Source organism: Mesorhizobium sp. CNPSo 4684 (assembly GCF_057784315.1).
Genome location: NZ_JBWLUX010000027.1, coordinates 1 through 52,153, shown reverse-complemented (window position 1 = coordinate 52,153; position 52,153 = coordinate 1). Strand labels below are relative to the sequence as shown.

The following is a 52,153-nucleotide window of genomic DNA, read 5'->3' as shown; positions in this document are numbered from 1 at the left end:
AGAGCCTCCCGCAGGGGGGAGGGCGCCGGTGCTGCCGCAGCGACGCTGCCTCAACGCGGAAGAAGTAGAGAGATCTTTACACGAGGTGCAAAGAAGCAACGCAAATACAGCTGATTGGTTATGACGTAGGTACCTTCGCAGATATGGTATTGGCCGTCTGGGGATTCCTGCACACGGTCCGGTGGGATGATGAAATTATCCGGCAAATAGATGTAACCACCGTCGATCCTGGGCCGCACCGAAGACTGAGGTATGGCGCGGCAATCAGAACCACCGCAACACTTGAATTTCGTCTGTGGGTCAATCCTGTCTTCGTACCAGTCGTGGGCACTGGCGGCCGTCGCGGCAGCGATACACATCGCCGTGAAGATGAATCTTCGCATGGCATTCCTCAAGCATCCGGCAGGCGCTGCTCGCTGGAGCGCGTATGTATATTAGCGTCCCGTTGAGAATACCATTGGCAGGCGAGGCTCGTGAAAATTCAGGCGCCATGGAGAATGCCGGCAGTCGATCGCATCGACAACCGCCGTGGCACGATCTACTACGTCAACCGACCCGGAATATCGCCTAGCGGAGAAAGCGTGATGAGCCATGCTGCAATAGCATTTGTCGTCAGGGGTTTTCGGTTGGATGGCGAGCCAATCAAGGAAAATGTTTACAAACGCCGCGAAAGAGATCGCCAAAGACATTCGGGAAAATACCGTAGCGGTGAAGGCTCTCAGCGAACGCATCGACAAGATGGAGCGTTAGTGCAACAAGCATCGGTTGGCACTTAAGCATGCGAGAGGAAGAACGGCGTTCCATCATTCGATCACTGGTCGACTTGGATCGGCCGGTTACTGAGATTAAGGCGCTCCTGGCGCCGCTTCCCTGGGATTATCGAAAACCGCTCGTCAGGCTAACCTGCAATCATATTCGAAGCATTCTCATACGCTTTCTGGCAGGGAACCTTGACGCGAAGGACGTAGAGGAATGGGCCGAACTCGTTGAAATGCGAGATGACATCGAGTTCGCGGACGAACGGACGAAAGAGGTAATCCACATGCTGTCCACGCCGCAAATCCACTTTCCTATCGACGGTCAGCTTGCGCAGCTTCTGCTCTCGCCAATTTCAAACTGACCCAATACCGAGACTTCGGATGAGCTCCGAAGCTCGCTGTCTTCGTCGCGGTTCCCCACGCATGACACAACAACCTGCCAGTTCGACCACTGGCTTGTAGATCGGGTGTGCAGATGTCCCGTCACGTCACCTTCATGACCATCGACGATGCCGAGCACTATTCGCCGGACGAGCGCGCCGCCATCATTGCCGCCTATCCCGAGCATGAGCGCGAGGCCCGCGCGCGCGGCATTCCGGTGCTGGGCTCCGGCCGCATCTTTCCGATCGCCGAAGAGCTGATCGCCTGCGAGCCGTTCCGGCTGCCGCGCTACTGGCCGCGGATCGGCGGGCTCGATTTCGGCTGGGACCATCCGTCGGCCGCGGTCGAGCTCGCCTGGGATACGGAGGCCGATGTCGTCTACGTCACCAAGGCGGCGCGGGCCTCGCAGCAGACGCCGGCGATGCAGGTGCTGGCGCTGAAGCCTTGGGGCGAATGGCTGCCCTGGGCGTGGCCGCGCGACGGCCGCCGCGAGACGCTGGAAGGGGCGGGCACCGCGCTTGCCAAACAGTATGCCGCGCACGGGCTGAACATGCTTGCGGGCCACGCCCGCTTCGCCGACGGCTCGGTCTCGGTCGAGGCCGGGCTGATGGACATGCTCGACCGCATGCAATCCAGCCGATTCAAGGTGTTTTCGACGCTGCTGTCCTGGTTTGAGGAATTTAGGCTCTACCACCGCAAGGATGGCCAGGTGGTCAAACTGCGAGATGATCTGATGGCGGCGACTCGCTACCGCAAGCTGACGCTCGCCTATGTCAGCGGCGCCGGCACCTTGCCGACGACGGCCAACGGCATCTGGCTTATGTTCGATCGCGCCGGTGACAAGGGCGCCGACGGGACGGGGACGGGGGATTTTGCGGGGCCTGCGTCTTCGGTAACCGACAACATTGTCACGTTCGCCGGCACGACAGGCAAGGTGGGGAAGGATAGTGGTGTCAAGGCGAGCGACCTCATCGCCGGCCCGGCCTCCGCCGTCGCCGACAACATCGCGACCTTCAACGGAACTACGGGAAAGTCGGCCAAGGACAGCGGGATCAAGGCGAGCGACCTCATAGCCGGCCCGGCCTCCGCCGTCGCCGACAACATCGCGACCTTCAACGGAACCACGGGCAAGTCGGCCAAGGACAGCGGGATTGCGGTATCGAGCCTGGCGCCGAAAGCGAGCCCGACCTTCACGGGAGTGCCGGCTGCACCTACGGCAGCGCCGGGTACCAATACGACGCAGCTTGCGACGACAGGGTTTGTCAAGGCGGCGATGGATGTCGTTCTGGGCGGCGTGTCAGCCTCCTTCGACACCTTGGCCGAACTGGCGGCTGCAATCACCGGGCTGCCCTTCTCGAAGTCCTATGAAAGCGCTCAACAGACCATCACCCTGGGCGGACTTCTCACACTGGCACACGGCCTAGGCGCTAAACCTAAACTGTACGGGTTGTTTCTGCAATGCACTACAGCCGACAGCGGCTGGGCGATCGGCGATGAAATTCCCGTGTATATGAGCAACGGTGCAGGAAATAAAGGCATGGCTGTTTGGCCCGACGCAACTAACATGAACGTTAGGATAGGAACAACGGCGCCAGATTATCTAAACAAAGGCAGCGGCAGCGGAGTTGTTCTAACGCCAGCCAGCTGGAAGATTGTTGTGAGGGCTTGGGTTTAGCGGCGATTGTACCAGCGCGTGAGCTGGAACGGCAAATAGAGGCCGAGAACTAAGCCTAAAGCCATAGCGACGTAGAAGGACATTAGTGCAAATCCCTCTCGTCGAAAGGCAACATCCCCGCCCAAACACTCAAAGCTGCGATGATGGACACGCCAAGTCCAAATCCAATTGCCAAGCCCAACAACATGCATCACCCCAAACGACCCCTAGGAACAATGACCAGATATTTCGTTGATGCGCAAGGTTTCTATCTCGGCGGCTTCGACGGCGCTGAGCCGCCAAATAGCGCGATCGAGGTGCCGCGAGCGCCGGACGATGCACGGCAGATCTGGCAGAACGGCAAATGGAGTATCGCCCCGACCGTTCGCCAAGTGGTGCTGAAATCGATCGTTCAAGCTCGCATTATCGACGCCGGCAAAATGCAGCAGGCCTATGCCATGCTGACAGGCAACGCGCTCTATTTCGCCCGCTGGTTCGCTCCCGACCGCCCGGAGGTCTACTGCGACGATCCCGACGCCGTTGGACTGGTTCGCGCGCTTGGGCTCGATCCGGCTACGATCCTTGCACCTTAAGCGAAGTCGCCCGCAATCTCCGGAAATTGCATGGCCATAGCGTTGGCTAATGCCTGTTCTGAGTAGATCTTATGCATTTTCGTGCCGTCATACTTTGCCCGGCGGCGGGCAACATCTTCGCCGAGTAAGCCGGCCACAGCATCGAACCTGCGGCGGAAGCGCTTGACTACACCGCGCTCAAACGGAATGCGTTGGCGAAATGGTCTACCCCAAGGGGTGCCCTTTGCCAGATCGCGCCATACCTTCAGCGCATCGAGCTCAACACCGATCTGTGTGCCCCATGGCTTGCCACCCGCGAAATGGCGGGCGAATGCATCGGCAAATCGGATTTCTCTGGTCCCTAGTGATTGCAGGTTCCAGTTCGGATGCATCGTCTGCCATTTACCCTCAAAAGCTACGTTCAGAGCATTTTGATCGTTCATCTTGCCTTGTGTTGCTGTCTGCCTAGTCTGCTCCAACAGACCGCCCGTACGCACCGCTGCCATATCGAAAACGACGACGCCAGAATTGAAATATGGAGCGCCCGGCTTGAGGTTCAGCTTTTCGCGATATTTGGGTCTGAAATACATGTAGTCGTCGTGGGCTGCGAGCAGCGGCGCCCGGAGCTCTTGGCCTACCAAATCAGCGATGTCTCTGTTGAACAGGACATCGCAGTCCGTGTAGGCAATGCGGTCATAGTGCTCAAAAATCGGCATGCGATCCGCGAATAGGCGAGCGTATGCAGCAATGCTGTAAGTGCCGAAGGCGAAGCCGTGATCGCGCATGTAACCGGCGATATCGACCAGCGTCACGCGGCCATTGAGCAGGCGCTTGGCTGTCTCTAGGTCGGCTTCATCAGCGCTCGTGTAGAGCAAATGTCCATCGATCGGCTTCGAGACATCAAGAATACGACACGCTGCCAGGCAGGCGTAAGGCAAATATTTGGCGTCAGTAGCCAAGAAAAAACATGAGCGCATTCGGCTCATTTAACTGAAACCCAACAGCAGCAAAAGAGGCAACGCTATGGACCGCAATTTCGCGCGGGCGCTTGCGCTCGTCCTCAAATCGGAAGGCGGCTGGTCCGACAGTCCGGCCGATCCGGGCGGCGCCACCATGAAGGGCGTGACGCTTGCCAACTTCCGCCGCTATGTGAAGGCGGACGCCAGCAAGGCTGATCTGCGAGAGATCAGCGGCGAACAGCTGGCGACCGTCTATCGCCGCTTCTACTGGGATGCGGTCGCCGGCGCTGAACTTCCCGCCGGCGTCGACTATGCCGTGTTCGACTTTGCCGTGAACAGCGGGCCGGGCAGGGCGACGAAATATCTGCAAGCGGCGGTGGGCGCGGCGCAGGATGGCAGGATCGGCCCGGCCACGCTGAGGGCTGTCGGCGCCAGGCCCTCGGGCGCCGTCATCGACGACCTCTGCGACGCCCGCCTGGCATTCCTGCGACGGCTGCCGACCTGGCCGGTTTTCGGCAAGGGCTGGAGCGACCGCGTCCGGTCGGTCCGTTCCCAGGCGCTGTTGATGTCTGCCCCTCGGCCCGCTCCCGCACCTTCGCCGGATCCACGGGGGCCACAACATCCGCCCGGTCCATCCACCGCACCCGGCTCTACGCCATCGCCTGCGCCGGCCGGGGCTCCCGTTGCGCCTCCCGTCGTACGCCTGCCGTTCTGGGCTGCGCTGCTTCAAATCCTGAAATCCATTTTCGCAAGGAGTTCGACATGATCGCCGTCTTCATCCGCATTAGCCTGCGTTACGGCGCCGGTGTTTTGGTCGCGCGTGGCCTGCTCGGCGCCGACGACGCTGCAGCGTTTTCCTCCGATCCCGACATCCAGGCGGGACTGGAGGTCGCCGCCGGTCTTGCCATAGCCTCGGTCACCGAGACCTGGCACTGGCTTTCCCGCAAATTCGCCTGGGCGCACTGACATGGAAGGGTTGCAGCAACTGCTCATCGCCTATCTCGAAGCCGCCAAACCCTACGCCATCGGCTTTGCGGCCGGGCTCGTGGCTGGGTGGCTGCTGTGAGTGCGCTCCTCGCCGTCCTGCTCGCCAACAAAGCGCTGCTGGGCTTCCTGGCATCGGTCATCGCCGCCCTTTGCTGGGGTTTTCACCAGCGCCTGGCTGGGGCCATAGCCGAGCGCGGCAGGCAGGCGGCCGCTGAGGCGGCTGCGCGCGCGGTCGCCGACCAGGTGCAGAACGATATCGGCGCACTGCCGGCGGACGCTGTCCGAAAGGAGCTGAAATCATGGGCAAGGGACTGATGCTTGCGCTGCTCGTGGCGCTGGCCGGCTGCACGACTGCTTCGGGCGGCTTCTGCGCGGTTTCGAGCCCGCTGCGCCTGTCGGCCAAAGCCGTCGACGCACTGTCGGACGCCGAAGCGAGAGCGCTTTTGACGCACAACCGCAAGGGACAAAAGCTTTGCGGGTGGAGGCCTTAAGCCGATGCATGACCTCTTCGACATGCTTGGCATCAAAGGCCCCGTCGTCGCCGCCGGGCTGGCCGGCGGCGTGCTGCGGGCGCTGTCGCGCCATCGCTACAAGCTGCGCGAGATGATCGCTTCGCCGATCTGCGGGGCGCTGGCGGCGGCCTATCTGACGCTGCCCGCCGTTGCCTGGTTCAAGGCGACGGGGATGCCCATTCCAGATCCGGCCGACGACACCACGACACTTGCCGCCGCCTTCCTGATCGGCGTCTCGGCAATGTGGATTTCCGACATCGTCTTCGAGGTGATCGTGCGGCGGTTCAGGCCGGCTGTCGACAAGTGACGCACTTGAGGTGCTGGAAGAAGCCAGCGACAATGCCTACTTAAGGGGCAATCCAAAGGAGGTATGATATGGCGACGTCCACCGAACGTGCAGTGCTTGCCGGCGGCTGTTTCTGGGGCATGCAGGATCTGATCCGGCGCTATCCCGGCGTGATCTCGACCCGTGTCGGCTACAGCGGCGGCGATGTGCCCAATGCCACCTACCGCAACCACGGCACCCATGCCGAAGCCATCGAGATCATTTTCGATCCGGCCAGGATCAGCTTTCGCACGCTGCTCGAATCCTTTTTCCAGATCCACGATCCGACCACCAGGAACCGGCAGGGCAACGATGTCGGAATGAGCTACCGCTCGGCGATCTTCTACACCAGTGACGAGCAGAAGCGCGTCGCCGAAGACACCATTGCCGATGTCAACGCCTCGGGGCTCTGGCCCGGCAAGGTCGTCACCGAACTTGCTCCGGTGGCCGATTTCTGGGAGGCCGAGCCCGAACATCAGGACTATCTCGAGAAATATCCCAACGGCTACACCTGCCACTTCGTCAGGCCGGGCTGGAAGCTTCCGGTTCGCGAAAAGGCCGTTTCGTAACACAGTCATAACCGGCCGATATCGGTATCGGTTCAGAGCGCCGCACCCGAAAGGGTGTGGCGTTTTTTGCGTTTGTTCGCGGCGTTTCCGCCGCGAGCGTCTCCGGAGAGGATTGGCCTAGAAGCCGAAGAATTGCCGGCCGATCATGTATCCAAGCGCGACGACGACCAGCGGAAACAGGGCAGGCGCCAGCCGATCAATAGCGGACCTCTTTGGCTGTTGCCTGGGGATGGTCCTGGATGCATTGCCGAGATTCTTGGTCATTCGGCATAGTAGCAAGCGCTGATTAACGATTCCGTAACCCGGTGATAGAGGCGCAACACTGACAGTGGGCGCGGCTTTTCGCGATTCCGGCGCGACCTTGACAATGCCAAGCCCGTGACGCAACTGAACCGTCTTTGAGAGGACTGTGAGGCAAGATCAATGCGGGTGACGCTCGTTTTGAAGGGCGTAATACCCTGCCGGGGTTACGGTGGGATTCAGCGTCAGGTCGAATGGCTGGCAACGGAGATGGTTCGTCTCGGCCACCATGTCGTGGTGGTCGCCGGTCCTGGCTCCAGCCATCCGCTCTTCGAAGTCCGGCACGCTTCGACCGATGCCGAATGCCGGGCGGCCATTCCGCGCGACACGCAAATCGTCCACACGCACAGCTGGCCCGTTGAAGTGCCATTTCCAACGCTGAATACGCAGCGCGGCTTTATGCCGGACCAGCCCATGCCGGTTGCGAACTGGAGCTTTATCAGCGCCAATCATGCCCGCCAGCATGGGCGCAAGACCTTCGTCTACAATGGCTTTCCGGTAGACGACTATCGTTTGTCGGCGGCAAAGGGTGACCGCCTGCTGTTTCTCGCAGGCATTGCGCGATCGAGCAAAGGCCTCAACCGCGCCGTCGATCTCGCCAAAAAGTTCCATTTCGGTCTCGATATCGCCGGTGGTTCGCGTTGGAAGCTGCTGGGCCGAAGTCAGACGCGCCGCGAAGGTCTGTTTTTCAAGAGCCTTGGCAGCCGATACCGTTTCCACGGCATCGTTGACGGCGAGCCGAAGCTTCGCCTTCTCGGCGAGGCGCGAGCCTTCCTCAATCCGATCGCCTGGGAGGAGCCGTTCGGCAACGCACCGGTCGAAGCCATGCTGTGCGGCACTCCGGTGCTGACGACTCCGCGAGGCGCGTTGCCCGAGACCGTCGATGCCGACAGCGGCCGCTTCTTCGAGAGCGATGAAGAATTTGCGGCCGCTTTCGAAGCCGTCGCCGACCTTACGCCTCAGCAATGCCGCGAATCGGCTGCGACGCGATTTCCGATTCAGAAAGCGGCGCGTAGCTATCTGGATCTCTATGCCCGCATCCTTGACGGCGAAGCGCTTCCTTGACGACCACCGATCCAATCCTCTTCGTCGGCTTTCCGGCAGTCGGCGACTTCGTCCGTTGCCACTCCGCCATCCAGATCATTGCCGAGCGATTTCCCGGTCGCGCCATCGATGTCGTCACCTCGCCGGTCGCGGCACCATTGGCGCGCCTGATGCCGCATGTCAGGAAAGGCTGGTCGCTCGCCAAGCGTCATCAGCGGCCCGGTTTTGCAGAGCGCGGCCGCCTTGTCGGCGAGTTGCGAAAGGAGAACTACGGGACGGCCTATCTGATGACCAGCAGCACCAAGGCGGCGCTGATGGCGTTTATGGCCGGCATTGAGGAGCGCATCGGCTATCCGCAGGAGTTGCAATTCGGCCTCCTCAATCGCTTCCCGGCCGGCTGGCTGGCACATCTATGGGCTTTCGGCCCGCGCAAGACGCGGCTCTTCGAGGAGGTCTGCTCGATTGCCTCTCTTGGCGAAAAGCCGGCTGCGGGGACAGAATGGCCAGCGCCCCGGCTTGTGGTCGATCCGGCCGAGCTGGGCGAATGGCGCCAACGCCACAAGATCGATGCCGGCCGGCCGGCGCTGGCGCTCTATACGGCAGACATCGAAAATTTCCGCTCGTGGCCCATAGAGCGCTTCATCTCGGTGGCCCGAGACCACCATGATCGCGGCTGGGCAATCTGGATTGTCGGCGGACCGCGCGAGCGTGCCGGTGCTGTAAAAATCCGCGCCGCCATTCCTGAGGCAATCGACTTCACCTCGACCCCATCGATTGCTGATGCGATGTGCCAGATCGCTGCGTCGACCATGTTCCTGGGGGTTGACGGCGGCATTTCGCACGCCGCCGCTGCCCTGAACGTCCCATGTGCGCTCATATACGGGCTAAATCGCCCCTACGTGCACGGTCCGGTAAACAGCCATGTTCGCTTTATCGAGCCGCCGCTCTCGACGCCCAGTTGGGTCAAGGATACACGCGGGATCAGCGAAACCCGGGTGAGGGAGGTGCTGGCTGGCCTTTCAGCCGGTATTCACAACTGACGGTGGTCTGGATGGCCTCCGGCGCCTGATCCAAAACGCGCCCGTGAGGGCGCCGCCATGGCTCCGTTTCGGCTTTACCCCTTGGCCCTGCGGCTTTCGGGCTCGTGATTGCCGACCCAATGCGCGCGAATGCGATCACTGGCTTCAAGGTAGGCCATGTCGATGAGATAGGTCAGAAGCTTCTCGCCGTCGGCTTCGGCTTTCTGCCGAAGTTCCCGCAGTATCCCTTGCGCGAACTGCAGGTTCTCCATCTTGCTCGGCTGGTTCATCGGTGCCCCCAATGTCTGCGCATGAACTGTGCGCTGACTATGCTTGCATGAAGATTGCGGTGAAGCTCACGGTGGAGCTGTATCAGGTTGTATTAGCGCTTGATCAACGACCCTATTGCGCTTTTTGCGAAAATGTCGATATTTTACGCCGCCAATCGGACCGCGACGATGCACGAAGACGAGGGCAGTTCCCCCGACAAGTTGCAGGCTATGATGGATGTCATCGCCGGCAGCGTGTCGTCCAGCCGGGACGGACACGCCGACCTCGGCCGGCTCAGGGTCGACGCGGCCAGCGCAGCGACGGTGTTGGTCGAGTTTTACGGCGACGCTGCTCTTGAGCGCGCCTGCTTGCTGGAGCGCCGCTCGCCTCAAAGCCATTTTGCCCGCATGGTGACGGCTGAGCTCCGCGGTCGCGGTAAGATTGCCCGCAAAAGCTAACAAGGTCTGCTCCAAGCCGAGTTGCGCCTCATCGTCCTGCCGTCAAGGCGTTGCTGCGCCTCTTCCTGGGCATTTTCGAGAAGATAGAACAGCAGGTCCTGTCCTATCGACTGTGAGATCTCCTTGGCCTGTTCGATATGGCGGTGGATCTCGCGAAGTGCTGTCTCGCCCGAATCGACATTGCTGGTCAGATCGATGAACCAGCCGGGGTACAAGGCCGCTTCTCCCTGACCGTCCACATAGCATTGGCCAACCGCCAGTATCCGGCGAAGCCCCATCTTGTCTGAGCGGACCTGATAGATCTCCCTGAACCCCGCTCTCCGCTCAACCGCCTTGCGGATCGCGATATGCACCCGCAGCCGATCTTCGGCGTCGATGCTCTGCATGCATCTTTCTATGGATACGCCGTGCGAGAACTCTTCGAGCGTCAGCCCGAAATAGTCAGAAAGATTGGCGTCGCCGTAAACGCGGTCACGCTTGATGTCCCAGGTCCAGAACCCATCAATCGGTGGATATTGCACGTGCGGACTGCGACCCTGCCCATGCGCTGACTGCATGAAAACCGCCTCATTCGGCTTCAAGATTCGCCACACTATGTAACAAAAAAGGAAACAAACAAGTTGTCCTTTTGTACGAGCTGGCAAGATTTCTTTGTGTCACGCCAAACATACTTGGACAGCATAGTTGGCGTAACGATATTACGTGGTCTTAAACTCTCGTTTTTAAATAAACCAGCATCGCGCTGCAACCGCAAGGCGAATTCCAACTGACCCGCTGCCCGGCAAATCGATTGCCGGTTACAAAAAGACAGTGGGCGTCGAGCCCGCCTTTGGCTCGAGGCAAGGCGGGCCTTTTTGCGCTTCGACTGGCTAGGCTCTGCGATGCGTGCACTACGCAGATAACGGCGTTTCAGCGCCCTCAGAAACCGGTTCAGCTGTCAGGTCATCATTTGTCGACCCGTCTTCCACCCGATCATGCTCGAACTGTCGGGTGCCGGGCAATGGTTGCAACCAGTGTTCGCGGCGGTTGATCCACAGCTCATAGCTGGGCTCCAGTCCTTCGGTGGGGACCTCATCGAGGCTGCCAATTGTTACCTCCACCTCGTTCTCACGAACCAGCGGGACCCGGCCGCCGCAGGTTGGACAAAAGCTTCTGTCGCCATAGCTGCTGACGATACCCGTCGTTTCAAACGCGTCGAGCGGCCACACCGCGAACGTCGAAAAAGTCGACCCACTGGCTTTGCGGCAGTCCTTGCAATGGCAAAGGCCAATCCGAAAGGGATCTCCCGTCACCGAAAACTGGATGCCGCCGCAAAGGCAGCTGCCGCTTCGCCTTGTATCATTGGGCATGACCGCTCCTCCGTCTTGTTGGGCATCACACCGCTACACCTCGCAGCGCCATGCGCAGAATCAATTCACGCGGAGCGCAAGGGTTCCGCGTTGCCTCGCGCAGTGCATTTGCTGGCGCGCGCAGTTGGCTCCGTCAGTTCGGGAAGTCGAACACCGGTTCCCGGCACCAATAGACGCGGCATTGTCCATCACGTGTTGGAACGGAGGCGGCAACCGGCACCTCCGGCCAGTCGCAGTCGTTGCCAAATTGACGAACGTAGCGATCGTAAGTGTTGCGGCCTGTCGTCAGCACGGCCGAGTGATGGCTCTGGATCAGGCGCTGTGTCTCCTCGCAGGTCATCGTTCGCGTGTCCGGTCGAGCGTAGGCCGTGGTTATTGCGACAAACAACGCTGTTCCGACGATCCATACGAGCCTTTGGAATCTCATAGCGGTCCTTATTCTAGAATACCGCCAGATATTTCAGCAACGAAATGATGCCGATAATGATGACAACGATCTGCGCGATCTGTCTCGTGCGGCCGTCGAGAGGCAGGCGCTGAACGAGATAGAGCACAAGGATGATCACCAGAAAGGTGATCAGAATGCCGATAAGTACCGATGAAGCCATGTCCCTCACTCCGTTTGGCTAGGTCTGAAAAAAGTACGCAGCGGCAAACGCTCTCGCCGTTGATTGGTTCCTGTCGGTGCGAGGCTGACCGGTTAACAGCAAGGCCGCGAAATTCCGTTCCGCGGCCTTAAGCTGATGGCGATCGCAGCTTACTTGCCGCAATGGTTGTCGTTCACCGTTGGCGACACAGTTCCCGGTGACTTAGCGTTGGCGTCGGGCTGGGCGCCCTGCGGGCTGGCGGCACAGTTTTCATCGGCATTCGAGTTTGGCGCGCCGTTCATGCCGTTGGTGCTGTAGGTTGCGCTCGGATCAACGGCGTTGGGATCGGCCGGATCGGGCGTGACCACAACCGATTTGCCGCTGCCACCACCGTCAGCGCTCTGCGCCATCGCCGAGGTCGCCAGACCGACGGTAAGGGCTGAAGCTGCAAGGATTTTCATAAACATGGTGTTTCTCCATTTTTCGAAACTCGTCGCATTGCGACCTAGGGGGGAACCGCTCGGGTTGACGAAGGTTCCGACAAAGTGGACCTGGGTTGCGCTTGGTTGTCAGCATTTTGCGCGAGCCCCGAAATCGACGCCGCCCGCGTAGGCAATCGCCCTTCCGCAGGAGGACAACTGCCGTCCTAAGGGTGCGACGGGAACCGAAACCTCGCGCGTGCATTTCAGCTGTGGCAGCAAGCTGCAAAAATCGAGCGTGTAGGGGAATTCGTGGTAGGGGAATATGCTGATGTCGTCCAACAGCCGGAGCCTGGAATTCCAGGAGTCTCCTCTGCCCATTTGATGGAGGCGTTGCCCGTTGCCGTCTACACGATCGACAGACAGGGCCGTATCACATTCTTCAACGAGGCCGCGGCTGATCTGTGGGGGCACCGTCCGGTAATAGGCAGAGACCTTTGGTGCGGCTCCTGGAAGCTGCGACATCTCGATGGCCGGCCGATGGCGCATGGCGAGTGCCCAATGGCAATCTCCATGCTTGAAGGACGCGATATCCCGTGGGATCAGGCGATTGCCGAGCGGCCGGACGGCGAACTCATTCCATTCAAAGCCCACCCGCGCCTGCTTCGCGACGAATCGGGCAACATTATCGGCGCCATCAACACCTTGCTCGATATGCGCACGCAGACGCAGGCCGACGAGGCCCGCATGCGACTTGCCGCGATTGTCGAGTCGTCCATGGATGCGATCGTTTCGAAGGACATCAACGGCATCATCACCAGTTGGAACGATGCCGCCGAACATCTGTTCGGCTATACGCCGGCCGAGGCGATCGGCCAGCCGGTAACGATGCTCATTCCGTTCGATCGCCTCGGCGAGGAGGCCTCGATCATCTCCCGCATACGCGCCGGCGAGCGCGTGCCATCATATGAAACCGTGCGCATGCGCAAGAGCGGCAGCCTCGTCCCGGTATCGCTGACCATCTCGCCGATCCGCGACGGCATCGGGCGGATCATCGGAGCTTCCAAGATCGCGCGCGACATCAGTTCCCACAAGGAGAGCGAGGGACGCATCCGTCTGCTTATGCGCGAAGTCAACCATCGCGTGAAGAACCAATACTCGGTGATCATTTCGATGATCCGCGAAACCAGCAAATCGGCGAGCACGCCGGCTGCTTTCCTTGAACAGGTGCGAGAGCGCATCACGGCGCTTTCGCAATCCCATGATCTCCTGGTCGACGCCGAATGGCGGGGCGCCACGGTCGGCGACCTGATCCAGGCACAGCTCAAAGCGTTCGCGGAGCCCGATCGTCTGTCGGTGGCAGGACCAGCGATCACACTTCAACCAAATGCCGTCCAGTATCTGGGCATCGCCTTCCATGAACTGGCCACCAACTCGGCAAAGCACGGAGCGCTGTCGCGCCACCGCGGACGTGTCGAAATCGAATGGAGTGCGATAGCGGGGGCCAACGGCACCGATATCTTTCGCCTGATATGGCGTGAGCTTGACGGGCCGAGCCTGGGGGGGACCACACACCGCGGTTTTGGATCTGTCGTCCTCAAGCGGGTTGCACCACAGGCGCTCGGCGGCATCGGACTGATGGAGTTCAGGGAACAAGGTTTTGTCTGGACGCTCGAAGCACCGCTACGCTCCGTTCAAGCCTCTCTCGCCGATATCGTAATCGATTGACAAAGATGGGTGGGTCGCGTCGGCGGCCAAGCCTTGTCCCTGTAACAGGGCAGGCGGCGCGGCGGTTATCCAAGACTGTCAATGCCAGACAGTTCCCGCCGAATGTCGGGAAGCGATGTAAATCGCGCCGCCTCGACGGCGGCCAGGCCATCGAGTTCCATCGCTGCGCCGTAGAGTTGGGCCACCTGCATCACAAGCAACTCGACGTCTTCCAGAGCGAGGTTCTCGTCAAGATTGCGCAATCGCACTTCTTCGGCAACCACGGCGATGTTGACCATTCCATGGGAGCGTAGGGCGGCCAGAACCCGTGAATTGAGGTCCTCTCTTAATTGGGCCGAATATCCGTATCGCATGGAAGCCTCCTTTCCAGGAGTGGGCTGTCCCTCACGAAACAAGATGCGCCTGGTATTTTCAAATGACAAGGAAAATGTTAAAAATCACCATACAAATCAATCAGTTAGTATAGAGCGCTTGTTGCACAATCGACGCTTCATTATCATAGCACGTCTTGTGTGTGACCTGCCTATCGGTCGCTCTTGACGCGCTATGCGCGAACCCCTAACTGTACTGTTAGTGAGACACATACTAACTCATGGTATTTCTGGTCCAAGCGGTTGGAGGCGCGAATGGCCGAGTTGGAACGACCCGAGCGACTGCAGATCATGCTGACGGCCGAGGAATTGTCTGCCTTGGAAAATTGGCGCTTTGAAAAGCGTATGCCAAGCCGTTCGGCCGCGGTGCGGGAATTGCTGCGGCGCGGTCTCGACGCGGACGGATTCCTGACAGCCGGGCAAGGAGCGAAGTCGCAGGACTTTGGAATTCTACGCAGTGCGAATGGGGACGGATCGTCGGGCGAACAACCTGGTGACTAACAACCAGTCGCTTCATCTGAAACTGCCGCTATCATGGTTGCAAGCCCGCTCCGGTTCGCCGGGGCGGGCTTTTTGCTTTCCGGGACTTTTGAACGGGAATATCTGGGTGTCCCTGGGGGTTGACCGTTCCGCTCAAAATTCCCCTTCACCGCACTCCCGGCATGCGACGCTGTGGCCCGGGCAGCTAAGCCGGTGGGTTCCCCCGGGGCAGCAATGACCGTTCGAACTCGTCCATCTTGCGCAGACAAAGATCTTGCGGGCGCCACGGCAACGCGGACATTCCATCGGGCGGGTCAGCAGATTTTCCCTCTCCGAAGCGCGGCACTCTCTCTCAAGACTCTGGCCCATCTGGAAACCCCCCAGGCCGCAATACGGCTACGCCATCTATATCCGAAAAGCCCGAATTAGAATTTAACCATATAAGTCACGAACGAGGCGACGGGGGAGTTTCGCTATGGTCTGTCACGTGCGGGGACCCGCTACATGATGGCTCGCTCCGTTTGGTCTCCGCACCACGATTTGCCCGCCAATTTTCACACTCGGATCTCCATGGACGCTTTCGCTTTTCTGGGGCGACGCTAAAAGCTGCATGGCTGAAGACGTGAGCGGGAAGGATCCGTTCCGGCGTCGGTTTATTTGAACAGGATGATTTGCCAATGACATTGATGGGCGCAGCGGCATTGCTGATCCTCATCCTGACCTATGCCGGCGTCGCCATCGGCCGCATCCCGGGCCTGCGTCTCGACCGGGCAGGGATCGCCTTGCTCGGCGGTGCTGCGATGATCGCCATCGGCGCGCTCAGCATGGAGGACGCCTATCGCGCCATCAATTTCGACACCATCACGCTGCTGCTCGGAATGATGATCGTGGTGGCGCATCTGAAGGTCTCGGGCGCCTTCCGGGCGCTCGGCGCCTATGCTATCGAGCACGCGCACGCGCCTTTCATGCTCCTGGTGATGGTGACGTTGCTGACCGGCGTGCTGTCGGCCTTCCTGGTCAATGACGCGATCTGCCTGGTGATGGCGCCGATCGTCGTCCACGTCACCCGCGTCATCAACCGCAATCCCATCCCCTATCTGATCGCCACGGCCACCGCGTCCAATTGCGGCAGCGTCGCCACCATCACCGGCAACCCGCAGAACATGGTCATCGGCGCGCTGTCGGGAATTTCGTATCCGGCCTTTTCGGCCGCGCTTGCGCCGGTTGCCTTGTTTGGCCTTGTCGCCGTTATCGTCATCGTGCGCGTCGTCTACCGCACCGAATTCGCGCGCAGTGCCGAACTCAGCCCGGAAGTCTATCGCGGCCGCATGCTGCCCGGACAGGTGCTGAAGGCAGTAATTGTCTGCATAGGCCTGGCGGTTGCGTTCTTCGCCGGCGTTCCGGTAGCCAAGGCAGCACTCATCGGCGGCGCCATCCTGCTGCTCACCCGCGCCATCAAGCCGGCACGCATCTACCGCGAGATCGACGGCCCGTCGCTGTTCATGTTCTCCGGCCTGTTCATTGTCGTCGCCGGCGCCGAGAAAACACTGCTGACGCCTGATATCATCGCCTCGGCCAAAGGCCTGGGGCTGGACGATGTCTGGCGGCTGTCCGGCTTCACCGCTGTGCTTTCCAACATAATGAGCAATGTTCCGGCGGTGCTGGCGTTGAGGCCGTTCATACCCAGGCTTGAAAACCCCGAGCGTGCCTGGCTGGTGGTTGCGATGAGCTCGACGCTGGCCGGCAATTTCACCTTGCTCGGCTCGGTCGCCAATTTGATCGTCGCCGAACAGGCGCGGGCCGCCGGCAAACAGCTGTCCTTCTCAGCCTTCTTCAAGGTCGGCCTGCCGCTGACGCTGCTGACCCTTGCTGCCGGCACTGCTTGGCTGGCTGTTGGTTTCTAGGAGATGGTCGCTGACACCAACCGTGCCCGAACAAGTGTCGCAGCGGCATGCCCGGCCGCCTTGATATAGTCGGGGTTGTGGTGGATCAGCATGCTGGAGAAGGCGCCGTCCATCAGCAGCGTGATCTCGCGGGCCAGCATATGCGGCGCTGCGACGCTGTGGGCCGACAGTTCCGCCGCCAGCCATTTTTCGAAATTTGCCTTGTGTCGCGACCCCGCCTTGACCGCTGGGTGTCCAGGCATCGAGGCAAGCTCTGCGGCCGTGCGCAGGAATCCGCATCCTTTCCACTTGGGATGGCGTGCCACCCGCGCCAGATTGGCGAAGATCGCTTCGACCTTGCGGTCGGCACCGCCTTCGGCCGTCTCGAACCAGCCGGCCATCTGCTTCAGATTGGGCTGGTCGCGGCCATCGAGATAGGCGGCGATCAGATCGTCCTTGCTCTTGAAATGATAGTAGAGCGCGTCCGTTTGGTCAGCCCCGCTTTTTCGGCGATGGCGTCGACGCTGACGCGGCCGATACCTTCCGCATAGAAGAGCTTCGTCGCGGCATCGACAATGCGTTTGCGGGTCGGGCTTTCAGCTTCAGGCATGATGCTATGTATACCGCCTAGTGAATATACATGCAATCGAAAACCTGATCCACTTCGGTCGACAAACGAAGGGAAGGGAACAGACATGACCGAACTTGTGCTGGCTGAGGCCCGCAACGGGATCGCCATCCTCACACTCAATCGCCCCGAAAAACTCAACGCCTTGAACTATGCGCTGATCGATTGCCTGCTTGCGATCCTCGATGCGATCGAGACCGACGATGCCATCCGCGCCATCATCCTCAGCGGAGCAGGAGAGCGCGCCTTTTCCGCCGGCGGCGACATCCATGAATTCTCGGGCAGCGTGGCCAACGGCGCCGACGTCGCGCTGCGCGACTTCGTCATGCGCGGACAGCGGCTGACGGCAAGGCTGGAAGCGTTTCGCAAACCTATCATAGCCGCCGTCAACGGCATCGCCTTTGGCGGCGGCTGCGAGATCACCGAAGCCGTGCCGCTCGCCATCGCCAGCGACCGCGCCTTGTTCGCCAAGCCTGAGATCAACCTCGCAATGCCGCCCACCTTCGGTGGCACGCAGCGGCTTCCGAGACTGGCCGGGCGCAAGCGGGCGCTCGAACTGCTGTTGACCGGCGATTGGTTCCCGCCGCCGCGCGCCCTCGAACTCGGCCTCGTCAACCAGGTGGTGCCGCACGAGGAACTGATGCCGGCCGCGCTCGATCTCGCCCGGCGCATCGTCACGCACTCCCCGGCGGCAATTGCCGCGATCCTCACCGCGGTGGCGCGCGGCCTCAACCACAGCATAGCCGAGGGTTTGCTGGTCGAGGCCGAGCAGTTCGCCCGCATGGCCCCGACCGCTGATCTGCGCGAAGGGCTGGATGCCTGGATCGCACGCCGCCAGCCGGGCTGTAACGGCTCGTGGACGCACATCACCCGGCTGGATGAAGCCAGGCGAGCGTCCACGCAGCAGGACCGGCTTGTAGAACGGGATCAAGGCGCCGTCACCGCCAGATGACCTTTCATGTTGGGGTGGAAGCGGCAGAAATAGTCGACCGCTTCCGCCTTCTGCAGGGTCAGGCTCGCTGTTGCCTTCGGCGGGATCATCACTTCCCAGCCACCCTTGACGGTAGCCGTGTGGGCGAACACGTCCTTGTTCACCCACTTGATCGTGTCGCCGACCTTCGCCTCGACGGTGGCTGGCGAAAAGACGAGCTTGTCGATGGTGACCTCAATGGTTTCGGCCTGCACGGGTGAGGTCCCGAAGACCAGCACCAGTGCAATCCACAGCTGCCGTTTCGACATGGGACTTGTCCTTACTTCAACATGCCTGCAACATGCTTGGCGTGCTGTTCATGGCCCTGGAAAATCTTCAGGCCGGTCTCCAGCAGGCTCTTCAACTCGGCGTTGCTGGTGGAGGGGATCAAAAGCGTCTCAAGGGCGCCATTGACCTGCTTGTGGTAGGCGACCTCGTTTTCGATATAGGCCTTGTCGAAGGCGGCACCTTCGAGCTTGGCGAGCTTGGCGCGCTCCTCTTTCGCTGCCGCGCTCAGCGCCTGACTGGTGGCGTTGTCTTCCGGTGTCACCTTGAGCTTCTTGACCAGGTCGAGCGCCTGTTTGTTGACTGCCTCGTGGTCGCGCTCCATGTCCTTGGCGAAATCGACAACCTCCTTGGTCTTTGACGTCTTGATAGCCAACTTGGCTGCCTCGATGTCGATCGTGCCTGCGGTGTAGGCTATATGGGCGATCTGCGGATCGGTAGGCTTGTCCGCAGCCTGCGCCAGCGGGGCCGTGCCCATCAGCAGCACGGTGGCGAGCGCGGCTATGTGTCGAGTAAACATGGCATCTCCTTTGCCCGACCGCTAAGGCGGCGGGCTTCATCTGGGTTGACGCGTATTGGATGCGGGAGGGGAAGAAACGTTCCCTAGGAATCGGTGAAGGCTGAAGATCAGCCCTGCAAGCCGAGCCGCTTCATGACCGCTTCGGTCAATCGCTCGCAACGCCGGCCCGCGAAGGGAAAGGCATCAAGCAGCACCGGGCCGATTTCGTCATCCAGCGCCTTGCGCACCAGGGCACGCGCCCGGTGCAATCTGGTCTTGACGGTCTCGGGCCGCACGCCAAGCAGATCAGCCGTTTCCTCGATGTTCAGGCCCTCGATAACGCGGGCAATGAAGACTGTCCGATAGACATCGGGAAGATTGTCGGTCGCTCGCTCGACCAGCCTGAGAATCTGCCGCTGCGCCATCGTCCGCTCCGGATCGTCACTTGGGTTGAGGGGGAACTGGATGATTTGCGCAGGCATCGCCACGGTACGCCGCCTCTTGCGCAAGCGGCCGAGCGCTTCGTTGATGACGATGCGCGACAGCCAGGTCGCCAGGGAAGAATCGCCACGAAACGTCGCCAGAGCGGCAAAGGCCCGGACATAGGCCTCCTGGACGATGTCCTCGGCCTCGCTGTCGTTGCGCACGACGCCGCGCGCGATGCGGTAAAGCCGCTGGTTGTGCGTCTTGATGATGGCGCGGAAGGCATCCGCCTCGTGCGCCATCGCGCGGTGGACAAGCAGCACGTCGCCGGGCGCGGAAACCGCGACAGTGTGTATTGCTGACTTCCTGGTCACGACCGCTCTCCCTGGCCAGACGCTTGATCGGGACATTGGATGCTGCCGCAGACAAAAGGTTCCCGACCTTTCTGCACCTGGAGCGATCTATCCTACAGCTTCTGGCCGCGCCCTGTCTGCCGTCTGTATCCGGGCGGCTGCCGCCAGGAGATCGGTCTGTGTGATCAGGCCGAGGATGCGGCGCTCGCTGTCAATGATCACCACTGCATGGCTGCGCCCGTCGGTGAGCACGGGAAGCAGGCTCATTGCCGGTGTGTCGGGGGAGGCGGTGCCGGCGTTCGACATCACGCCTTTTACCGTTTCGGTAGCTCGTGTCAGCTCGCGCAGGCCGACGGCGCCAACCAGCCTTACCTCCGCGTCGACCACCGGCAAGGTGCGGATGTTGTGGTCGAGGAGTTGCTGTCGCGCTTGATCGGGCGAGGCGTGCTCAGGCACCGACACCACGTCGCGGGACATAATGTCGGCGCACAGCAACGTTCGGTGCGAGCGAACCATGGCCTGCAGTTCGACCTGGCGCAGCAGCAATTCGAGATCGCTGCGATCGATATCGAAAGTCTCGTCCAATGCACCAAGCGCGGCATCGATATCCTCGGGCCGGAAGCCGACGCGCTGCACGGCCGGCGGATCTGCCGTTCCATGGCTGTTGGTGGCAGGGGCGGGCCGGTGCGGGTAGCTGCGTCGCGACAGCCTGTGGAAAGCATAGCCGAGTGCGACCAGAATGATGGAATTCAGCGCCACCGGCACGAAGGGAAACAGGAAGCCGGCGCTGGTCACCGCCGGTCCGCCGAGGACGGCAGTCAACGCGGCGGCCCCGCCCGGCGGATGCAGGCAGCGCGTGAACGACATGGCGGCGATCGCCAGCGCCACGGCCATGCCCGTGGCGAGAGTCGGCTCGTGCACGAAATGCGTAACGATCACGCCGATCAGCGCGGATATGGTGTTGCCGCCGATGATCGACCATGGCTGCGCCAGCGGGCTCGCAGGCACCGCAAACAGCAACACCGCCGACGCGCCCATTGGCGCCACCAGCAGCGGCACATGCGGGCCGTTGCCGAGCACCAGCGCGCCGATCGCCCCGGTCAGCGCAATGCCGACCATCGCGCCGATACAGGCGATGAGGCGCTCACGCAGCGTCGCGCCGGCGAGAATGGGGACAAAGAGACGAAAGGCCATGGCAAGCTCAGTCTGGCTGGAATTTGCGGCTCGAAGCGCTTGCAATGCGAGCTGACTGCCCGCTTTGAAAGTCAATCCAATCCGAAAAACCGCATACTGGGGAAATAACATTGCGCACGGCTGAGCAATGAGCGGCTTTGCGACATCGGGCGTCTCACAACGCTTCCCAGCCAGTCTTTTCAGGCCTTTGGGCCGGTTTGCGGATTCGGCTTGGCAGGTTGCGGTTCATGCCGCCGCGGCAGCGGCCAGTCCGCGCAGGATGTCGGCCCTGAGGTCCTCGACATCCTCGAGCCCGATCTGCAGGCGGATGAGCGGGCCGTCATACGGACCTTTGGCGACGACGCGGTCGCCGAGGAAGACCGGCACGGCAAGGCTTTCATAGCCGCCCCAGGAATAGCCGAGGCCGAAAATCTTCAGCGCATCGAGGAAGGCGTGCTGCTGTTTCTGGCCGCCGCCCTTGAGCACAATGGAAAAGATGCCGCTCGAGCCGGAAAAATCGCGCTTCCACACGGCATGGTCGGGATGGCTGGGCAGCGCCGGGTGCAGCACGCGTGCCACGCCGGGCTGCCCTTCCAGCCAGGCGGCGATGGCAAGCGCGCTCTTTTGATGGCGATCCAGCCGCACGCCCATCGTGCGCAGGCCGCGCAGCACCTGGTAGACGTCGTCGGGGCCGGCGCAGCAGCCCATTGTGTAGAACGTCTCGCAAAGCTGCTTCCAGCAGTCCGCATTGGCCGACACCGTTCCCAGCAGCACATCGGAATGGCCGGCGGGATATTTCGTCGCCGCATGGATCGAGATATCGACGCCGTGGTCGAGCGGGCGGAAATAGAGCGGCGTCGCCCAGGTGTTGTCCATCATGACGATGGCGCCGGCCGCATGCGCCGCCTTGACGATGGCCGGGACGTCCTGCACCTCGAAAGTGTTTGAGGCCGGCGATTCCGTGAACACGACCTTGGTGTTGGGCTTGATCAGCCCGGCGATGCCGGCGCCGGCATGCGGGTCGTAATACTCTACCTCGACGCCCAGCCGCTTCAGCATCGTGTCGGCGAAATTGCGGGTCGGATGATAGACGGAATCGACGATCAAAACGTGATCGCCCGCCGACAGGAAAGCCAGCAGCGGAATGGTCACCGCCGCCAGGCCCGACGGCACGATTATCGTGCCGGCCGAGCCTTCCAGAGCGTCGATCGCATGCGCCAGCGCGTCGGTGGTCGGCGTACCGCGCGTGCCGTAGGTGTATTTCTGGCTGCGCGCGGCCATCGTCGCGGCATTGGGGTAGAGCACGGTCGAGGCATGCACGACCGGCGGATTGACGAAGCCGAAATAGTCGTGCGGGTTGTTGCCGGAATGGGCAAGCCGCGTGTTGATGCCCAGTTCGCTGCCGTCTGTCGCCATGGTTCGCCGCCTGTCAAAGGATGTCAGGAGATCAGCCATAAAGCGGTGGCAAAGCCCGCGCAACAGCCGTGGACCCGCCAAGCGGTGGGGTTTACATGGGCCAATCCATCGCGGTTCACGCCTCCAACAAAGCATCGCTATAGTGAGGGCGGAGTCTGCCGCGAGCTATGGACTTGTGCGGCTGCTTCTTTGACTGATTTGTTTGCACGGGTTGCCGATTTCCTGGTGCTCTTGTGTGCATTTCAGGCATTCGCGGCAATTGGTTTTCAAAGCTGTCGTGAATCGGTCATTTCCCTTGACCTCACAGGAATAATCGCCTTCGATGCAGTTCGTGAATGGGAGGGGCCGGGCGTCGGTTACGACGCGGGGTTCCGGAATGCACCGGATGGGAGCCGGGTTCACACGGGAAAAAGATCAGGATTTGCCTGAGGATCAGGGTTTACCTGAAAACAGAAAAGGGTCTGTGGGTTATGAGACACATTGCAATTGGCATCCTTGGAGCCGCTGCGCTCGGGTTTATGGCTTCGGCCGCGTCGGCGAGCACGCTCGATGACGTCAAGGCGAAAGGCTTCATCCAGTGCGGCACCAACACCGGTCTTGCCGGCTTCGCCGCGCCTGACGACAAGGGTGAATGGAAGGGCATCGATGTGGATTTCTGCCGCGCTGTCGCGGCCGCCGTCTTCGGTGACGGCACCAAGGTCAAGTTCACCCCGCTCAGCGCCAAGGAGCGCTTCACCGCGCTGCAGTCCGGCGAAGTCGACATCCTGTCGCGCAACACCACCTGGACCATCAATCGTGACACCGCACTTGGCCTGAACTTCGTCGGCGTCACCTACTATGACGGTCAGGGGTTCATGATCAACGCCAAGAAACTGCCGGGCGTCAATTCGGCGCTGCAGCTTTCAGGTGCGGCGGTCTGTGTGCAGAGCGGCACGACGACCGAACTCAACCTCGCCGACTACTTCAAGGCGAACAAGATGGAGTACAACCCGGTCGTCTTCGAAAAGCTCGACGAGGTCAACGCCGCCTATGACGCCGGCCGCTGCGACGTCTACACCACCGACCAGTCGGGTCTCTACGGCATCCGCCTGACGCTCAGCGCGCCGGCCGACCATGTCGTGCTGCCCGAGATCATCTCCAAGGAACCGCTCGGCCCGGCCGTGCGCCAGGGTGACGACCAGTGGTACCACATCGTCAAGTGGACCTACTTTGCGCTGTTGCAGGCCGAGGAACTGGGCATCACCCAGGCCAATGTCGAAGAGATGAAGAACTCGGACAACCCGGAGATCAAGCGCGTGCTCGGTCAGGAACCCGAAACCAAGATCGGCACCGATCTCGGCGTGAGCAATGACTGGGTCGTCAACATCGTCAAGGCGGTCGGCAATTACGGTGAGATGTTCGAGCGCAATGTCGGCACCGGCAGCCCGCTGAAGATCGCGCGCGGCATCAATGCGCTGTGGACCAAGGGAGGCCTGCAATACGCGCCACCGATCCGCTGATCGAAATGTGATCCGGAAGGCAGATCGTCTGCCTTCCGGTTTCTCTTTCCAGGGATGGGTCCAATGGCGTCGCAGGAAATTCTTCGCGAGGAACCGAGCCGAGGTTCCTTCATCAACGATCCAAAAGTCCGCGGGGTTTTCTTCCAGGCGGTGGTTGTCATCTTGCTGGTGGCGGGCGTCTGGTGGATCGTCCACAATGTCATCGAGAATCTGCAGCGCCTGCACATTGCTTCCGGTTTCGGCTTCCTGAAAAGCCGTGCCGGCTTCGACATCTCGGAAAGCGCCATCGCCTACAGCTCGGACAGCACTTATGGGCGTGCTATTGTTGTCGGGCTGATCAACACCCTCATCGTTGCCGGTGCCGGTATCATCACCGCGACCATCATCGGCTTCGTCATCGGCATCGGCCGCTTGTCGCACAACTGGCTGATCCGCAAGATCTGCACGGTCTATGTCGAGGTCTTCCGCAACATCCCGCCACTGCTGGTGATCTTCTTTTGGTACTCGGGCGTGCTGGCGGTCTTGCCCGTGGTACGCGAAAGCATCAACCTGCCGTTCGGTTCTTTTCTCAATCAGCGCGGCTTCTATTTTCCACGCGCTGTCTGGGGCGACGGCTCCTGGCTGATCCTGGTCGCCTTCCTTGTCGGCCTCGCCTTGGCGTGGTTCGTCGCCCGCACGGCGCGTCAGCGACAGATGGCGACCGGTCAGCAGTTTCCCGTGTTCTGGACCTCGCTAGCGCTGATCGTCGGCCTGCCAGTGCTCGCCTACGTGCTGAGCGGTTTTCCGCTGACCTTTGATTTTCCGAAGCAATCGACCTTCAACCTGACCGGCGGCTTCCAGGTCAAGCCGGAGTTCTTGTCGCTCTATCTGGCACTGTCCTGTTACACGGCCTCCTTCATCGCCGAGATCGTGCGCGCCGGCATTCTCGGCGTCAGCAAGGGCCAGACCGAGGCGGCAGGAGCGCTGGGGCTGCGGCCGGGATCGATCCTGCGGCTTGTCGTCGTTCCGCAAGCCATGCGCATCGTCATCCCGCCGCTGACCAGCCAGTATCTCAACCTGACCAAGAATTCGTCGCTGGCCATCGCCATCGGCTATCCCGACCTGACCGCGACAGCCGGCACGGTGCTGAACCAGACCGGCCAGGCGGTCGAGGGCGTGCTGATCATGATGGTCGTCTATCTCGTCATCAGCCTGGTGACCTCGGCAGTCATGAACGTGGTCAACGCCAGAATGGCGCTGGTGGAGAGGTAACGGCCATGCAGGAACATGATACCGCCTGGGTGCGGACCGAAATGGCACTGGCGCAACAAGCGCCGGCCGGAGTGCGGGGGCCTATGGCCTGGGTTCGCAAGAACCTGGTCGGCTCGGTGGGCGACGTCATCCTGACCGTCCTTGGTATCGCACTGGTGGTGATGATCCTGCCGCCCATCATCAACTGGGCCTTTATCAGCGCCCAGTGGGTGGGGCCGGATCGCACGGTATGCGCCACGGCGGCGCAGGGCGGCATTCAGCCCGACGGCTGGTCCGGCGCCTGCTGGGCCTTCGTCAACGCCAAGTTCGGCCAATTCATGCTCGGCCGCTATCCGATAGAAGAGCGGTGGCGGCCGATCCTGGTCGCCATCCTGTTCGTGGTGCTGCTGGTGCCGCTGCTGATCCCGCGCGTGCCGCGCAAAGGGCTGAACGCCATCCTGCTCTTCCTGGTGCTGCCGATCGTTGCCTTCGTGCTGCTGGTCGGCGGCATGTTCGGCCTGCCGCATGTCGAAACACAGCTGTGGGGCGGCCTGCTGGTGACGCTGAGCTTGTCTTTCGTCGGCATCGCCGTGTCGCTGCCGATGGGCATCGTGCTGGCGCTCGGGCGGCGCTCCAAGATGCCGATCGTCAAGACGCTGTGCGTGGTCTTCATCGAATTCGTTCGCGGCATCCCGCTGATCACGGTTCTGTTCTTTGCCAGCGTCATGCTGCCGCTGTTCCTGCCCGCCGGCGTTTCCTTCGACAAGTATCTCAGGGCGTTGATCGGCGTTTCGCTGTTTGCCGCCGCCTACATGGCCGAAGTGGTGCGCGGTGGCCTGCAGGCGATCCCCAAGGGTCAGTATGAGGGCGCGGATTCGCTGGGCCTCGGTTACTGGCAGAAGATGACGCTGATCGTACTGCCGCAAGCGCTGAAGCTGGTCATTCCCGGCATCGTCAACACCTTCATCGGCATGTTCAAGGACACCAGCCTGGTCATCATTATCTCGATGTTCGACCTGCTTGGTGTCGTCAAGCAGAACTTCTCCGACCCCAGCTGGGCGACGCCGCAGACCACCAAGTCCGGCCTGATCTTTGCAGCCTTCGTCTTCTGGCTGTTCTGCTTCGGCATGTCGCGCTATTCGATGTACACAGAACGCCGGCTCGACACCGGCCACAAACGCTAAGAACAAAAAGGGGAACCTGCCATGGTCATAGAAAACGCCGTCAGCGCCGAAGAGATCAAGGTCGATGCCAAGAAGATGCACATCTCGACCACCGATGTTGCCATCGACATCATCGGCATGCACAAATGGTATGGCGAGTTCCACGTGTTGAAGGACATCAATCTCAAGGTGATGCGCGGCGAGCGCATCGTCATCTGCGGTCCTTCGGGTTCCGGCAAGTCGACCATGATCCGCTGCATCAACCGGCTGGAAGAGCACCAGAAGGGCAAGATCATCGTCGATGGCAAGGAACTCACCAACGATCTCAAAAAGATCGACGAGGTGCGCCGTGAGGTCGGCATGGTGTTCCAGCACTTCAACCTGTTCCCGCATCTGACCATCCTGGAGAACTGCACGCTGGCGCCGATCTGGGTGCGCAAGACGCCGAAGAAGCAGGCCGAGGAAATCGCCATGCACTTCCTCAAGCGCGTGAAAATCCCGGAACAGGCCAACAAATATCCGGGCCAGTTGTCCGGCGGTCAGCAGCAGCGCGTGGCGATTGCCCGCTCGCTGTGCATGAACCCGCGCATCATGCTGTTCGACGAGCCGACCTCGGCGCTCGACCCTGAAATGATCAAGGAAGTGCTGGAGACGATGGTGGGCCTGGCCGAAGAAGGCATGACCATGCTGTGCGTCACCCACGAAATGGGCTTTGCCCGCAAGGTCGCCAACCGGGTGATCTTCATGGATCAGGGCCAGATCGTCGAACAGAACACGCCGGCCGAGTTCTTCGACCATCCGCGCCATGAGCGCACCAAACTCTTCCTGTCGCAGATCCTGCACTGAGCATTTTCATGCAAGCCAGAAGAGCCCGGCCGCAATGCGGTCGGGCTTTTTTGCTATTTTGGGACCGGACGATGACGTCGGGAGACCGCAAAGCCGCCGCCGCATGAGAAGAGCTCTGCGTTTCCTGGCCATGCTGGTTGTTGCGGTCGCGCTTGCCGCAACGCTCGGTACTTTGGTGCCGCGCCCGCTCTGGCCGGCATCGGCGGCGGGTGAGGGCACGCGCCACATTCTTGTGCTGAAGAATCCGATCCACACCGACATCGCCATTCCGGTCGATGATGCCGTACGCCAACGCTTCCATTTCCTGGTCGATGCCGGCATCGCCGTGGATGCTCCCAAGGTGCGCTACATCGTATTTGGCTGGGGTGGCCGCGCCTTCTATCTGGAGACACCGACCTCGTCTGAGCTGAAAGCGGTGCCGGTGCTCAAGGCGCTGACGCTGGACGCCTCGGCCATGCATGTCGATATCGCCGGCGCCGTTGCCGAGCCGCATCCTGACGTCACCGGCTTCGACATCGATGAGCAGCGTTTTGCAGCATTGCTCGATTATATCGAAGCGAGCTTCCAGCAAGGGCCGAACGGTCCGCTCGTCATCGAGAATGCGGCCTATTCCCGCTTCGACCGCTTCTTCGAGGCGAACGGCCATTTCAATGCGCTGGTCGGTTGCAACACCTGGACAGCGGCGGGCCTGCGCACCGCCGGTCTGCGCACCGGCTGGTGGAACCCGCTGCCGGCCTCGCTCCGCCTGTCGATGCGGCTTTACAACTAGCTGAGAACGGTAGGCATCCCGGCGACGTCTAGCGCCTGATGATTTTCTGCGGCTCCCAGCCATAGAGCCAGTCGAGATCGGCCGCGAGCTTGTCGGGCGAGCGCATGGCCAGGAAGAGATTGCGGGCGACAGCCACCGGGCCGGCGGCATGCCAAGCCAACCGGTTGACAGCGCCGCGACGCGCTGCCTTGGCAACCCGTGGCCGCCGCAGGTTTTCCCAGATCTGAAGACTCCTCGCCGGATCGACAGGGAAATCGGCAATGACGTCAGCCAGCGTCACGGCATCTTCGATCGCCATGGCCGCGCCTTGCGCCGCAAACGGCGTCATCGCATGCGCGGCGTCGCCGATCAGGGCAATGCCTTGCGAGGTCGTCCACCGCGTTTGTTCGACCGTATGGATCGGAAAGGCCGTCCAGGGACCGGCCAGCGCCACAAGCCTGGCGAGGTCCGGCGCTGTGCCGCGCGTGGCGCCGTCGAGAACAGCTGGGTCGGCATGTCCCGACCAGCCTTCGGCTATGCGCTCGCCCTTGGTGAAGGCGGCGAGATTGAAGGCGCGGCCGTTGCTGACGGGATAGGCGACCATGTGGAAGCCGGGATGCAGGAACGTGGTGACACAATCGGCGGCGCCGATGGCGGCAAAGGCTTCGCCGGCGGCGCTCTCAACCGCGACCGTTGCCCGCCAGGCGAGTTCACCCGAAAAACGGCTTTTGCCGAAGCCTGCGAGTTGCGCCCGGACCGACGACCAGACACCGTCGGCGCCGACCAGGAGCCGGCCGCTTGCCTCGATCGCGCGGCCATCCGCTTCGGCGGTCACGGCAACATCTGACGCATTGACGGTGATGCTGTTGACGCGTGCACCCGTGACAAGCTCAATTCCCGGCCGCTCAGCCACCTGCGCCAGCAGTGCCGCCTGCAGATCAGCGCGGTGGGCGACGAGATAGGGCGCCTGCCAGCGCGCTTCGGCGGCTTGCCCAAGTGGCACCCGCGCCAGTTCGCGCAGCGTCCCGGCATCCTTGAGCACCACCGCTTCCGGTCGCAAGGCCGCCGGCAGCAGGCGCTCAAGCACGGCGAGCTTTCGAAGAATGCGTGTTGCGTTGGGCGAAAGCTGGATGCCGGCGCCGGCGGCTTCGAGGCGCGACGCCTGTTCGAACAGCCTTACCGCATATCCGCGTTCGGCAAAGGCAAGGGCAGCCGTCAACCCGGCGACGCCGGCCCCGGCGATTATGACCTGCCGGGACCTGATGTCTTCCATCGGGCTTGCCGCGACAGGATCAGGCGGCCTGGTCGATGTAAATGCAGCCGGCCGGCACCGTTTCCGTCGCCTTCAGCTTCGCCGAATAGCGATAGAGCGTCGAGCAATAGGGGCAGACCTTTTCATTGTCGTCGCCCATGTCGAGGAAGACATGCGGATGATCGAAGGGCGGGTTGGCGCCGGTGCACATGAATTCCCTGACACCGATGTCGATCGCCGGATGGCCGGCATCGTTCTGGAAATGGGGAATGGAACCGCCTGCCATCGTCGTCTCCTTAACGCAGTCTCGTCTGCATCTGGATCATAACAGCTCTCTTTGCAAGATCGATGAAATGAAACTGTCGCAAAAGGCTGGCAGAGGATAAGTTGAGCCGGTTAAGCGCATGACCCCGGAAGCCGAGCGATTCCGCGACGGATCACGCGTCACAAAGGCATGTTAGAGCGTCCATGACCATTCCGGCATGTGCGGCGCTCCAAAAGGAACGGTTGCGGGCAGGAAACCATGAATGAACTGAAGCCGGTGCAGAGCGAATTCATCAATGTCGAGGTGGCAAGCCCCGAGGGCGGCAATCCCGACCGCTTCGTCAACCGCGAATTCTCCTGGCTGCAGTTCAACCGGCGCGTTCTCGAGGAATCGCAGAACGAACACCACCCGCTGCTCGAACGGGTCCGTTTCCTGTCGATCTCGGCCGCCAATCTCGATGAATTCTTCATGGTCCGCGTCGCCGGTCTTGCCGGCCAGGTGCGCGAAGGCATCGCGCTCAAGAGCCCCGACGGGCGCACGCCCGAGCAGCAGCTCGAACAGCTTTTGCGCGAGGTCGAGCGGCTGCAGGAGGACCAGCAGAACAGCCTGTCGGCGCTGATGCTGCTGCTCAACAAGGAAGGTATTGAGAGCATCACCCGCGATGCACTGACCAAGGATGAGAAGGTCTGGCTGGAAGATCATTTCCAGGATCAGGTCTTCCCGGTGCTGACCCCGCTGTCGATCGACCCGGCGCATCCGTTTCCGTTCATTCCCAACCTCGGCTTCTCCATGGCGCTGCAATTGCGCCATCGCAAGAATGGCGAGGAGATGAGTGCGCTTCTGCGCCTGCCGGTGGCGCTGAAGCGCTTCATCCGTCTGCCCGACCGCAAGCAGCATGTTCGCTTCATTCCGCTCGAGGAGGCGGTCGGTCTCTATATCGGCAAGCTGTTCCCCGGCTACGAGGTCAAGGGCTCCGGCACCTTCCGCATCATCCGGGACAGCGATATCGAGGTCGAGGAGGAGTCGGAAGATCTCGTGCGCCTGTTCGAGACGGCGCTGAAGCGCCGCCGCCGCGGTTCGGTCATCCGCATCGAATTCGACAAGTCGATGCCCGGCGAATTGCGCGAGTTCGTTGCCGGCGAGCTTGGCGTCTCTTCGAGCCGCATCAGCGTTCTGACCGGCCCGCTGGCGCTCAGCCAGATTTCGGAGATCGTCTCCGTGCCGCGCGACGATCTCAAATTCAGGCCCTACAATCCGCGCTTTCCCGAGCGAATCCGCGAACATGGCGGCGATTGTTTCGCGGCCATCCGCGAGAAGGACATCGTCGTCCACCACCCCTACGAATCCTTCGACGTGGTGGTGCAGTTCCTGCGCCAGGCGATGGCCGACCCGGAAGTGGTGGCAATCAAGCAGACACTCTATCGCACCTCCAACGACAGCCCGATCGTGCGCGCCCTGGTCGATGCGGCCGAGGCCGGCAAGTCGGTGACCGCTCTGGTCGAGCTCAAGGCGCGCTTCGACGAGGAAGCCAACATCCGCTGGGCGCGCGACCTCGAGCGCGCCGGCGTCCAGGTCGTGTTCGGCTTCCTCGAGTTGAAGACCCATGCGAAAATGTCGCTGGTGGTGCGGCGCGAGGACGGCAAGCTGCGCAACTATGTGCATCTGGGCACCGGCAATTACCATCCGGTCACCGCGCGCATCTACACCGACCTGTCCTTCTTCACCACCGATCCGACGATTGCGCGCGATGTCGCGCAGCTCTTCAACTTCATCACCGGCTATGCCGAGCCGACCGATGAGATGCGGATCGCCATCTCGCCGTTTACCCTGCGCAGCCGCATCCTGAAGCACGTCACCGACGAGATCGGCCATGCGCTGGCCGGCCGGCCGGCGCGCATCTGGATGAAGATGAACGCGCTCGTCGATCCGAACATCATCGACGCGCTCTATGACGCCAGCCGCGCCGGCGTCGAGATCGACCTCGTCGTGCGCGGCATTTGCTGCCTTAGGCCGCAGGTGCCGGGCCTGTCGGAAAACATCAGGGTCAAGTCGATCGTCGGCCGCTTCCTCGAACACAGCCGCATCTACTGCTTCGGCAACGGCCATGGCCTGCCCTCGGACGAGGCGATCGTCTACATCTCCTCGGCCGACCTGATGCCGCGCAATCTCGACCGCCGCGTCGAGACCATGGTGCCGATCACCAATCCAACTGTGCATGAACAGATACTTGGCCAGATCATGCTGGGCAACATCATGGACAACCAGCAAAGTTTCGACGTATTGGCTGACGGAACCTCCCGGCGCGTGGCGCTGGAGGAGGGTGAGGAACCGTTCAACGCGCAGGAATATTTCATGACCAATCCCAGCCTGTCCGGACGGGGCGATGCGCTGAAGTCGCATGCGCCCAAGCGCATCGCGCAGTTCAAGCGCCGCAAGAAAAACGCTGCAGCGTCCGGCTGATGATTTCAACTTCCCAGGGCCGGCTACAGGATCGCCGACCGCTGTCCATCATCGACATCGGCTCGAACTCGATCCGCCTTGTCATCTATGAAGGGCTGGCGCGCTCGCCGACCCTGCTGTTCAACGAAAAGATGCTGGCCGGCCTCGGTCGCGGCATTGTGTCGACCGGCAAGCTCGATCCCGAGGGCGTGACCCGCTCGATGGAAGAGTTTCGCCGCTTCCGCGCGCTGTCCAACCAGGCCGGTGCCGAGCACATGTATGTGCTGGCGACCGCCGCTGCCCGCGAGGCGATCAACGGCCCCGATTTCATCCACCGCGCCGAGGATGTGCTCAAGACCGAGATCCGCGTGCTGACCGGCCGGGAGGAGGCGCATTATTCGGCGCTCGGCGTCATCTCCGGCTTCCACCCGGCCAACGGCATTGCCGGCGACCTTGGCGGCGGCAGCCTGGAGCTCATCGACATCAATGGCGAGGCGATCGGCGACGGCATCACGCTGCCGCTGGGCGGCCTGCGGCTGCAGGACATGGCGAAGAATTCGCTCGCCCAGGCGGCCAAGATCACGCGCGAGCAACTGGCGCGGGCCAAGCTTCTGAAGGGCGGGCAGGGCAGGCCCTTCTATACCGTCGGCGGCACCTGGCGAAACCTCGCCCGGTTGCACATGGAAATGAGCAACTATCCGCTCGGCGTCATGCACCATTATGAGATATCGACCGAAAGTGCTTTGAGTTTCCTCAAGCAGGTGGCGCGGCCCGAGATCGAGAAGGTCCGCGGTATCGAAGGCGTCTCCAAGAATCGCCGCTCGCTGCTGCCCTATGGCGCGGTCGTGCTGCAGGAGATCATGGCGGCGATGCAGCCGTCGAAGATCATCGTCTCGGCGCTTGGCGTGCGCGAAGGGTTCCTTTATTCGTTGCTCGACCAGGCCGAGCAGAAGGCCGATCCGCTGGTCTCCGCCTCGGAGGAACTGGCCCGGCTGCGCTCGCGTTCCGTCACCCATGCGCATGAGCTTGTCGAATGGACGGGCAAGACCTTTGCCGCCTTCGGCATCGACGAGACGGAGGATGAGGCGCGCTATCGCCATGCCGCCTGTCTGCTGGCCGATATAGGCTGGCGCGCACACCCGGAATATCGCGGCAAGCAGTCGCTCAACATCATCGCCCACGCCTCCTTCATCGGCGTCGACCATCCCGGCCGTGCCTTCCTGGCGCTGGTCAGCCTGTTCCGCCATGAGGGTGTGTTCAACGATGCCGCGCCGGAAATTCGTGGGCTGGCGACGCCGCGCTATCTCGAGCGCGCCCGCATCCTGGCGGCGGTGCTGCGCGTCGTCTATCTGCTGACCGCGGCCATGCCCGGCGTCATGCCAAGACTGACATGGGAAAACCGCGGCAATGGCACGCTGGCGCTGGTGCTGCCGGCTTCGCTCTCGGACCTCTACGGCGAGCGCCCGGCCGGCCGTCTGGCGCAACTGGCGCGGATCACCAACCGCCGGCTGGTGCTGGCGGTTGAAGGCGGGCAGAGCGTGTCAGTGAAGTAGTCCAGACGCGCTCAGCCGCGGCCCGCAGCGATCCGCCCATCGATCGACCAGGCGCCTGCACCAGCCATGGCCAGCGCCAGGAACCCGCCGGCGATGGCAATGTCCTTCATCAGCATCTGCTGGTGCATGAAGGCGAGCATTGGATCGTCGCCACCCTGGCCGTAATGGCCGATGGTGCCCGCGACGATGCAGAAGGCGGCAAGCAGCAGGGCCACGACCGGCGTCTGAAAGCCGACCAGGATCAACAGCCCGGCGATCAGCTCGAACAGCCCTGTGCCCCAGGCGGCAAGCGTCGGCAGCGGCACGCCGAGGCCGGCGAAATAGCCTGATGTGCCGGCAATGTCGGCAAGTGCATGGTAACCGGACGGGATGAACAGCGCGGCGAGCAGCAGCCGGGAAAGCAGGAGCAGTGCGTCGCGAGGCATGGTCGTCTCCGTTGTCTGTCCGCCGGCTGTTCTGCCACCGATCCTAGCAGGGGTGGGACGCGGGCGCGTTTAGACAGATAACGAAAAAGCGGCGCGGAAAATTCCGCGCCGCTCTTTTTTCAGGCTTGGGAGGGGAAAAGCTCAGCCGCGCTTGGCGTCGATCGAGTAGGCGCCCGGGCCAGAGGAAGCCAGCAGAAGGAAACCGCCTGTGATGGCGACGTTCTTCAGGAAATGGATCATCTGATTCTGGTCGGCCCAGCCGGTATGGGCCACAAGAGCCGTTGCGATGGTGAAGATGGCGAGCACCCAGGCAGCGATGCGGGTCTGGAAACCAACGAGGATGGCAATGCCGCCGAGCAATTCGATCAGGCCGACAACAATGGCCGTTACGGTCGGCACCGGCAGACCCATGGCGCCGAAGTAGCCGGCGGTGCCGGAAATGGCGGTGAGCTTGCCGAAGCCGGAAAGCAGGAAGATGGCGGCAAGCAGGATGCGGCCGAGCAGGATGGTGGTGGAACTGTTGGACGCGGTGCTGGCGCCGGCAGTGGAAGTGTTGATGGACATGGTGGCTCTCCGAAAAGGGTTGATGCCCCGTCAGATAGACCAAGCCGACTGTTCACCAAAGCCACCAGACCGGCGACACATTGTTCACAGAGCTTACATTTCCGTGATCGGACGAAGGGCGCAAAATTCGTGTCGGATCAGCCTTTGACGGCAGTAACTTTTCCCGCCGTCAAATTCTCTGATGGCTACGCAATTCCCAGGGAATCGCGACGCGACTGGAACTGCTTATCCCGGATGCGTCATGTCCTCGGGCCGCACCAGCCGGTCATAGTCGGCGGCGCTGACCAGCCCGGTGGCCAGCGCTTCCTCACGCAAGGTCGTGCCTTTCTTGTGCGCGGTCTTGGCGATCTTGGCGGCATTGTCGTAGCCGATGGTCGGGGCGAGTGCGGTTACCAGCATCAACGAGCGGTCGAGTGCCGCCTTGATGTTGTCTTCGCGCGCTTCAATGCCGACGACGCAATTGTCGGTGAAGGAAATCGAGGCATCGGAGAGCAGCTGCACCGACTGCAGGAAGTTGTAGGTCATCAGCGGGTTGTAGACATTGAGCTCGAAATGACCCTGGCTGCCGGCGAAGGTCAGCGAGGCATTGTTGCCGAACACCTGCACGCAGACCTGCGTCATCGCCTCACACTGCGTCGGGTTGACCTTGCCCGGCATGATCGAGGAGCCCGGCTCGTTTTCTGGCAGAGACAGTTCGCCAAGGCCCGAGCGCGGGCCAGAACCGAGGAAGCGGATGTCGTTGGCGATCTTGAAGAGCGCCGCGGCGGCGGCGTTGATGGCGCCATGCGAGAACACCATGGAATCGTGCGCGGCGAGTGCCTCGAACTTGTTCGGCGCGGTGACGAAGGCGATGCCGGTGATGGCGGCGATGCGGTCTGCCACCTTTTCAGCAAAACCCACCGGTGCGTTAAGGCCGGTGCCGACCGCGGTGCCGCCCTGCGCCAGTTCCTGCAGGCCGGGCAGCGTCATCTCGATGCGCTTGATCGAGGAGGCGACCTGCGCGGCATAGCCCGAAAATTCCTGGCCAAGCGTGAGGGGGGTGGCGTCCTGCGTGTGGGTGCGGCCGATCTTGATGATGTGGGCGAAGGCCTTGGTCTTGGCCTCGAGCGCGGCATGCAGATGCTTCAGCGCCGGCAACAGGTCATGCACGATGCGCTCGGCGCAGGCGATGTGCATGGCCGTCGGATAGGTGTCGTTCGACGACTGGCTCATATTGACGTGGTCGTTGGGGTGCACCGGCTTCTTCGAGCCCATGACGCCGCCCAACAATTCGATCGCCCGGTTGGAGATCACCTCGTTGGCGTTCATGTTGGACTGCGTGCCCGAGCCGGTCTGCCACACCACCAGCGGGAAATGGTCGTTGAGCTTGCCGTCGATGACCTCTTGCGCCGCCACTATGATCGCCTTGCCGATGGCCGGATCGAGCCGCTTCAACTCCATATTGGCTTCCGCCGCCGCCCGCTTGACGATGCCGAGCGCGCGCACGATCGAGGCCGGCTGCTTTTCCCAGCCGATCTTGAAATTGCCGAGGGAACGCTGCGCCTGCGCGCCCCAATAGCGGTCGGCGGCGACCTCGATGGGGCCGAACGTGTCGGTTTCGGTTCTGGTCTTGGCAGCGGTCACTTGTCTCTCCGACGATCGAATTCGGCAACGGCGTATCGCGTTGCACAAATCCCTTCAAGCGAAGATTGCGAAGGGCGACGATGCGAATCGGTTGAAGGGCGCAGCTAATCTCCCCCCTCGAGGGGGAGATGTCGCCGAAGGCGACAGAGGGGGTCGGTACGTCCTGATGCGACCTTCTATCATCGACAGAGGAGGCTAGCGCTCCGCGCACCGACCCCTCTGGCCTACCGGCCATCTCCCCCTCGAGGGGGGAGATAAGCTGTCACCCCATCGGCGGTCCGAGAATATCGATGCCGTTTTCAGCGCAAAGCCTCGTCAGCGCCGCGATCATCTCAGGCGTCGGCGCCGCCATCGGCGGCAGGTCCGGCCGTTCGGCCGGGCGGCTTGCCCTGCGTACCATCGTCTCGAAATCCGAACCGCGCGTGACGGTGAGCGTGTGCGCGCCTTCGGGAGACTCGACTATATAGGTATGAGGCAGGCCTTTCGGCGCGAGCACCGTCTCGCCGGCGCCGACGATACGCTCGCGGCCGTCGATCTGAAAGCGCAGGCGGCCTTCCAGGATGTGGAACACCTCGTCCTCATTGCGATGCACATGCAGCGGCGGGGAGTCGCCATAGGGCACACGATGCTCGATGACGCAGATGCCGTCCTCGCCGTTGGCCGACGAGACCTGGATGGCGATGAGCGTATTGTTGAACCAAAGGAGTTGCTTGCCTGCGAAGGCGCTGTTGATCATTGTCGTAATTCCTCTCCCTTCGTTGGGCTCCGACGGAGCGGCTTTGACGGCGACCTAATCAAGGACGGACGGGCGATGGAAATCGAATGATCGTATGGGGCGGATTGATGCGATGAATTTGAATGCGCTCGATCTCAATCTGGTGAGGGTGCTCGATGCGCTTCTGCGCGAGAAAAGCGCGACGCGCGCCGGCGAGCAGATCGGCCTCAGCCAGCCGGCTGTGAGTGCCGCGCTCAACCGCCTGCGCCACGCGCTCAACGACCAGCTCTTCGTGCGGCGCGGCAACGACATGGTGCCGACGCCGCGCGCCGAAAGCCTGGCCGAGCCGGTTCGCGCGGCGCTGCGCGAGATCGAGCGCGCCTTCCAGCCGGCGACCGATTTCGATCCGGCCAGGCTGGAACGAACCTTCACCTTCATGGGCGCCGATTTCTTTTCCATGCTCCTGATGCCGCCCTTTGCCGCGCGCATCGCTGTGGTGGCGCCGCGCGTATCCTTTCGCTTCCTCGACAGCGCCATCGGCGATGTCTCGAGGCTGCTGCAGGAGGATCAGATCGACGTGGCGCTGGAGCGTCCGCTGGAGGTCGCGGACTGGGTGTCGAGCGTCCCATTGTTCGCCTCGCCCTTCGCTGTCATCGCGGCGAAGGACAATGCGGCGCTCAGGCAGGCTGGCGTGGCCGAGGGCGGGCAGGTGCCGCTCGAACTCTTCTGCGCGCTGCCGCACGCGCTGCGCTCCATCGACGGCTCGATGGCGGGCTTCACCGACGACGCGCTGGGCCGGATGGGCCGGACGCGCCGGGTCACGCTCGCCTTGCCGCATTTCCAGGCCGTCGCGCTGGCGGTGGCGGGCGGACCCTGCCTGGCCGTCGTCCCGACACAGTTCGCGGCGGCGGCCGCAAAATCCTTGCCGATCGGCATTTATCAAGCGCCGATCTCGATTCCTTCGCCCGCGGTCAGGATGTATTGGCACGCCCGCCGCGACGACGAGCAGCCGCATCGCTGGATCCGCGAGCAGATCCTCGACGAAGTGGGAAGGCTCGGGTTCAAGGACTGGGATGGCGCTGTTTCCAAGGCGTAGGCGTCAACCGGCCGTATAGCCGCCATCGACCGCAAATATGCCGCCGCTGGTCCAGGCCGCTTCATCGCTGGCGAGATGGATCGCCATGCCGGCAATATCCGAGGGACTGCCGATGCGACCGAGTGGATAGCTTCGCTCGACATAGGCCTTGAGCTCGGCTTGCGCCTCGGCCGGCAGGTTGACGATCGACTTCCGCCGCATGGCGGTGTCGACGGTGCCGGGCGCGATCGCGTTGACGCGAACGCCGCGCGGGCCGAGCTCGAAGGCGAGCGATTTGGTCAGCGAGTTCAGCGCGCCTTTCGATAGCGAATAGAGGCTCGACGGTCGTTTCGGGATCATCTTGTTGGCGAAGTAGGACGAGATGTTGATCACCGAGGCGCCGGTGCCGAGATGCGGCAAAAGCTGCTGGGTAAGGAAGAACGCCGCCGCCACATTGAGGGCGAAGGATTGCTGGAACTGGTCCGCGGTGACGGTCTCGAACGGCACCAGATAGGCGACTCCGGCATTGTTGACGAGGATGTCGAGCGGGCCGGCTGCTTTCGCCCGCTCGACCACGGCATCGATGCCGGAAGAGGTTGAAAGATCGGCCGACTGGGTCTCCACGCTGCCTGCGGCCGTCAGTTTCTGGCGTGCGGCTTCGAGCTTTTTGGTGTCGCGGCCAACGATCAATACTTCGGCGCCTTCACGCAAAAAGGCTTCCGATATGGCCAAGCCGATGCCATCCGAACCGCCGGTGACCAGTGCCCGTTTGCCAGAAAGTCTCATTGAAGGCCAAGTCGCATCGGATGCTCTCGCTGTTCCAGGTCAGGAAAGCAATGCCGATCGGCGATTGCGGTCAAGCCGCCGGCCTATCGCTCAGTATGAACTTCGGTAGGTCCCGTCCCGATCCAGTTACCGCAACAGCGATCGCGACGTCGGCGACAGGCGCAAAGTTTCAGTCGGCCTGGTCGTATCGGCCGCTTGCTGAAACGACTGCCACCATGGCGAGGCGGCAAGCGCTGCGTCATGGCGACCATGCGCTTCGACACTGTCGAAACCCGTGACGGCGATGAAGACGTTTTCGCCCAGGCGCACCGGCAAGCGGGGAAAGCTGTTTTCGGCATGTTCTGTGATGAAGGCGCCGAGCAACCGCCCGCCGGCGGCGGCAAGGATCGGAACGGTATCCGTTTCGAAATTGCCGGCGAAATCGGCCTTGGCGCCAGGCCGCAGATGATGAATCCGGATGACAACAATACCGGTCAAGCAATTGTCTGCGCTCGACTTTCCATGCTCCGGCAAAGCGCCTCGCTGCGCGCCCGACAGGTCGAAACCGGCGCCTGGCCAGGCCGGCTTCAAGAGCAGCACATCGTCGGAATCGATCATCGTCGCATTGGCGGCGTCACGGTGCGCCGCCCATACCGGCCCGTCATAGAAGGCGGTGAGCGCCTCCTTCCGCGCTTCCATGTCGCCAAAACCGCGCAGCCAGACGAACATGTCGGGCCGGTCGAGGTCGCGGAACTGGCCGATGATGGTCATGCCGGCATCTTCCTGGCCTTCGATGAACTGGCTGTCGAAGATCTCGATCAGAGTCTCGCGCCGGCCGGGTTTTAGCGTGTATTGCCGCAACTCGACGACCGGTGAGGCGAGCAGACTGGCCGTTGCAGGCACATTCAGGGGCCCGGTCATTGTGTCGTCTCCAAAACAGGATGATCATCCGGTTTATAAAACAGACCGGTTGTCCTGTTTTGTCAATCTGCTATCGTTCGCAAATGTCAGCAGAGATTGCTCAGGTCCCAAAAGGGCCGCCGCGAAAACGCACCAACGATCCCGAAGGCCTGCGCAACAAGGTGCTCGATGTCGCCGAAGCGTCGTTCCAGGCGCGCGGCTACAATGCATCCAGCTTCGCTGACCTGATGGCTACCGCCGGTGTCACCGGCGGCGCGCTGCATCACCATTTCCCCACCAAGAAGGCGCTCGCCTTGGCGGTGATCGAGGAGCGGGTGGCTGCCGCCCTGGAGGAGACCTGGATCGGTCCGGTAAGGGCGGCTGATACGGCGCGCGAAGGCGTGCGCGCAGTCTTCGAGGCGGTGGCGGCTGAATTGGAGCAGCAGGGCTTCGTTCGCGGCTGTCCGCTCAACAATCTGGCGCATGAATTGTCGCTCGCCGATTCGGATTTCCGTGCCGCCCTTGCACGAATCTTCGCCGAATGGCGTCAGGCGATCGCCGACAAGATCAGGGCCGATCAGCAGGCGGGAAGGGAGCAAGGCACCGATCCCGACCGCTTTGCGGCCCTCGCCGTCGCCGCCTATTCCGGCGCCATGTCGATGGCCAAGACGGCGCAGGATGCTGCCGTATTGCGCGATTGCCTGGCCGAACTTGAGGGCAGCCCAACGCCGCCATTCCCGAGCAGAGCGAAGCGGCGTCGCAGGATTCTGCTACGGCCGGGAAAACCTTGAGGCCAGACCAGCGCTGTTCTAGTTGGCAAGCGGTTTGATCGTCGTGTAACCGTTCACCGATTCCGCGCTGGTGCCTTCATCGTAGCGCCGCGCGAGTGCCGCTTGCAGATCGGGGGCATAGAGCGCGGTGAATGTGTCCAGCGTCTCGCCAGAGCCGTTCTTGAAGGTCTCCTTGACCGCCAGTACGTTGTATTTGCAACCGCCGACGCTGAACGTCTCCTTGCCCTTGACGACCAGGCTCAGCGTCTTGGTGCTCTTCGGCTGCTTGTTCGGCGACAGCTCAACGAATTCAATCGTGCTCTTTGCCCCCGTCTTCAGCGGAAACAGTTTTCGCAGATCGGAAAACGGGATCATGGCCACCCGGCCGGTGTCGCTGTCGCGAAACACTTCGACCAGGCCGCCGAACAGGAACTGTGTCTGCGGCGATTGCGATTCGTAAGTGTTGGCGACGGAGACCATGCCGCCAGCCACCGGCCGGAACTCGCTACGGATGCCGGGCATTTCCAGAACGAAACCGGCCTTGGCCGATTTTGCGTCGACGCAATCGGCGGCATGCACCGCACCCGCCGGCAGCAACCCGGCCAGCACCATGCCTATCGAAGCACCTTTCATGAAGTCCTCCTCTGCCCGCGCAATGTGCACCGGCGCGGAAAAAATGCCAGCGCCACGGTGCGGTGTCGACCTGCCATGCGTGGCAACTGGACGGCGGGGCGCCGGTTGTGCTGAAACTCACACCATGAATCGCATCTCGACCCGGCGCAAATTCCTCGCACAGGCAGCCGGCGTTGCCATGGCTGGCATGATGCCGCGCGCCGCTCTCGGCCAGACCGGAAAGCGTATCCAGCCGATCGACGCCACCTTCTTGTTCATCGCCGATGTCCATGCCTGTCGCATGGCGAGCGGCCTGAGCCCCAATTGCCTGCAGGAAGGCAAGACCGATGCCGCGCTGTTGCGCAATGTCGCGGCCCTCAATGGCTTGGCCGACCGGCAATGGCCGGCCGAGATCGATGGTGTTGCGACCGGCCTGCGTTCGGCCGGCAGCCGCATCGGCGCGCCACTCGGCCTCGTCGTCGGCGGCGACATCACCGACGATGGCGGCGGCCAGATCACAGAACCCAGCGAAGGCACGCAGCTCTTGCAGTTCAGCCAGCGCTACAGCCAGGGCATCGGCCCGGACCGTGTGCACATGCCAGTCTATGTCGGGCTGGGCAACCACGATCTCGACCAGAACGGCTCGCCGCCGCATGTCGACTGGTACCGGCGTGAATTGCGCGACTATGTCGAGGTCAACCACCGCCCGGGCGTGTTCTTCAAACCGCCAGTGCCGGCCACCGAATACGATGTCGACACCGACTGCTATTCCTGGGATTGGGGCGGCCTGCATCTGGTCCAGACGCATCGATTTGCCGGCGACACCGGCCACGGCGCGGTGAGCAGCCTGCCATGGCTGAAGCAGGATCTGGCAACCTACGCCGCGGACGGCCGTCCCGTCATCCTGTTCCAGCACTATGGCTGGGATACTTTTTCGGTCGAGCGCTGGGATCCGGCCAAGCGCACCTATGACGATGACGGCTCAGGCGCGCCGCACTGGTGGAGCGAGGCCGACCGGCAGGCGCTGCTTGCAGCGCTGAAAGGCTACAACGTCATCGCCATCTTCCATGGCCACCAGCACGAAGTGCCGATGATCTACAACAGCGACGGTCTCGACCTGTTCAAGCCGAAGGCCGCCTATATGGGTGGCTTTGCGCTGGCGAAAGTAACCGGCGAGGCCATGGATGTGGTGCTGGGCGAGGCCACCGGTGACCATGGCGAGGTCAAGTTCAACAACGCCTTCAGCAAGAAACTGACCTTCTGACAGCGCGCACGAAAAAGGCGGCCTAGGGCCGCCTTCTTCGTTGGCTGCAAAGATCGGATCAGAGTGCTTTCTTTACCTTGTCCTTCACGTCGCCGTAGGCCTTCTGCACCTTGCCAGCGATCTTGTCGGCCGTGCCTTCGGCCTGGGTCTGCCTGTTGCCGGTCGCCTTGCCGGCAGCCTGCTTGACCGAACCCTTGATCTGCTTTGCCACGCCGGCGACCTGATCCTTGTTCACCATCTTTGCATCTCCTGGGATTTTATTTGCAGGGGGCAAACGGGCAGGCGTGGCTTAGGTTCCCTGGACAGCAAATCATCGTCGCATTGGTTGCCTATCTGGTCGCCTGGATGCTTGCCGCCATCGTATGAGCGGCTAGTGTGACGAAAATTTTGGGGGAGACCGTCTTGGCCGAATTCACGCTCATCATCGCCAACAAATGCTTTTCATCCTGGTCGCTGAGGCCATGGGTGGCGATGAAGCATCTGGAGATACCGTTCGAGGAAGGCTTCGTGCGCCTGCGCACGCCCGAGACCTTTGGCAATCTGGCGAAAGTGTCGCCGACAGGCCTCGTGCCGATCCTGAATCACAATGGCAGGATCGTCTGGGAAACCCTTGCCATCCTTGAATATCTGGCCGATCTGTTTCCGGAGAAAAACCTCTGGCCGCAGGATATCGGCGCTCGTGCCTTGGCCCGTTCGGTGGCGACCGAGATGCATTCCGGCTTTCGCGAGGTGCGCTATGGCTGGCCGATGAATCTGCGCCGGCCCAAGGGGCACAAGCCGCTCGACGCCGAAGGCGAACTGCAGCGGGCACGTATCGAGACGATCTGGCGCCAGTGCCGGGAACAATATGGCAAGGGCGGCCCCTTCCTGTTCGGCCATTTCACCGCGGCCGATGCCATGTACGCGCCGGTCGTTACCCGATTCGACACCTATGGTGGCGAACTGGCGACCGACACACGCTCCTATGTCGATGCGGTGCTGGCAACGCCGGCAATGCGGCACTGGTATGCGGAAGCGGCGAAGGAGACGTGGCCGGAACCCGGCCCCGACGAATAGGTCGACAGATGGTCGACTGACGACATCCCCTGGGGAGGGACCGATGGCCAGCAATGACGGACCGAGCGAAACCAAGGAGCCATCACTGCCGGCTGATCCCGCCTCGGCCGGACTTCGCCTTCACCATGACGGAGGAGGAGAGGGAACTGATGGGCCGGCACGCCGACTATCTGCGTGGCAAGCTGCGCGAGGGCACCATGATTTTGGCCGGCCCGGTCGCCGACCCGGCCGGCCCTTGGGGTCTGCTGATCCTGCGTGTTGGGAGCGAAGCCGAGGCGAGGGCGGTGACCGACGGCGATCCGGTGTCGAGCTCGGGCCGTGGTTTCCACTACGAGATCCTGCCGCTGATCAGCGCGATCCTGTAGCCTGGGACTGTTGAAGCGAGTTGCTTTCCGTACGGAAGCGCGTCAATTACCCGGGAGAAAGCTTGAACCCCGGCCCATACAAGAACGCCTCTCGCAACGTATAGTGTGCGGGAGGCGTCCTGTTGCCAGCATTCTGAGATTGCTCTCTGTACTGCTGACACCATAAAAATGCGCCGACTTGGGAATGGTTCCGCGCCCGGTGTATTTTTTTTTTTTACGCCCGCCTTCGGCTGTGCCGGCTCGCCAGTTGAGGCGTCACGGCTCGGCATCCCCAGGTTGAATTCTGGCCGCGGGAAAACCAGAAATTGACTCGGTGCCAAAAGAAGTCTACAAGACACATGTCGATATTTGTTTGACCGACTTTTGTTATCCGCGCACGCATGCGCGCCTTTGACGAACTTCCCCATCAAAAATCGAGACAAACGCTGTTGTGCAGTCGCACAATGGTGAACGAATATTTGCCAGGGAAAGGGTTCTTCATGGCCACCGGCACAGTGAAATGGTTCAACGCCACCAAAGGTTTTGGTTTTATTCAGCCTGACGACGGCTCCGCCGACGTTTTCGTCCACATCTCGGCCGTAGAGCGCGCCGGCATGCGTGACATCGTCGAGGGTCAGAAGCTTGGCTACGAGATGACCCGCGACAACAAGTCGGGCAAGATGTCCGCCGACCAGTTGAAGGCGGCCTGATACGAAATTCGGCCTTCCGGTGACCACGGATGTACTGGCACCGGTGAAAGGCTGAAAGGAGTGCCTTGCGCATCCAACTGGATGCGCGGCGCTTCCATGGAAGGTCAGGCGGTGCCTGGCCTTTTTCATTTTGCGTGTCATGCCGCTAAAAGTGCGCTGCACGCCGGCCGGAACGTGCTAAGGGACGCTCCAGCAATCTGAACCGCCCGTATTGCCCCGATGCCGTACTGCTTTGGTCGTGACGACCGGTCTCGCTCTATCGGCATCAGGCTCCCGACAGGAGAAAGTTTTGACCACTCAATCGAAGACCGCCGACCAGGCCGGCTCGCTGTTCAGCAAGACGCAAACCCAGTCGATGTCGCTCAACCGCATCCTGTCCGAGCGTGATGCCATCAGCGAGGCACGCGAAGCCAAGACCGCACGCTTGCGCGAACTGCGCAAGGAAAAGGAAGCCGACGAAATGGCAGCGGCCGCCGCCCTTGCGGCGCTGCCGAAGCGGGCAGGTAAACGTTGATGGCCACCAAGCGCGTACCGCCTACACCGATCGATGCCGATTCGACCATTGCGTCCATGGTCGAAGGCCTGGACAAGCCGGTCGAATATGTCCGCCGCGTGCTGGAAAAACTCGAGCGCTGCAAGCGCGCGCATGGCGATGCCCAGGTGCGCGTCGGCGTGCGCGGCCGCGCCGAAGCCCCGAACTACCTGATCGAATATGTCCGCGAGGACAAAAAGACCCTTGAGCGGGTGACCTACCAGGATGCCGCCTACAGCGGCAGCACGCATCGCGAGCTGGCGGCACACCACATCGCCGAGGCCAGGAACTGGTCGCCCGAGGAAATGAACATCACGGCGGTCTCGGCGCTGATCGGCCGCTTGCGCAATCCGCGCGCACCATCATCGCGTTTTTCCGACGAGGACTGACATGGCCATAAAATTCTCTGCCAAGGACCAGCCGGCAGCGACGGCTGCCGCTGCAAAGCCGGCCAAGCCCGCTGCCGCGCCGAAGGCCACGGAGGCCGCGACCGACCTGTTCAAGTCGCCGGCGGACGCGCCGAAGGGCAAGGCAGGCAAGAAGAAATAGCGCCTTGCCGCAAGCTGCCGGTCATCCCGCCATCGCGCCCGCCGACCTGACTGGCGCCGCAGACTTTTCGTCTGGCGATGAGGACGCGGCCGCAATCTTCGATTGTCAGAGCTGCGGCGCCTGCTGTTCCTACTCCGCCGAATGGCCACGCTTCTCGATGGAAGAGGATGCGCAGCTCGATCGAATCCCGGAAAAATTTGTGGCGGCCAACCTGTCCGGCATGCGTTGCGAGGGCGTGCGCTGTACGGCGCTGACCGGCGAGGTCGGCAAGCACACGGCCTGCGGCATTTACGAGGTCCGCCCCGACGTCTGCCGCGCCTGCATGCCCGGCGGCGACGATTGCCTGATGGCGCGCAAGGCACACGGGATGGCGCTTATTAATCTCCCCCTTGAGGGGGAAGGCGACAGAGGGGGTCGCCGCGCGTGAAGCGCCGGCGTCGTTCGCGACGAGAGGGCGTCGGCGCTCTATGCGAGACGAGCCCCTCTGGCCGCTTCGCGGCCATCTCCTCCTCGAGGGGGGAGAATACGCTCGCTTGCCTCACCTCACATCACCCGATAGCTTTCGATGCGGGCGGGGCGTTGGAGGATCCATGAGCATCGAATTCCTGTTGACGTCGCTGATCGTCGTGGCTTCGCCCGGCACCGGCGTTCTCTACACGCTGAGCGCCGGGCTTTCGCGCGGCGTGCGCGCCTCGATCATTGCCGCATTCGGCTGCACGCTCGGCATCATCCCGCACATGGCCGCCGCCATCACCGGCCTGGCGGCGCTGCTGCACACGAGCGCTGTTGCCTTCGAGACCCTAAAGTATCTCGGGGTTGCCTATCTCCTCTACATGGCCTGGAACACGCTGAAGGAGAAGGGCGGTTTGAGCGTCGACGAAAACGCAGCGCCCCGCTCGGCCGCCAAGGTCGTCGCCTCCGGCATTCTGATCAACATTCTCAACCCGAAACTGTCGATCTTCTTCTTTGCCTTCCTGCCGCAATTCGTCAGCACCACCGAACCAAACGCATTCTCGAAGATGCTCGAGCTCTCGAGCGTCTTCATGCTTTTGACCTTCGTCGTGTTTGTCGCTTACGGCATCTTCGCGGCCTCGATCCGCAGCCACGTCGTGTCACGGCCGATGGTGCTGACCTGGATGCGCCGCACCTTCGCCGGCGCCTTCGTCATGCTCGGCGCCAAGCTGGCGCTGGCCGATCGGTAGAGCTGGAACTGCCAGCCCCTCGGCCTAAAGCACCTCGTCGTTTTCGGACCGGGTCCGGATGCCGAGGCGCCAGGCCGAGGGTGGAACACCGATCATCTTCTTGAAGGCGCGGCTGAACGCCGCCTCGGATTCATAGCCGATTTCGGCCGCGATGCTGGCCATGTTGCTGTTGCCGGCGCTGAGCAGTTCCGAGGCGATCTGCATGCGCCATTTGGCGAGATAGTGCATTGGCGGCATGCCGACCAGCCTGGAGAAGCGTTCGGCGAGAACCGTGCGCGACAGCGCGCAGTCCTTCGCCAGCGCCTCCACCGTCCAGTTGTGCGCCGGCCGGTCGTGGATCAGCGCCAGCGCCTTCGCCAGATGCGGATCGCGCAGGCCCGCCAGCCAGCCCGTGTGCTGCGGCGGCAGCGATTCCACGTAACGGCGCAGCACGTCGACGAACATCAGTTCGCTGAGCTTGGTCAGCATCGTTTCACTGCCGGCGCGCTTTTCCGCCACTTCCGTGACAGCCAGCTTGATGAACTGGCCGAGCCAGCCGCCATCGCCTTTCGCGTCTCCGGCCTTGATCACCGGCGGCAATGCCTCGAGCAGGGGATTGAACGGCTGCGCGTCGCAGGCGAGGTAGCCGCAGACCAGCCTGGCCGACATCGCGCCGTCCCCGGCGCAATTGATGTAAAACGGCATCCGGCCGGCGGTCGCGATGTCGAGCACGTCGGCCGTCGGCGGATCGGCACGCAGCGCCGGATTGCTCGACATGATGTGCGGGTCGCTCCGGGTGAAGACCACGACCTCGCCGGCCTCCAGCGCGATCGCTTCCTGGCCGACGATGCGGGCGAAGCAGCGGCCGGCGGTCACCACATGGTAGGAGATCAGATGGTCCGCGCCGGGCAGAATCTTCGGCAAGATCGATGATGGCGCCGGCGAGCAGACGGCCCACGGCTCGTGGCCTTCAATGTCGAAAAAGGTCGCGCCGGTAAGACGTACCGTCCTCAACAGGTCAGACAGAGCATCCCCGGCCATTCCGTTTCGTCCCGCACCCATCCGGCAAGCCGGCCGGACATCCCTTTCCAGTTCCGGACGCGCTGTCAAGCAAGGCGGACGCCGCATCATTCAGTTCACAGGCGAAACTCCTAAACCTCCGCCGGTGCTCAAGCGCTGCCGAAAGCAGGCGCTGAGCGCTGTCGAAACCAACCAAGGACAAAAGTCATGACGGTACATAGAGGCGGGTGTTTTTGCGGCGTCGTGGAGATCGAAGTGCACGGAACCGCCGAGGCAATGGGCTATTGCCACTGCAGTTCCTGCCGATCCTGGTCGGCATCTCCGGTGAATGCCTTCACGCTGTGGAAGCCGGAGAACGTCAAGGTTACCAAGGGCGCGGAGTTCCTGTCCGGCTTCGAGAAAACCGAAATGAGCGATCGCCAGTTCTGCACGAAATGCGGAGGCCACCTGATGACCGCCCATCCGCCGCTCGGCCTCGTCGACGTCTACGCGGCGACGATTCCCGGCGTGAAATTCACGCCTGGGCTTCACGTCAACTATGCCGAGACCGTGCTGCCGATGAAGGACGGTTTGCCCAAGCTGCGAGATTTTCCGGCGGAACTCGGCGGCTCCGGCATCGCCGTGCCGGAGTAAGGCCACCGCGGTTCGCCATTTTGACAACGACTATTCAAGACAGGAGATAATCCATGGAAATCGCAACATTTCGCGCCACGCAGGAGCCGATCAAGGATCTCTACCGCAGGGATGCGCAGGCTGCGTTTCTCACCTTGAAGGCCAAGGGCGTCGCCGACGCATCCACCGTGACTTGCAAGGTCGAGACCGGGCGTGGGCTGGCACTTGCCGGCATCCATCCGATGGCCGGTGGCAGCGGCCAGGAACTCTGCTCCGGCGACATGCTGCTGGAGGCGCTGATCGCCTGCGCCGGCGTCTCGATGCGGGCGGCCGCGGCCGTGCTCGACATTCCGATCAGGTCGGCTGAGGTCTCCGCGGAAGGCGACGTCGATCTTCGCGGTACGCTGGGTGTCACCGAAGGCGTGCCGGTCGGCTTCAAGGAGATACGCCTGCGGTTCGATATCGACACCGAGGCTTCGCAGAACCAGCTTGACCAGCTGCTTGAACTCACCGACCGCTACTGCGTGATCTTCCAGACCATCCAGAACAGCCCCAAGACCACGGTGAAGCTGCAAAAGGTCGGGCAGTGACGAAATAGCAGCCCGGAATCTCTGCCCCGCCGGGCGAGATTCCGGCGTTGATCCGCATGCGATCCCGCATCGGGCGCGGCGCTACCCCTTCACATAGCCCATCGCCTCGACGATCTGCCCATCTGCGACGCGCATCAGGTTGACGCCGCGGATGGAGTTGCCGTCGGCCATGAAATAGCGCCAGCGGATCGTTGCCCGTTCACCGGAGACAAACGTTTCCTCGAGGTCGAAGCGCGTGCCGGGCTGGGTGGCGATTGCCGATCATAGGGCGACGCATGCCTCTTTGCCGGCATGCCGGGCGCCGTCCGGCGCCGGCACCGTGTTTTCGATGACGCAGTCCTCGGCGACCAGTTCGCCGAGCGCCGAGGGATCGTGCAACTGGAACACATCGTTGAAGCGCTGCATGATTTCGGCTGTCTGCCTGGACTGGTCGTCCGGATGAATGCCGGTGATGGTACGGATGCTCCGGGCAACATGGCCGTCCTGGCCGAGGATGAAGGTCAGCGTCATTGAGAAGCAGCCGGCATGGGCTGCCGCGATCAATTCTTCCGGGTTGGTGCCTGGACCGTTTTCAAAGCGCGACGGAAAGGAATAAGCGCCTTCGAAGACGCCGCTGCCCAGCCGCAGCCGGCCGCCGCCTTCCTTCAGCGTCCCTTGCCACTCTGCCAGGGCTTCACGGATTGTCATGGTCGTTCTCCTGGGATCGAGGTTGAAAATGATGAGCGGGCAAACGGGTCAGGCGCCGTCGATGACGACCTTCCCGAACACGTCGCCCTGCTGGAAGTAGCGGTAAGCATCGCCGGCTTCGGGGAACGGGAAGACCTTGTCGATGACGGGCTTCAGGCGATGCTGCGAGACGGCGCGCAGCATTGCTTCGAGGTTCGTCCGGCTGCCGACGAACAGGCGGCTGATGGTGACGAGGCTGCGCTGATAAAGCGCTGCCGGCATCTCGATCGATCTGCCTTTGGCGTCCTGCAGCGTCAGCTGCACGATGTGCCCATAAAGCGTGCTGGCAATCAGCGACTGCGCGAAGGTGGCCGGGCCGCCGGTTTCAACGACCAGGTCGATGCCGCCTGTCTGTTCGCGCACCCAGCCGCCCCATTCCGCCGTGTCGGTGCTGGAGACCAGGTCGGCACCCAGCGCTCGCAGCCTGTCGGCCTTCTCGGCGCGCGATGTGACAGCCACGACGCGGCAACCGGCGAGCTTGGCGAACTGCAGCGCAAACAGCGCGACGCCACCCGAACCGATGACCAGAACCCATTGACCTGGTTTGAGAATTCCGGGACCCGTCACTGCATTCCAGGCTGTCACGCCGGCGCAGGTCAGCGTCGCCCCCTCATGCCAGCTTAGATGGTCGGGCAACCTGACCGCCCATTGCTCATCGAGCACGGCATATTCCGCCAGCATGCCGTCCAGCGTGCAGCCGAGCTGGTCGATCAGCCCAGCATTGATGCGGCCGTCGATCCAGCGGGCGAAATAACTGCCGGTGACACGGTCGCCGATGGCAAAGCGAGTGACCTGATCGCCAATAGCGACGACCTCACCGGCGCCGTCGCTGAGCGGCACGACTCCCGGGCGCGGCGTCAGCGGATAGGTTCCGCCCAGGATCATCGTGTCGCGGCGGTTGAGCGAGGTGGCACGAACGCGGATCACAATCTCATGCGGTTTCGGTTCTGGCGGAGCCTCGTCCCGCATCGCCAAGGAATCGGCCCCGCCGGATCCTTCGAGACGGTAGCTGCGCATGTCGCTCTCCAGAAATATGTAGACTGATCTACATATTATGTAGACCGGTTGTCATATTTTGCGCAAGGCCTATAATGGCCGCTCCTGACAGAGGCTGACATGGCAAACGACACTCGCACCCGCATACTCGAGACGACGGCGCTGCTGCTCAGGCAGCGCGGCTATCACGGCACTTCGCTCAACGATATCTTGAGCGCCAGTGCTGCACCGCGCGGCTCGCTCTACTTCCATTTTCCTGGCGGCAAGGACCAGTTGGTCATCGAGGTGACACGCGACAGCGTCGCCGACGTGACGAAGAGGCTGGGCGAGGCGCTTGCCGCCGAGAGCGACCCGGCGGTGGCCGTCCACCACATCTATCAGTCGGTAGGACGCATGCTGGAGGAAAACGAGTTTTCACTGGGCTGTCCGATCGCGCCTGTGGTGCTGGATTCGCCGACCGACGTGCCGGAACTGGCGGAACTTTGCCGATCGGCTTTCGAGCAATGGATAGGTCTTCTGCAACAGGCCTTTGTCAGAGCAGGGGTGACCGAGCGCCGCGCGCATGCCCTGGCGCTGCTGGTCGAATCCTCGCTGGAAGGGCTGATGGTGATCGCGCGGGCCACCCGCGACCGCTCGGCGCTGGCTGTCGTCGCCGACGAGGTCGCGGCTCTCGTCAAAGGCGCTGTGCTGACTGGAGGAGAGACGCAGCGACGTGCGGATGCCGCCGTCTGAACCTCGCTAGCCAACCTAAACGCAGAAAGGGCGCCTTTCGGCGCCCTTTCCGTATCTGAAGGCTGATAGGGTTTGGATTAGAAATCCATGCCGCCACTCAAGCCCGCTTGCGGGCTTTAGCAACTTTAGCTCATGGGCGTGCTTTATGGACTTCTTAGAAGTCCATGCTGCCACTCAAGCCCGCTTGCGGGCTTGAGCAATTTTAGCTCATGGGCGTGCTTTATGGACTTCTTAGAAGTCCATGCCGCCACTCAAGCCCGCTTGCGGGCTTGAGCAATTTTAGCTCATGGGCGTGCTTTATGGACTTCTTAGAAGTCCATGCCGCCCATGCCGCCCATGCCGCCGCCGCCCATGCCGCCAGGCATGCCGCCGCCAGCCGACTCCTTCTTCGGAGCCTCCGCGATCATGGCTTCGGTGGTGACGAGCAGGCCGGCGACCGAAGCCGCGTCCTGGAGAGCCGTGCGAACGACCTTGACCGGGTCGACGATGCCCATGGCGATCATGTCGCCATACTCGCCGGTCTGGGCGTTGTAGCCGTAGGTCGCGCCCTTGTTGTCGAGGATCTTGCCGGCAACGATCGAAGCTTCCGCACCGGCGTTCGAGGCGATCTGGCGGGCCGGAGCCTGCAGAGCACGACGAACGATGTTGATGCCGGCAGCCTGGTCGGCATTGACGCCGGCAGCCTTGATGTTGGCCGAAGCGCGCAGCAGGGCGACGCCACCACCAGCAACGATGCCTTCTTCCACGGCCGCGCGGGTCGCGTTGAGGGCGTCATCGACGCGGTCCTTCTTTTCCTTGACTTCGACTTCCGTCGCGCCGCCGACGCGGATCACCGCAACGCCGCCCGCCAGCTTGGCGAGACGTTCCTGCAGCTTTTCCTTGTCGTAGTCCGACGTGGTCTCTTCGATCTGCTGCTTGATCTGGGCAACGCGGCCCTGGATCTCGGCCTTCTTGCCGGCGCCGTCGACGATGGTGGTGTTCTCCTTGGAGATCGACACCTTCTTGGCGCGGCCGAGCATGTTGAG

66 protein-coding genes and 1 pseudogene (1 of these 67 cut by a window edge) are annotated in these 52,153 nt (G+C 62.1%); 38 read left to right on the top strand and 29 right to left on the bottom strand.

Going from position 1 to position 52,153, the window contains the following annotated elements; all coding sequences use genetic code 11:
* The 4 genes from AC04SG_RS23570 to AC04SG_RS23555 all read left to right on the top strand — a co-directional run.
* Nucleotides 1–124 carry the end of a terminase large subunit domain-containing protein gene (locus AC04SG_RS23570; protein WP_488553034.1) on the top strand. The gene continues 557 nt to the left of window position 1, outside the view, so the window shows 124 of its 681 coding nt (coding positions 558–681); the start codon falls outside the window, past its left edge; it ends in the stop codon at nucleotides 122–124.
* A 654-nt stretch (nucleotides 125–778) separates the two neighbouring features.
* Nucleotides 779–1,120: a hypothetical protein gene (locus tag AC04SG_RS23565; protein ID WP_488552996.1), complete on the top strand. Its 342-nt coding sequence runs from the start codon at nucleotides 779–781 to the stop codon at nucleotides 1,118–1,120.
* Between the two features lie 113 nt (nucleotides 1,121–1,233).
* Nucleotides 1,234–2,814: a phage terminase large subunit family protein gene (locus AC04SG_RS23560; RefSeq protein ID WP_488552995.1), complete on the top strand. Its 1,581-nt coding sequence runs from the start codon at nucleotides 1,234–1,236 to the stop codon at nucleotides 2,812–2,814.
* Nucleotides 2,815–3,029: 215 nt separating this feature from the next.
* Nucleotides 3,030–3,386 carry a hypothetical protein gene (locus tag AC04SG_RS23555; RefSeq protein ID WP_488552994.1) on the top strand — a complete coding sequence of 119 codons (357 nt, stop codon included), beginning with the start codon at nucleotides 3,030–3,032 and terminating at the stop codon, nucleotides 3,384–3,386.
* Here AC04SG_RS23555 and AC04SG_RS23550 read toward each other — a convergent pair.
* Complete coding sequence (locus tag AC04SG_RS23550; RefSeq protein ID WP_488552993.1) at nucleotides 3,383–4,351, bottom strand: glycosyltransferase family 8 protein; 969 nt, start codon at nucleotides 4,349–4,351, stop codon at nucleotides 3,383–3,385. The two genes, AC04SG_RS23555 and AC04SG_RS23550, sit on opposite strands and share 4 nt — an antisense overlap.
* 37 nt (nucleotides 4,352–4,388) lie before the next feature.
* On the opposite strand from AC04SG_RS23550, the gene AC04SG_RS23545 reads away from it, so the two are divergent.
* From AC04SG_RS23545 to waaF, 8 genes are all read left to right on the top strand, one after another.
* On the top strand, nucleotides 4,389–5,090 hold the full coding sequence (locus AC04SG_RS23545) for a glycoside hydrolase family 108 protein (protein WP_488552992.1): 702 nt from the start codon (nucleotides 4,389–4,391) through the stop codon (nucleotides 5,088–5,090).
* Nucleotides 5,087–5,290, top strand: a complete 204-nt coding sequence (locus AC04SG_RS23540; RefSeq protein ID WP_352559548.1) for a Pam3-gp28 family putative phage holin — start codon at nucleotides 5,087–5,089, stop codon at nucleotides 5,288–5,290. Before AC04SG_RS23545 ends, AC04SG_RS23540 begins: the two co-directional genes overlap by 4 nt.
* Nucleotides 5,291–5,386: 96 nt before the next feature.
* A complete protein-coding gene (locus AC04SG_RS23535; protein WP_352559547.1) occupies nucleotides 5,387–5,626 on the top strand; it encodes an ABC transporter permease in 240 nt (79 codons plus the stop codon).
* A complete protein-coding gene (locus tag AC04SG_RS23530; protein WP_352559546.1) occupies nucleotides 5,611–5,802 on the top strand; it encodes a hypothetical protein in 192 nt (63 codons plus the stop codon). The genes AC04SG_RS23535 and AC04SG_RS23530 overlap by 16 nt, the downstream gene beginning before the upstream one ends.
* Nucleotides 5,803–5,806: 4 nt before the next feature.
* On the top strand, nucleotides 5,807–6,130 hold the full coding sequence (locus tag AC04SG_RS23525; RefSeq protein WP_203280222.1) for a hypothetical protein: 324 nt from the start codon (nucleotides 5,807–5,809) through the stop codon (nucleotides 6,128–6,130).
* Between the two features lie 68 nt (nucleotides 6,131–6,198).
* Nucleotides 6,199–6,717, top strand: a complete 519-nt coding sequence (gene msrA, locus AC04SG_RS23520) for a peptide-methionine (S)-S-oxide reductase MsrA (RefSeq protein WP_488552991.1) — start codon at nucleotides 6,199–6,201, stop codon at nucleotides 6,715–6,717.
* 423 nt (nucleotides 6,718–7,140) lie between these two features.
* Complete coding sequence (locus AC04SG_RS23515; RefSeq protein ID WP_488552990.1) at nucleotides 7,141–8,082, top strand: glycosyltransferase; 942 nt, start codon at nucleotides 7,141–7,143, stop codon at nucleotides 8,080–8,082.
* The gene (gene waaF, locus AC04SG_RS23510; RefSeq protein ID WP_488552989.1) at nucleotides 8,079–9,101 is read left to right on the top strand and encodes a lipopolysaccharide heptosyltransferase II; all 1,023 of its coding nucleotides are present in this window, start codon (nucleotides 8,079–8,081) and stop codon (nucleotides 9,099–9,101) included. The genes AC04SG_RS23515 and waaF overlap by 4 nt, the downstream gene beginning before the upstream one ends.
* 74 nt (nucleotides 9,102–9,175) lie before the next feature.
* Here the strand turns inward: waaF and AC04SG_RS23505 are convergent, their stop codons facing one another.
* Nucleotides 9,176–9,370: a hypothetical protein gene (locus tag AC04SG_RS23505; protein ID WP_112562371.1), complete on the bottom strand. Its 195-nt coding sequence runs from the start codon at nucleotides 9,368–9,370 to the stop codon at nucleotides 9,176–9,178.
* Nucleotides 9,371–9,538: 168 nt separating this feature from the next.
* Here AC04SG_RS23505 and AC04SG_RS23500 point away from each other — a divergent pair, with 168 nt between their 5' ends.
* Entirely contained in the window at nucleotides 9,539–9,808 is a 270-nt protein-coding gene (locus AC04SG_RS23500) for a hypothetical protein (protein ID WP_488552988.1), read from the top strand.
* Here AC04SG_RS23500 and AC04SG_RS23495 read toward each other — a convergent pair.
* The 5 genes from AC04SG_RS23495 to AC04SG_RS23475 all read right to left on the bottom strand — a co-directional run bounded on the left by AC04SG_RS23495 (nucleotide 9,805) and on the right by AC04SG_RS23475 (nucleotide 12,211).
* Nucleotides 9,805–10,365, bottom strand: coding sequence for a hypothetical protein (locus tag AC04SG_RS23495; protein WP_488552987.1), 561 nt, complete (start codon nucleotides 10,363–10,365; stop codon nucleotides 9,805–9,807). The two genes, AC04SG_RS23500 and AC04SG_RS23495, sit on opposite strands and share 4 nt — an antisense overlap.
* Nucleotides 10,366–10,698: 333 nt before the next feature.
* Nucleotides 10,699–11,157: a GFA family protein gene (locus AC04SG_RS23490; RefSeq protein ID WP_488552986.1), complete on the bottom strand. Its 459-nt coding sequence runs from the start codon at nucleotides 11,155–11,157 to the stop codon at nucleotides 10,699–10,701.
* A gap of 133 nt (nucleotides 11,158–11,290) precedes the next feature.
* Nucleotides 11,291–11,497: a hypothetical protein gene (locus AC04SG_RS23485; protein ID WP_436259431.1), complete on the bottom strand. Its 207-nt coding sequence runs from the start codon at nucleotides 11,495–11,497 to the stop codon at nucleotides 11,291–11,293.
* 100 nt (nucleotides 11,498–11,597) lie between these two features.
* Entirely contained in the window at nucleotides 11,598–11,765 is a 168-nt protein-coding gene (locus AC04SG_RS23480; RefSeq protein WP_023694668.1) for a Thivi_2564 family membrane protein, read from the bottom strand.
* Between the two features lie 149 nt (nucleotides 11,766–11,914).
* On the bottom strand, nucleotides 11,915–12,211 hold the full coding sequence (locus tag AC04SG_RS23475; protein WP_488552985.1) for a hypothetical protein: 297 nt from the start codon (nucleotides 12,209–12,211) through the stop codon (nucleotides 11,915–11,917).
* A gap of 336 nt (nucleotides 12,212–12,547) precedes the next feature.
* Between AC04SG_RS23475 and AC04SG_RS23470 the strand changes: the two genes are divergently transcribed.
* On the top strand, nucleotides 12,548–13,891 hold the full coding sequence (locus AC04SG_RS23470; protein ID WP_488553033.1) for a PAS domain S-box protein: 1,344 nt from the start codon (nucleotides 12,548–12,550) through the stop codon (nucleotides 13,889–13,891).
* Between the two features lie 65 nt (nucleotides 13,892–13,956).
* On the opposite strand, the gene AC04SG_RS23465 is transcribed toward AC04SG_RS23470, so the two are convergent.
* On the bottom strand, nucleotides 13,957–14,244 hold the full coding sequence (locus AC04SG_RS23465) for a hypothetical protein (protein WP_436259433.1): 288 nt from the start codon (nucleotides 14,242–14,244) through the stop codon (nucleotides 13,957–13,959).
* Between the two features lie 273 nt (nucleotides 14,245–14,517).
* On the opposite strand from AC04SG_RS23465, the gene AC04SG_RS23460 reads away from it, so the two are divergent.
* Together AC04SG_RS23460 and AC04SG_RS23455 are read left to right on the top strand one after the other, a co-directional pair.
* Nucleotides 14,518–14,763, top strand: a complete 246-nt coding sequence (locus tag AC04SG_RS23460; RefSeq protein ID WP_352590209.1) for a hypothetical protein — start codon at nucleotides 14,518–14,520, stop codon at nucleotides 14,761–14,763.
* A 656-nt stretch (nucleotides 14,764–15,419) separates the two neighbouring features.
* Complete coding sequence (locus AC04SG_RS23455) at nucleotides 15,420–16,646, top strand: anion transporter (RefSeq protein ID WP_488552984.1); 1,227 nt, start codon at nucleotides 15,420–15,422, stop codon at nucleotides 16,644–16,646.
* Here the strand turns inward: AC04SG_RS23455 and AC04SG_RS23450 are convergent.
* Nucleotides 16,643–17,235: pseudogene (locus AC04SG_RS23450) on the bottom strand (TetR/AcrR family transcriptional regulator). The gene AC04SG_RS23455 and the pseudogene AC04SG_RS23450 overlap by 4 nt on opposite strands.
* Before the next feature lie 85 nt (nucleotides 17,236–17,320).
* Here AC04SG_RS23450 and AC04SG_RS23445 point away from each other — a divergent pair.
* Entirely contained in the window at nucleotides 17,321–18,205 is an 885-nt protein-coding gene (locus AC04SG_RS23445) for a crotonase/enoyl-CoA hydratase family protein (protein WP_488552983.1), read from the top strand.
* Here the strand turns inward: AC04SG_RS23445 and AC04SG_RS23440 are convergent.
* The 5 genes from AC04SG_RS23440 to AC04SG_RS23420 all read right to left on the bottom strand — a co-directional run bounded on the left by AC04SG_RS23440 (nucleotide 18,181) and on the right by AC04SG_RS23420 (nucleotide 22,372).
* Nucleotides 18,181–18,492 carry a cupredoxin domain-containing protein gene (locus AC04SG_RS23440; protein ID WP_488552982.1) on the bottom strand — a complete coding sequence of 104 codons (312 nt, stop codon included), beginning with the start codon at nucleotides 18,490–18,492 and terminating at the stop codon, nucleotides 18,181–18,183. The genes AC04SG_RS23445 and AC04SG_RS23440 overlap by 25 nt on opposite strands.
* Nucleotides 18,493–18,503: 11 nt before the next feature.
* Entirely contained in the window at nucleotides 18,504–19,028 is a 525-nt protein-coding gene (locus tag AC04SG_RS23435; protein ID WP_488552981.1) for a DUF4142 domain-containing protein, read from the bottom strand.
* Between the two features lie 107 nt (nucleotides 19,029–19,135).
* A complete protein-coding gene (locus tag AC04SG_RS23430) occupies nucleotides 19,136–19,804 on the bottom strand; it encodes an RNA polymerase sigma factor (RefSeq protein WP_488552980.1) in 669 nt (222 codons plus the stop codon).
* Between the two features lie 87 nt (nucleotides 19,805–19,891).
* Entirely contained in the window at nucleotides 19,892–20,977 is a 1,086-nt protein-coding gene (locus AC04SG_RS23425) for an HPP family protein (protein ID WP_488552979.1), read from the bottom strand.
* 225 nt (nucleotides 20,978–21,202) lie between these two features.
* The gene (locus AC04SG_RS23420) at nucleotides 21,203–22,372 is read right to left on the bottom strand and encodes a cystathionine beta-lyase (protein ID WP_488552978.1); all 1,170 of its coding nucleotides are present in this window, start codon (nucleotides 22,370–22,372) and stop codon (nucleotides 21,203–21,205) included.
* Nucleotides 22,373–22,842: 470 nt separating this feature from the next.
* Here AC04SG_RS23420 and AC04SG_RS23415 point away from each other — a divergent pair, with 470 nt between their 5' ends.
* The 5 genes from AC04SG_RS23415 (at nucleotide 22,843) to AC04SG_RS23395 (ending at nucleotide 27,879) form a co-directional block, all read left to right on the top strand.
* A complete protein-coding gene (locus AC04SG_RS23415) occupies nucleotides 22,843–23,871 on the top strand; it encodes an amino acid ABC transporter substrate-binding protein (RefSeq protein ID WP_488552977.1) in 1,029 nt (342 codons plus the stop codon).
* Between the two features lie 63 nt (nucleotides 23,872–23,934).
* Complete coding sequence (locus AC04SG_RS23410; RefSeq protein WP_488552976.1) at nucleotides 23,935–25,122, top strand: amino acid ABC transporter permease; 1,188 nt, start codon at nucleotides 23,935–23,937, stop codon at nucleotides 25,120–25,122.
* Nucleotides 25,123–25,127: 5 nt separating this feature from the next.
* Nucleotides 25,128–26,285 carry an amino acid ABC transporter permease gene (locus AC04SG_RS23405; RefSeq protein WP_488552975.1) on the top strand — a complete coding sequence of 386 codons (1,158 nt, stop codon included), beginning with the start codon at nucleotides 25,128–25,130 and terminating at the stop codon, nucleotides 26,283–26,285.
* Between the two features lie 21 nt (nucleotides 26,286–26,306).
* The gene (locus AC04SG_RS23400; RefSeq protein WP_023671483.1) at nucleotides 26,307–27,110 is read left to right on the top strand and encodes an amino acid ABC transporter ATP-binding protein; all 804 of its coding nucleotides are present in this window, start codon (nucleotides 26,307–26,309) and stop codon (nucleotides 27,108–27,110) included.
* Nucleotides 27,111–27,213: 103 nt separating this feature from the next.
* Nucleotides 27,214–27,879, top strand: coding sequence for a TIGR02117 family protein (locus AC04SG_RS23395; RefSeq protein WP_488552974.1), 666 nt, complete (start codon nucleotides 27,214–27,216; stop codon nucleotides 27,877–27,879).
* A 28-nt stretch (nucleotides 27,880–27,907) separates the two neighbouring features.
* Here the strand turns inward: AC04SG_RS23395 and AC04SG_RS23390 are convergent, their stop codons facing one another.
* The gene (locus AC04SG_RS23390; RefSeq protein ID WP_488552973.1) at nucleotides 27,908–29,131 is read right to left on the bottom strand and encodes an FAD-dependent monooxygenase; all 1,224 of its coding nucleotides are present in this window, start codon (nucleotides 29,129–29,131) and stop codon (nucleotides 27,908–27,910) included.
* Between the two features lie 19 nt (nucleotides 29,132–29,150).
* Nucleotides 29,151–29,396, bottom strand: coding sequence for a zinc-finger domain-containing protein (locus AC04SG_RS23385; protein ID WP_112562390.1), 246 nt, complete (start codon nucleotides 29,394–29,396; stop codon nucleotides 29,151–29,153).
* Between the two features lie 237 nt (nucleotides 29,397–29,633).
* Between AC04SG_RS23385 and AC04SG_RS23380 the strand changes: the two genes are divergently transcribed.
* On the top strand, nucleotides 29,634–31,835 hold the full coding sequence (locus tag AC04SG_RS23380; RefSeq protein WP_488552972.1) for an RNA degradosome polyphosphate kinase: 2,202 nt from the start codon (nucleotides 29,634–29,636) through the stop codon (nucleotides 31,833–31,835).
* Nucleotides 31,835–33,367, top strand: coding sequence for an exopolyphosphatase (ppx, locus tag AC04SG_RS23375; RefSeq protein WP_488552971.1), 1,533 nt, complete (start codon nucleotides 31,835–31,837; stop codon nucleotides 33,365–33,367). Before AC04SG_RS23380 ends, ppx begins: the two co-directional genes overlap by 1 nt.
* Nucleotides 33,368–33,378: 11 nt before the next feature.
* On the opposite strand, the gene AC04SG_RS23370 is transcribed toward ppx, so the two are convergent.
* The 4 genes from AC04SG_RS23370 to AC04SG_RS23355 form a co-directional block, all read right to left on the bottom strand.
* Nucleotides 33,379–33,792: a DoxX family protein gene (locus tag AC04SG_RS23370; protein WP_488552970.1), complete on the bottom strand. Its 414-nt coding sequence runs from the start codon at nucleotides 33,790–33,792 to the stop codon at nucleotides 33,379–33,381.
* 141 nt (nucleotides 33,793–33,933) lie between these two features.
* Nucleotides 33,934–34,356, bottom strand: coding sequence for a DoxX family protein (locus AC04SG_RS23365; RefSeq protein ID WP_488552969.1), 423 nt, complete (start codon nucleotides 34,354–34,356; stop codon nucleotides 33,934–33,936).
* Between the two features lie 225 nt (nucleotides 34,357–34,581).
* A complete protein-coding gene (fumC, locus tag AC04SG_RS23360) occupies nucleotides 34,582–35,979 on the bottom strand; it encodes a class II fumarate hydratase (RefSeq protein WP_488552968.1) in 1,398 nt (465 codons plus the stop codon).
* 262 nt (nucleotides 35,980–36,241) lie between these two features.
* Entirely contained in the window at nucleotides 36,242–36,715 is a 474-nt protein-coding gene (locus tag AC04SG_RS23355) for a cupin domain-containing protein (protein WP_488552967.1), read from the bottom strand.
* Nucleotides 36,716–36,827: 112 nt separating this feature from the next.
* Here AC04SG_RS23355 and AC04SG_RS23350 point away from each other — a divergent pair, with 112 nt between their 5' ends.
* Nucleotides 36,828–37,790 carry a LysR family transcriptional regulator gene (locus AC04SG_RS23350; RefSeq protein ID WP_488552966.1) on the top strand — a complete coding sequence of 321 codons (963 nt, stop codon included), beginning with the start codon at nucleotides 36,828–36,830 and terminating at the stop codon, nucleotides 37,788–37,790.
* Nucleotides 37,791–37,793: 3 nt separating this feature from the next.
* Here AC04SG_RS23350 and AC04SG_RS23345 read toward each other — a convergent pair whose 3' ends face one another.
* Both AC04SG_RS23345 and AC04SG_RS23340 read right to left on the bottom strand, forming a co-directional pair.
* Nucleotides 37,794–38,555, bottom strand: coding sequence for an SDR family NAD(P)-dependent oxidoreductase (locus AC04SG_RS23345; RefSeq protein WP_488552965.1), 762 nt, complete (start codon nucleotides 38,553–38,555; stop codon nucleotides 37,794–37,796).
* A gap of 126 nt (nucleotides 38,556–38,681) precedes the next feature.
* Entirely contained in the window at nucleotides 38,682–39,455 is a 774-nt protein-coding gene (locus tag AC04SG_RS23340; RefSeq protein ID WP_488552964.1) for an NIPSNAP family protein, read from the bottom strand.
* Nucleotides 39,456–39,538: 83 nt separating this feature from the next.
* Here AC04SG_RS23340 and AC04SG_RS23335 point away from each other — a divergent pair, with 83 nt between their 5' ends.
* Nucleotides 39,539–40,225, top strand: a complete 687-nt coding sequence (locus AC04SG_RS23335) for an LmrA/YxaF family transcription factor (RefSeq protein WP_488552963.1) — start codon at nucleotides 39,539–39,541, stop codon at nucleotides 40,223–40,225.
* 18 nt (nucleotides 40,226–40,243) lie between these two features.
* Here the strand turns inward: AC04SG_RS23335 and AC04SG_RS23330 are convergent, their stop codons facing one another.
* Nucleotides 40,244–40,837, bottom strand: a complete 594-nt coding sequence (locus AC04SG_RS23330; RefSeq protein ID WP_488552962.1) for a hypothetical protein — start codon at nucleotides 40,835–40,837, stop codon at nucleotides 40,244–40,246.
* Between the two features lie 124 nt (nucleotides 40,838–40,961).
* Between AC04SG_RS23330 and AC04SG_RS23325 the strand changes: the two genes are divergently transcribed.
* A complete protein-coding gene (locus tag AC04SG_RS23325; RefSeq protein ID WP_488552961.1) occupies nucleotides 40,962–42,080 on the top strand; it encodes a metallophosphoesterase in 1,119 nt (372 codons plus the stop codon).
* A 58-nt stretch (nucleotides 42,081–42,138) separates the two neighbouring features.
* Here the strand turns inward: AC04SG_RS23325 and AC04SG_RS23320 are convergent, their stop codons facing one another.
* A complete protein-coding gene (locus AC04SG_RS23320; RefSeq protein ID WP_142867047.1) occupies nucleotides 42,139–42,318 on the bottom strand; it encodes a CsbD family protein in 180 nt (59 codons plus the stop codon).
* 164 nt (nucleotides 42,319–42,482) lie between these two features.
* Between AC04SG_RS23320 and AC04SG_RS23315 the strand changes: the two genes are divergently transcribed.
* The 8 genes from AC04SG_RS23315 to AC04SG_RS23280 all read left to right on the top strand — a co-directional run bounded on the left by AC04SG_RS23315 (nucleotide 42,483) and on the right by AC04SG_RS23280 (nucleotide 46,473).
* Entirely contained in the window at nucleotides 42,483–43,136 is a 654-nt protein-coding gene (locus AC04SG_RS23315; RefSeq protein ID WP_488552960.1) for a glutathione S-transferase family protein, read from the top strand.
* 53 nt (nucleotides 43,137–43,189) lie between these two features.
* Nucleotides 43,190–43,501, top strand: coding sequence for a YciI family protein (locus tag AC04SG_RS23310; RefSeq protein ID WP_488552959.1), 312 nt, complete (start codon nucleotides 43,190–43,192; stop codon nucleotides 43,499–43,501).
* A 479-nt stretch (nucleotides 43,502–43,980) separates the two neighbouring features.
* A complete protein-coding gene (locus AC04SG_RS23305) occupies nucleotides 43,981–44,190 on the top strand; it encodes a cold-shock protein (protein WP_023671502.1) in 210 nt (69 codons plus the stop codon).
* 289 nt (nucleotides 44,191–44,479) lie between these two features.
* Entirely contained in the window at nucleotides 44,480–44,704 is a 225-nt protein-coding gene (locus AC04SG_RS23300; protein WP_488552958.1) for a hypothetical protein, read from the top strand.
* Nucleotides 44,704–45,111, top strand: coding sequence for a hypothetical protein (locus AC04SG_RS23295; protein ID WP_192252739.1), 408 nt, complete (start codon nucleotides 44,704–44,706; stop codon nucleotides 45,109–45,111). Before AC04SG_RS23300 ends, AC04SG_RS23295 begins: the two co-directional genes overlap by 1 nt.
* A gap of 1 nt (nucleotide 45,112) precedes the next feature.
* Nucleotides 45,113–45,271, top strand: a complete 159-nt coding sequence (locus AC04SG_RS23290) for a hypothetical protein (RefSeq protein ID WP_488552957.1) — start codon at nucleotides 45,113–45,115, stop codon at nucleotides 45,269–45,271.
* 4 nt (nucleotides 45,272–45,275) lie between these two features.
* The gene (locus tag AC04SG_RS23285; protein WP_488552956.1) at nucleotides 45,276–45,698 is read left to right on the top strand and encodes a YkgJ family cysteine cluster protein; all 423 of its coding nucleotides are present in this window, start codon (nucleotides 45,276–45,278) and stop codon (nucleotides 45,696–45,698) included.
* A 163-nt stretch (nucleotides 45,699–45,861) separates the two neighbouring features.
* On the top strand, nucleotides 45,862–46,473 hold the full coding sequence (locus AC04SG_RS23280; RefSeq protein WP_488552955.1) for a LysE family translocator: 612 nt from the start codon (nucleotides 45,862–45,864) through the stop codon (nucleotides 46,471–46,473).
* 24 nt (nucleotides 46,474–46,497) lie between these two features.
* On the opposite strand, the gene AC04SG_RS23275 is transcribed toward AC04SG_RS23280, so the two are convergent.
* Nucleotides 46,498–47,493: an AraC family transcriptional regulator gene (locus AC04SG_RS23275; protein WP_488552954.1), complete on the bottom strand. Its 996-nt coding sequence runs from the start codon at nucleotides 47,491–47,493 to the stop codon at nucleotides 46,498–46,500.
* A 186-nt stretch (nucleotides 47,494–47,679) separates the two neighbouring features.
* Here AC04SG_RS23275 and AC04SG_RS23270 point away from each other — a divergent pair, with 186 nt between their 5' ends.
* Nucleotides 47,680–48,105, top strand: a complete 426-nt coding sequence (locus tag AC04SG_RS23270; protein WP_488552953.1) for a GFA family protein — start codon at nucleotides 47,680–47,682, stop codon at nucleotides 48,103–48,105.
* A gap of 53 nt (nucleotides 48,106–48,158) precedes the next feature.
* Entirely contained in the window at nucleotides 48,159–48,674 is a 516-nt protein-coding gene (locus AC04SG_RS23265) for an OsmC family protein (protein WP_192252757.1), read from the top strand.
* An 81-nt stretch (nucleotides 48,675–48,755) separates the two neighbouring features.
* Here the strand turns inward: AC04SG_RS23265 and AC04SG_RS23260 are convergent, their stop codons facing one another.
* Genes AC04SG_RS23260 through AC04SG_RS23250 form a run of 3 tightly spaced genes read right to left on the bottom strand, consistent with a single transcriptional unit; the run spans nucleotide 48,756 to nucleotide 50,417 of the window.
* Entirely contained in the window at nucleotides 48,756–48,929 is a 174-nt protein-coding gene (locus AC04SG_RS23260) for a nuclear transport factor 2 family protein (RefSeq protein ID WP_488553032.1), read from the bottom strand.
* A 6-nt stretch (nucleotides 48,930–48,935) separates the two neighbouring features.
* Nucleotides 48,936–49,361, bottom strand: coding sequence for an OsmC family peroxiredoxin (locus AC04SG_RS23255; RefSeq protein WP_488552952.1), 426 nt, complete (start codon nucleotides 49,359–49,361; stop codon nucleotides 48,936–48,938).
* A gap of 48 nt (nucleotides 49,362–49,409) precedes the next feature.
* The gene (locus tag AC04SG_RS23250; protein ID WP_488552951.1) at nucleotides 49,410–50,417 is read right to left on the bottom strand and encodes a zinc-dependent alcohol dehydrogenase family protein; all 1,008 of its coding nucleotides are present in this window, start codon (nucleotides 50,415–50,417) and stop codon (nucleotides 49,410–49,412) included.
* A 99-nt stretch (nucleotides 50,418–50,516) separates the two neighbouring features.
* Between AC04SG_RS23250 and AC04SG_RS23245 the strand changes: the two genes are divergently transcribed.
* Nucleotides 50,517–51,128 carry a TetR/AcrR family transcriptional regulator gene (locus AC04SG_RS23245; protein ID WP_477352045.1) on the top strand — a complete coding sequence of 204 codons (612 nt, stop codon included), beginning with the start codon at nucleotides 50,517–50,519 and terminating at the stop codon, nucleotides 51,126–51,128.
* 308 nt (nucleotides 51,129–51,436) lie between these two features.
* Here AC04SG_RS23245 and AC04SG_RS23240 read toward each other — a convergent pair.
* Nucleotides 51,437–52,153 (bottom strand): TCP-1/cpn60 chaperonin family protein (locus AC04SG_RS23240; RefSeq protein ID WP_488552950.1); only part of this gene is annotated, 717 nt, incomplete at its 5' end.

Bases quoted from the DNA above. Each gene is read 5' to 3' on its own strand.
- AC04SG_RS23565 (WP_488552996.1), top strand. From the start codon at position 779: ATGCGAGAGGAAGAACGGCGTTCCATCATTCGATCACTGGTCGACTTG.
- AC04SG_RS23560 (WP_488552995.1), top strand. From the start codon at position 1,234: ATGTCCCGTCACGTCACCTTCATGACCATCGACGATGCCGAGCACTAT.
- AC04SG_RS23555 (WP_488552994.1), top strand. From the start codon at position 3,030: ATGACCAGATATTTCGTTGATGCGCAAGGTTTCTATCTCGGCGGCTTC.
- AC04SG_RS23550 (WP_488552993.1), bottom strand. From the start codon at position 4,351: ATGAGCCGAATGCGCTCATGTTTTTTCTTGGCTACTGACGCCAAATAT.
- AC04SG_RS23545 (WP_488552992.1), top strand. From the start codon at position 4,389: ATGGACCGCAATTTCGCGCGGGCGCTTGCGCTCGTCCTCAAATCGGAA.
- AC04SG_RS23540 (WP_352559548.1), top strand. From the start codon at position 5,087: ATGATCGCCGTCTTCATCCGCATTAGCCTGCGTTACGGCGCCGGTGTT.
- AC04SG_RS23530 (WP_352559546.1), top strand. From the start codon at position 5,611: ATGGGCAAGGGACTGATGCTTGCGCTGCTCGTGGCGCTGGCCGGCTGC.
- AC04SG_RS23525 (WP_203280222.1), top strand. From the start codon at position 5,807: ATGCATGACCTCTTCGACATGCTTGGCATCAAAGGCCCCGTCGTCGCC.
- msrA (WP_488552991.1), top strand. From the start codon at position 6,199: ATGGCGACGTCCACCGAACGTGCAGTGCTTGCCGGCGGCTGTTTCTGG.
- AC04SG_RS23515 (WP_488552990.1), top strand. From the start codon at position 7,141: ATGCGGGTGACGCTCGTTTTGAAGGGCGTAATACCCTGCCGGGGTTAC.
- AC04SG_RS23505 (WP_112562371.1), bottom strand. From the start codon at position 9,370: ATGAACCAGCCGAGCAAGATGGAGAACCTGCAGTTCGCGCAAGGGATA.
- AC04SG_RS23500 (WP_488552988.1), top strand. From the start codon at position 9,539: ATGCACGAAGACGAGGGCAGTTCCCCCGACAAGTTGCAGGCTATGATG.
- AC04SG_RS23495 (WP_488552987.1), bottom strand. From the start codon at position 10,365: ATGCAGTCAGCGCATGGGCAGGGTCGCAGTCCGCACGTGCAATATCCA.
- AC04SG_RS23490 (WP_488552986.1), bottom strand. From the start codon at position 11,157: ATGCCCAATGATACAAGGCGAAGCGGCAGCTGCCTTTGCGGCGGCATC.
- AC04SG_RS23485 (WP_436259431.1), bottom strand. From the start codon at position 11,497: ATGACCTGCGAGGAGACACAGCGCCTGATCCAGAGCCATCACTCGGCC.
- AC04SG_RS23480 (WP_023694668.1), bottom strand. From the start codon at position 11,765: ATGGCTTCATCGGTACTTATCGGCATTCTGATCACCTTTCTGGTGATC.
- AC04SG_RS23475 (WP_488552985.1), bottom strand. From the start codon at position 12,211: ATGTTTATGAAAATCCTTGCAGCTTCAGCCCTTACCGTCGGTCTGGCG.
- AC04SG_RS23470 (WP_488553033.1), top strand. From the start codon at position 12,548: ATGGAGGCGTTGCCCGTTGCCGTCTACACGATCGACAGACAGGGCCGT.
- AC04SG_RS23465 (WP_436259433.1), bottom strand. From the start codon at position 14,244: ATGCGATACGGATATTCGGCCCAATTAAGAGAGGACCTCAATTCACGG.
- AC04SG_RS23460 (WP_352590209.1), top strand. From the start codon at position 14,518: ATGGCCGAGTTGGAACGACCCGAGCGACTGCAGATCATGCTGACGGCC.
- AC04SG_RS23455 (WP_488552984.1), top strand. From the start codon at position 15,420: ATGACATTGATGGGCGCAGCGGCATTGCTGATCCTCATCCTGACCTAT.
- AC04SG_RS23445 (WP_488552983.1), top strand. From the start codon at position 17,321: ATGACCGAACTTGTGCTGGCTGAGGCCCGCAACGGGATCGCCATCCTC.
- AC04SG_RS23440 (WP_488552982.1), bottom strand. From the start codon at position 18,492: ATGTCGAAACGGCAGCTGTGGATTGCACTGGTGCTGGTCTTCGGGACC.
- AC04SG_RS23435 (WP_488552981.1), bottom strand. From the start codon at position 19,028: ATGTTTACTCGACACATAGCCGCGCTCGCCACCGTGCTGCTGATGGGC.
- AC04SG_RS23425 (WP_488552979.1), bottom strand. From the start codon at position 20,977: ATGGCCTTTCGTCTCTTTGTCCCCATTCTCGCCGGCGCGACGCTGCGT.
- AC04SG_RS23420 (WP_488552978.1), bottom strand. From the start codon at position 22,372: ATGGCGACAGACGGCAGCGAACTGGGCATCAACACGCGGCTTGCCCAT.
- AC04SG_RS23415 (WP_488552977.1), top strand. From the start codon at position 22,843: ATGAGACACATTGCAATTGGCATCCTTGGAGCCGCTGCGCTCGGGTTT.
- AC04SG_RS23410 (WP_488552976.1), top strand. From the start codon at position 23,935: ATGGCGTCGCAGGAAATTCTTCGCGAGGAACCGAGCCGAGGTTCCTTC.
- AC04SG_RS23405 (WP_488552975.1), top strand. From the start codon at position 25,128: ATGCAGGAACATGATACCGCCTGGGTGCGGACCGAAATGGCACTGGCG.
- AC04SG_RS23400 (WP_023671483.1), top strand. From the start codon at position 26,307: ATGGTCATAGAAAACGCCGTCAGCGCCGAAGAGATCAAGGTCGATGCC.
- AC04SG_RS23395 (WP_488552974.1), top strand. From the start codon at position 27,214: ATGAGAAGAGCTCTGCGTTTCCTGGCCATGCTGGTTGTTGCGGTCGCG.
- AC04SG_RS23390 (WP_488552973.1), bottom strand. From the start codon at position 29,131: ATGGAAGACATCAGGTCCCGGCAGGTCATAATCGCCGGGGCCGGCGTC.
- AC04SG_RS23385 (WP_112562390.1), bottom strand. From the start codon at position 29,396: ATGGCAGGCGGTTCCATTCCCCATTTCCAGAACGATGCCGGCCATCCG.
- AC04SG_RS23380 (WP_488552972.1), top strand. From the start codon at position 29,634: ATGAATGAACTGAAGCCGGTGCAGAGCGAATTCATCAATGTCGAGGTG.
- ppx (WP_488552971.1), top strand. From the start codon at position 31,835: ATGATTTCAACTTCCCAGGGCCGGCTACAGGATCGCCGACCGCTGTCC.
- AC04SG_RS23370 (WP_488552970.1), bottom strand. From the start codon at position 33,792: ATGCCTCGCGACGCACTGCTCCTGCTTTCCCGGCTGCTGCTCGCCGCG.
- AC04SG_RS23365 (WP_488552969.1), bottom strand. From the start codon at position 34,356: ATGTCCATCAACACTTCCACTGCCGGCGCCAGCACCGCGTCCAACAGT.
- AC04SG_RS23355 (WP_488552967.1), bottom strand. From the start codon at position 36,715: ATGATCAACAGCGCCTTCGCAGGCAAGCAACTCCTTTGGTTCAACAAT.
- AC04SG_RS23350 (WP_488552966.1), top strand. From the start codon at position 36,828: ATGAATTTGAATGCGCTCGATCTCAATCTGGTGAGGGTGCTCGATGCG.
- AC04SG_RS23345 (WP_488552965.1), bottom strand. From the start codon at position 38,555: ATGAGACTTTCTGGCAAACGGGCACTGGTCACCGGCGGTTCGGATGGC.
- AC04SG_RS23340 (WP_488552964.1), bottom strand. From the start codon at position 39,455: ATGACCGGGCCCCTGAATGTGCCTGCAACGGCCAGTCTGCTCGCCTCA.
- AC04SG_RS23335 (WP_488552963.1), top strand. From the start codon at position 39,539: ATGTCAGCAGAGATTGCTCAGGTCCCAAAAGGGCCGCCGCGAAAACGC.
- AC04SG_RS23330 (WP_488552962.1), bottom strand. From the start codon at position 40,837: ATGAAAGGTGCTTCGATAGGCATGGTGCTGGCCGGGTTGCTGCCGGCG.
- AC04SG_RS23325 (WP_488552961.1), top strand. From the start codon at position 40,962: ATGAATCGCATCTCGACCCGGCGCAAATTCCTCGCACAGGCAGCCGGC.
- AC04SG_RS23320 (WP_142867047.1), bottom strand. From the start codon at position 42,318: ATGGTGAACAAGGATCAGGTCGCCGGCGTGGCAAAGCAGATCAAGGGT.
- AC04SG_RS23310 (WP_488552959.1), top strand. From the start codon at position 43,190: ATGACGGACCGAGCGAAACCAAGGAGCCATCACTGCCGGCTGATCCCG.
- AC04SG_RS23305 (WP_023671502.1), top strand. From the start codon at position 43,981: ATGGCCACCGGCACAGTGAAATGGTTCAACGCCACCAAAGGTTTTGGT.
- AC04SG_RS23295 (WP_192252739.1), top strand. From the start codon at position 44,704: ATGGCCACCAAGCGCGTACCGCCTACACCGATCGATGCCGATTCGACC.
- AC04SG_RS23290 (WP_488552957.1), top strand. From the start codon at position 45,113: ATGGCCATAAAATTCTCTGCCAAGGACCAGCCGGCAGCGACGGCTGCC.
- AC04SG_RS23280 (WP_488552955.1), top strand. From the start codon at position 45,862: ATGAGCATCGAATTCCTGTTGACGTCGCTGATCGTCGTGGCTTCGCCC.
- AC04SG_RS23275 (WP_488552954.1), bottom strand. From the start codon at position 47,493: ATGGCCGGGGATGCTCTGTCTGACCTGTTGAGGACGGTACGTCTTACC.
- AC04SG_RS23270 (WP_488552953.1), top strand. From the start codon at position 47,680: ATGACGGTACATAGAGGCGGGTGTTTTTGCGGCGTCGTGGAGATCGAA.
- AC04SG_RS23265 (WP_192252757.1), top strand. From the start codon at position 48,159: ATGGAAATCGCAACATTTCGCGCCACGCAGGAGCCGATCAAGGATCTC.
- AC04SG_RS23255 (WP_488552952.1), bottom strand. From the start codon at position 49,361: ATGACAATCCGTGAAGCCCTGGCAGAGTGGCAAGGGACGCTGAAGGAA.
- AC04SG_RS23250 (WP_488552951.1), bottom strand. From the start codon at position 50,417: ATGCGCAGCTACCGTCTCGAAGGATCCGGCGGGGCCGATTCCTTGGCG.
- AC04SG_RS23245 (WP_477352045.1), top strand. From the start codon at position 50,517: ATGGCAAACGACACTCGCACCCGCATACTCGAGACGACGGCGCTGCTG.